Annotated in this window: 53 protein-coding genes (1 of these 53 cut by a window edge); 39 read left to right on the plus strand and 14 right to left on the minus strand. The window is 53.9% G+C overall.

The window, feature by feature from the left end; translation table 11 throughout:
• Positions 1–62 precede the first annotated feature (62 nt).
• Positions 63–536 carry a Fur family transcriptional regulator gene (locus tag K1558_RS03180; protein WP_338019665.1) on the plus strand — a complete coding sequence of 158 codons (474 nt, stop codon included), beginning with the start codon at positions 63–65 and terminating at the stop codon, positions 534–536.
• Positions 537–722: 186 nt separating this feature from the next.
• Here the strand turns inward: K1558_RS03180 and K1558_RS03185 are convergent, their stop codons facing one another.
• The gene (locus tag K1558_RS03185) at positions 723–1,403 is read right to left on the minus strand and encodes a TIGR00266 family protein (RefSeq protein WP_238649904.1); all 681 of its coding nucleotides are present in this window, start codon (positions 1,401–1,403) and stop codon (positions 723–725) included.
• 221 nt (positions 1,404–1,624) lie between these two features.
• Between K1558_RS03185 and K1558_RS03190 the strand changes: the two genes are divergently transcribed.
• Positions 1,625–1,837, plus strand: a complete 213-nt coding sequence (locus K1558_RS03190) for a hypothetical protein (protein WP_238649905.1) — start codon at positions 1,625–1,627, stop codon at positions 1,835–1,837.
• Positions 1,838–1,840: 3 nt separating this feature from the next.
• Here K1558_RS03190 and K1558_RS03195 read toward each other — a convergent pair whose 3' ends face one another.
• Positions 1,841–2,659 (minus strand): helix-turn-helix domain-containing protein, encoded by an 819-nt coding sequence (locus tag K1558_RS03195; protein ID WP_238649906.1) that lies wholly within the window; start codon positions 2,657–2,659, stop codon positions 1,841–1,843.
• Positions 2,660–2,966: 307 nt separating this feature from the next.
• Between K1558_RS03195 and K1558_RS03200 the strand changes: the two genes are divergently transcribed.
• The 7 genes from K1558_RS03200 (at position 2,967) to K1558_RS03230 (ending at position 11,220) form a co-directional block, all read left to right on the plus strand.
• Complete coding sequence (locus K1558_RS03200) at positions 2,967–3,734, plus strand: sugar phosphate isomerase/epimerase family protein (protein WP_238649907.1); 768 nt, start codon at positions 2,967–2,969, stop codon at positions 3,732–3,734.
• Positions 3,727–4,824: a Gfo/Idh/MocA family protein gene (locus tag K1558_RS03205; RefSeq protein ID WP_238649908.1), complete on the plus strand. Its 1,098-nt coding sequence runs from the start codon at positions 3,727–3,729 to the stop codon at positions 4,822–4,824. Before K1558_RS03200 ends, K1558_RS03205 begins: the two co-directional genes overlap by 8 nt.
• A 51-nt stretch (positions 4,825–4,875) precedes the next feature.
• The gene (locus tag K1558_RS03210; protein WP_238649909.1) at positions 4,876–5,946 is read left to right on the plus strand and encodes a Gfo/Idh/MocA family protein; all 1,071 of its coding nucleotides are present in this window, start codon (positions 4,876–4,878) and stop codon (positions 5,944–5,946) included.
• Between the two features lie 42 nt (positions 5,947–5,988).
• Positions 5,989–6,957 (plus strand): sugar phosphate isomerase/epimerase family protein, encoded by a 969-nt coding sequence (locus K1558_RS03215; RefSeq protein WP_238649910.1) that lies wholly within the window; start codon positions 5,989–5,991, stop codon positions 6,955–6,957.
• Between the two features lie 3 nt (positions 6,958–6,960).
• Complete coding sequence (locus tag K1558_RS03220) at positions 6,961–7,932, plus strand: phosphotransferase family protein (RefSeq protein WP_238649911.1); 972 nt, start codon at positions 6,961–6,963, stop codon at positions 7,930–7,932.
• Positions 7,933–8,197: 265 nt separating this feature from the next.
• A complete protein-coding gene (locus K1558_RS03225; protein WP_238649912.1) occupies positions 8,198–9,268 on the plus strand; it encodes an ABC transporter ATP-binding protein in 1,071 nt (356 codons plus the stop codon).
• A gap of 524 nt (positions 9,269–9,792) precedes the next feature.
• A complete protein-coding gene (locus tag K1558_RS03230) occupies positions 9,793–11,220 on the plus strand; it encodes an arabinan endo-1,5-alpha-L-arabinosidase AbnB (RefSeq protein ID WP_238649913.1) in 1,428 nt (475 codons plus the stop codon).
• A gap of 92 nt (positions 11,221–11,312) precedes the next feature.
• On the opposite strand, the gene fabF is transcribed toward K1558_RS03230, so the two are convergent.
• Complete coding sequence (gene fabF, locus K1558_RS03235) at positions 11,313–12,551, minus strand: beta-ketoacyl-ACP synthase II (RefSeq protein WP_238649914.1); 1,239 nt, start codon at positions 12,549–12,551, stop codon at positions 11,313–11,315.
• Between the two features lie 130 nt (positions 12,552–12,681).
• Here fabF and K1558_RS03240 point away from each other — a divergent pair, with 130 nt between their 5' ends.
• Positions 12,682–13,539 carry a helix-turn-helix transcriptional regulator gene (locus K1558_RS03240; protein ID WP_238649915.1) on the plus strand — a complete coding sequence of 286 codons (858 nt, stop codon included), beginning with the start codon at positions 12,682–12,684 and terminating at the stop codon, positions 13,537–13,539.
• 115 nt (positions 13,540–13,654) lie between these two features.
• On the opposite strand, the gene K1558_RS03245 is transcribed toward K1558_RS03240, so the two are convergent.
• On the minus strand, positions 13,655–13,942 hold the full coding sequence (locus K1558_RS03245) for a hypothetical protein (protein WP_238649916.1): 288 nt from the start codon (positions 13,940–13,942) through the stop codon (positions 13,655–13,657).
• A 191-nt stretch (positions 13,943–14,133) separates the two neighbouring features.
• Between K1558_RS03245 and K1558_RS03250 the strand changes: the two genes are divergently transcribed.
• Positions 14,134–14,901 carry an exodeoxyribonuclease III gene (locus tag K1558_RS03250; protein ID WP_238649917.1) on the plus strand — a complete coding sequence of 256 codons (768 nt, stop codon included), beginning with the start codon at positions 14,134–14,136 and terminating at the stop codon, positions 14,899–14,901.
• A 53-nt stretch (positions 14,902–14,954) separates the two neighbouring features.
• Here K1558_RS03250 and K1558_RS03255 read toward each other — a convergent pair whose 3' ends face one another.
• Both K1558_RS03255 and K1558_RS03260 read right to left on the minus strand, forming a co-directional pair.
• Positions 14,955–16,430, minus strand: coding sequence for an amidase family protein (locus K1558_RS03255; protein WP_274528338.1), 1,476 nt, complete (start codon positions 16,428–16,430; stop codon positions 14,955–14,957).
• 15 nt (positions 16,431–16,445) lie between these two features.
• Positions 16,446–17,597 carry a VanZ family protein gene (locus K1558_RS03260; RefSeq protein WP_238649918.1) on the minus strand — a complete coding sequence of 384 codons (1,152 nt, stop codon included), beginning with the start codon at positions 17,595–17,597 and terminating at the stop codon, positions 16,446–16,448.
• A 133-nt stretch (positions 17,598–17,730) separates the two neighbouring features.
• Between K1558_RS03260 and K1558_RS03265 the strand changes: the two genes are divergently transcribed.
• From K1558_RS03265 to K1558_RS03280, 4 genes are all read left to right on the plus strand, one after another.
• Positions 17,731–18,078 (plus strand): hypothetical protein, encoded by a 348-nt coding sequence (locus K1558_RS03265; protein WP_238649919.1) that lies wholly within the window; start codon positions 17,731–17,733, stop codon positions 18,076–18,078.
• A 201-nt stretch (positions 18,079–18,279) separates the two neighbouring features.
• Positions 18,280–19,512, plus strand: coding sequence for an aminopeptidase (locus tag K1558_RS03270; RefSeq protein ID WP_238649920.1), 1,233 nt, complete (start codon positions 18,280–18,282; stop codon positions 19,510–19,512).
• A gap of 189 nt (positions 19,513–19,701) precedes the next feature.
• Positions 19,702–20,238, plus strand: coding sequence for a sigma-70 family RNA polymerase sigma factor (locus K1558_RS03275; RefSeq protein ID WP_238649921.1), 537 nt, complete (start codon positions 19,702–19,704; stop codon positions 20,236–20,238).
• Positions 20,228–21,361, plus strand: a complete 1,134-nt coding sequence (locus K1558_RS03280; RefSeq protein ID WP_238649922.1) for a DUF4179 domain-containing protein — start codon at positions 20,228–20,230, stop codon at positions 21,359–21,361. Before K1558_RS03275 ends, K1558_RS03280 begins: the two co-directional genes overlap by 11 nt.
• A gap of 78 nt (positions 21,362–21,439) precedes the next feature.
• On the opposite strand, the gene K1558_RS03285 is transcribed toward K1558_RS03280, so the two are convergent.
• The 3 genes from K1558_RS03285 to K1558_RS03295 all read right to left on the minus strand — a co-directional run bounded on the left by K1558_RS03285 (position 21,440) and on the right by K1558_RS03295 (position 24,276).
• Positions 21,440–21,988: a hypothetical protein gene (locus K1558_RS03285; RefSeq protein WP_238649923.1), complete on the minus strand. Its 549-nt coding sequence runs from the start codon at positions 21,986–21,988 to the stop codon at positions 21,440–21,442.
• A 112-nt stretch (positions 21,989–22,100) separates the two neighbouring features.
• Complete coding sequence (locus K1558_RS03290) at positions 22,101–23,399, minus strand: DUF5050 domain-containing protein (protein WP_238649924.1); 1,299 nt, start codon at positions 23,397–23,399, stop codon at positions 22,101–22,103.
• A gap of 28 nt (positions 23,400–23,427) precedes the next feature.
• Complete coding sequence (locus K1558_RS03295; RefSeq protein WP_238649925.1) at positions 23,428–24,276, minus strand: ornithine carbamoyltransferase; 849 nt, start codon at positions 24,274–24,276, stop codon at positions 23,428–23,430.
• A gap of 244 nt (positions 24,277–24,520) precedes the next feature.
• Between K1558_RS03295 and K1558_RS03300 the strand changes: the two genes are divergently transcribed.
• The gene (locus K1558_RS03300; protein ID WP_238649926.1) at positions 24,521–25,444 is read left to right on the plus strand and encodes a helix-turn-helix transcriptional regulator; all 924 of its coding nucleotides are present in this window, start codon (positions 24,521–24,523) and stop codon (positions 25,442–25,444) included.
• Between the two features lie 68 nt (positions 25,445–25,512).
• Here K1558_RS03300 and K1558_RS03305 read toward each other — a convergent pair whose 3' ends face one another.
• The 3 genes from K1558_RS03305 to K1558_RS03315 are packed head-to-tail and all read right to left on the minus strand — an operon-like array spanning position 25,513 to position 29,109.
• Positions 25,513–26,652, minus strand: a complete 1,140-nt coding sequence (locus K1558_RS03305) for a toxic anion resistance protein (RefSeq protein ID WP_238649927.1) — start codon at positions 26,650–26,652, stop codon at positions 25,513–25,515.
• Positions 26,653–26,682: 30 nt separating this feature from the next.
• Positions 26,683–28,368, minus strand: coding sequence for a VWA domain-containing protein (locus K1558_RS03310; protein WP_238649928.1), 1,686 nt, complete (start codon positions 28,366–28,368; stop codon positions 26,683–26,685).
• 18 nt (positions 28,369–28,386) lie between these two features.
• The gene (locus K1558_RS03315) at positions 28,387–29,109 is read right to left on the minus strand and encodes a hypothetical protein (protein WP_238649929.1); all 723 of its coding nucleotides are present in this window, start codon (positions 29,107–29,109) and stop codon (positions 28,387–28,389) included.
• A gap of 304 nt (positions 29,110–29,413) precedes the next feature.
• Here K1558_RS03315 and K1558_RS03320 point away from each other — a divergent pair, with 304 nt between their 5' ends.
• From K1558_RS03320 to K1558_RS03375, 12 genes are all read left to right on the plus strand, one after another.
• Positions 29,414–29,776 (plus strand): BlaI/MecI/CopY family transcriptional regulator, encoded by a 363-nt coding sequence (locus K1558_RS03320; protein WP_238649930.1) that lies wholly within the window; start codon positions 29,414–29,416, stop codon positions 29,774–29,776.
• 2 nt (positions 29,777–29,778) lie between these two features.
• The gene (locus tag K1558_RS03325; RefSeq protein ID WP_238649931.1) at positions 29,779–31,173 is read left to right on the plus strand and encodes a M56 family metallopeptidase; all 1,395 of its coding nucleotides are present in this window, start codon (positions 29,779–29,781) and stop codon (positions 31,171–31,173) included.
• A 295-nt stretch (positions 31,174–31,468) separates the two neighbouring features.
• Complete coding sequence (locus K1558_RS03330; RefSeq protein WP_238650023.1) at positions 31,469–32,425, plus strand: EamA family transporter; 957 nt, start codon at positions 31,469–31,471, stop codon at positions 32,423–32,425.
• Between the two features lie 226 nt (positions 32,426–32,651).
• Entirely contained in the window at positions 32,652–33,488 is an 837-nt protein-coding gene (gene licT / locus K1558_RS03335) for a BglG family transcription antiterminator LicT (RefSeq protein WP_238649932.1), read from the plus strand.
• 112 nt (positions 33,489–33,600) lie between these two features.
• Positions 33,601–35,499 carry a beta-glucoside-specific PTS transporter subunit IIABC gene (locus K1558_RS03340; protein WP_238649933.1) on the plus strand — a complete coding sequence of 633 codons (1,899 nt, stop codon included), beginning with the start codon at positions 33,601–33,603 and terminating at the stop codon, positions 35,497–35,499.
• A 37-nt stretch (positions 35,500–35,536) separates the two neighbouring features.
• On the plus strand, positions 35,537–36,994 hold the full coding sequence (locus K1558_RS03345) for a glycoside hydrolase family 1 protein (RefSeq protein WP_238649934.1): 1,458 nt from the start codon (positions 35,537–35,539) through the stop codon (positions 36,992–36,994).
• Positions 36,995–37,093: 99 nt separating this feature from the next.
• The gene (locus K1558_RS03350; RefSeq protein WP_238649935.1) at positions 37,094–37,417 is read left to right on the plus strand and encodes a hypothetical protein; all 324 of its coding nucleotides are present in this window, start codon (positions 37,094–37,096) and stop codon (positions 37,415–37,417) included.
• An 82-nt stretch (positions 37,418–37,499) separates the two neighbouring features.
• The gene (locus tag K1558_RS03355) at positions 37,500–37,799 is read left to right on the plus strand and encodes an iron-sulfur cluster assembly accessory protein (protein WP_238649936.1); all 300 of its coding nucleotides are present in this window, start codon (positions 37,500–37,502) and stop codon (positions 37,797–37,799) included.
• A 205-nt stretch (positions 37,800–38,004) separates the two neighbouring features.
• Entirely contained in the window at positions 38,005–38,925 is a 921-nt protein-coding gene (locus K1558_RS03360) for an Rpn family recombination-promoting nuclease/putative transposase (RefSeq protein ID WP_238649937.1), read from the plus strand.
• Between the two features lie 226 nt (positions 38,926–39,151).
• Entirely contained in the window at positions 39,152–40,744 is a 1,593-nt protein-coding gene (locus tag K1558_RS03365) for an ABC transporter substrate-binding protein (RefSeq protein ID WP_238649938.1), read from the plus strand.
• A gap of 491 nt (positions 40,745–41,235) precedes the next feature.
• The gene (locus K1558_RS03370; protein WP_238649939.1) at positions 41,236–43,227 is read left to right on the plus strand and encodes an ABC transporter substrate-binding protein; all 1,992 of its coding nucleotides are present in this window, start codon (positions 41,236–41,238) and stop codon (positions 43,225–43,227) included.
• A 197-nt stretch (positions 43,228–43,424) separates the two neighbouring features.
• Complete coding sequence (locus K1558_RS03375; RefSeq protein ID WP_238649940.1) at positions 43,425–44,408, plus strand: diaminopimelate dehydrogenase; 984 nt, start codon at positions 43,425–43,427, stop codon at positions 44,406–44,408.
• A gap of 473 nt (positions 44,409–44,881) precedes the next feature.
• Here the strand turns inward: K1558_RS03375 and gdhA are convergent, their stop codons facing one another.
• Positions 44,882–46,258, minus strand: a complete 1,377-nt coding sequence (gdhA, locus tag K1558_RS03380; RefSeq protein WP_420800398.1) for an NADP-specific glutamate dehydrogenase — start codon at positions 46,256–46,258, stop codon at positions 44,882–44,884.
• Positions 46,259–46,527: 269 nt separating this feature from the next.
• On the opposite strand from gdhA, the gene K1558_RS03385 reads away from it, so the two are divergent.
• The 9 genes from K1558_RS03385 (at position 46,528) to mnhG (ending at position 54,684) form a co-directional block, all read left to right on the plus strand.
• The gene (locus tag K1558_RS03385) at positions 46,528–47,190 is read left to right on the plus strand and encodes a DUF2625 family protein (protein ID WP_238649942.1); all 663 of its coding nucleotides are present in this window, start codon (positions 46,528–46,530) and stop codon (positions 47,188–47,190) included.
• On the plus strand, positions 47,187–48,029 hold the full coding sequence (locus tag K1558_RS03390) for a metallophosphoesterase family protein (protein ID WP_238649943.1): 843 nt from the start codon (positions 47,187–47,189) through the stop codon (positions 48,027–48,029). The genes K1558_RS03385 and K1558_RS03390 overlap by 4 nt, the downstream gene beginning before the upstream one ends.
• Positions 48,030–48,200: 171 nt before the next feature.
• The gene (locus K1558_RS03395; protein ID WP_238649944.1) at positions 48,201–48,809 is read left to right on the plus strand and encodes an adenine nucleotide alpha hydrolase family protein; all 609 of its coding nucleotides are present in this window, start codon (positions 48,201–48,203) and stop codon (positions 48,807–48,809) included.
• Positions 48,810–48,876: 67 nt separating this feature from the next.
• Entirely contained in the window at positions 48,877–51,741 is a 2,865-nt protein-coding gene (locus K1558_RS03400) for a Na+/H+ antiporter subunit A (protein ID WP_238649945.1), read from the plus strand.
• Positions 51,741–52,079 carry a Na(+)/H(+) antiporter subunit C gene (locus K1558_RS03405; protein WP_238649946.1) on the plus strand — a complete coding sequence of 113 codons (339 nt, stop codon included), beginning with the start codon at positions 51,741–51,743 and terminating at the stop codon, positions 52,077–52,079. The genes K1558_RS03400 and K1558_RS03405 overlap by 1 nt, the downstream gene beginning before the upstream one ends.
• Positions 52,072–53,550, plus strand: coding sequence for a Na+/H+ antiporter subunit D (locus K1558_RS03410; protein WP_238649947.1), 1,479 nt, complete (start codon positions 52,072–52,074; stop codon positions 53,548–53,550). Before K1558_RS03405 ends, K1558_RS03410 begins: the two co-directional genes overlap by 8 nt.
• 6 nt (positions 53,551–53,556) lie before the next feature.
• The gene (locus tag K1558_RS03415; RefSeq protein ID WP_238649948.1) at positions 53,557–54,036 is read left to right on the plus strand and encodes a Na+/H+ antiporter subunit E; all 480 of its coding nucleotides are present in this window, start codon (positions 53,557–53,559) and stop codon (positions 54,034–54,036) included.
• Entirely contained in the window at positions 54,033–54,326 is a 294-nt protein-coding gene (locus tag K1558_RS03420) for a Na(+)/H(+) antiporter subunit F1 (protein WP_238649949.1), read from the plus strand. The genes K1558_RS03415 and K1558_RS03420 overlap by 4 nt, the downstream gene beginning before the upstream one ends.
• Positions 54,301–54,684: a monovalent cation/H(+) antiporter subunit G gene (mnhG, locus tag K1558_RS03425; protein ID WP_238649950.1), complete on the plus strand. Its 384-nt coding sequence runs from the start codon at positions 54,301–54,303 to the stop codon at positions 54,682–54,684. Before K1558_RS03420 ends, mnhG begins: the two co-directional genes overlap by 26 nt.
• A 99-nt stretch (positions 54,685–54,783) precedes the next feature.
• On the opposite strand, the gene K1558_RS03430 is transcribed toward mnhG, so the two are convergent.
• The gene (locus K1558_RS03430; RefSeq protein WP_238649951.1) at positions 54,784–56,016 is read right to left on the minus strand and encodes an MFS transporter; all 1,233 of its coding nucleotides are present in this window, start codon (positions 56,014–56,016) and stop codon (positions 54,784–54,786) included.
• A 95-nt stretch (positions 56,017–56,111) separates the two neighbouring features.
• Between K1558_RS03430 and K1558_RS03435 the strand changes: the two genes are divergently transcribed.
• Complete coding sequence (locus tag K1558_RS03435; protein WP_238649952.1) at positions 56,112–57,224, plus strand: metallophosphoesterase; 1,113 nt, start codon at positions 56,112–56,114, stop codon at positions 57,222–57,224.
• 120 nt (positions 57,225–57,344) lie between these two features.
• A protein-coding gene (locus K1558_RS03440) for a GntR family transcriptional regulator (protein ID WP_238649953.1) crosses the window boundary here: on the plus strand, positions 57,345–57,671 show its 5' portion. The gene runs 60 nt beyond the window's last position; the window shows 327 of its 387 coding nt (coding positions 1–327); its start codon is at positions 57,345–57,347; its stop codon lies beyond the right edge, outside the window.

Below are 57,671 nucleotides of genomic sequence, written 5' to 3' on the forward strand. Positions count from 1 at the left end.
TTCGTAACGATTACTACTTAATGGCGGGAATTGTTCTGCTTGTCAGAAAGGTGGGAACCCGGGTGAACCCAGTGGCAAATATCAGCCAGCAGTTCGCGGCGCATAATTATAAGCTGACTCCCCAGCGAGAGGCGATTTTGCGGGTACTGCTGGATCAAGAGAAGGAACATTTAAGTGTGGAAGAGGTATATATGCTGGTCAAGCGCAGCTATCCGCATCTCGGGCTGGCAACCGTATACCGTACCTTGGAGCTGCTGTGTGAGCTTCATATTGTCGAGAAGATGAACTTCGGGGACGGCGTGGCCCGTTATGACCTGCGCGGCGAGGATCACGAGCATATGCACCATCACCTGATCTGTAATGTATGCGGGAAGCTGGAGGAGATCAAGGAGGATTGGCTGACGGAGCTGGAGGAGCGGCTGGCCCGTGAATACGGCTTCGTTGTGACCGATCATAGGCTGGACTTCAAAGGCACTTATCATAGCTGCAAAGAGACCGGCTGCAAAGGCGAGAAGGAATGCCGGGCCGTCTCCTAAAGGGAGCGGTGCCTGTGTTACAACAGAAAGACGCGTTGCTGAATGATCAGCACGCGTCTTTTTGCAAATATATGAATTTATATGTTTCACACGATAAATTATCCTTCTATTTCTCGCTGAAACGGTACCGTCCTTTAAAAGGACGGTACCGTTTCCACTTGTGTGCATATTGCGCATTTGCGGCCGCTAAGAGCGGTTCGGGACGAAGGATTTGATCCAGGTGCCGAAGCTTCCCGGATTCCGGGTCTGGACCAGCACTACGCCTTCGCCGCGGAACCGGCAGACCAGCGCCTCGCCGCTGGTTAAGCTGTTCAGCCAGCCGGAGGCTGCTTTTTCTATCTTATAGTGCATATAATCCGGCCAGGCCACCAGATGCCCGTTATCGATAATGATCTCCTCGCCGGGCCCCAGATTCACCGCGTGGATCGCGCCGAAGGAGGAGAGGAACACGGTTCCCTTGCCGCTGATCTCCAGAATGAAGAAGCCTTCGCCGGAGAACAGCCCGCGCGTCAGATTCTGCATCTTGGTATTGACCTGAATGCCCTGGGTTCCGGCCAGGAAGCCGTCCTTCTGCACGATCAGCTTGTACGAGCCGTCCAGCTCGATGGATTGAATATCGCCGATGGCTCCGGGGGATAGCAGCACCTCGCTCTGTCCGCGTGTGGCGGTCAGCTCCTGGAAGAAGAACTTCTCCCCGCTCAGCATCCGGCCGAGGCCGCGCATAATGCCGCCGTCAACCGTTCCTCTAAGCTCCACATTCGGCGACATCGCCACCATTGCGCCCATCTCCGCCTTCACGCTCTCACCAGGCTCCAGCAATACCTTCAGCATCGCGAAGGCGCCGTCATACAGCACATCATATCTCATTATCGTTCTCCTCCTGATTCTGCGTTTCTTGGTAATCTAAGTATTCATCAAGAATACTAGAATAAGCAGCCTCCCCGCAAGCAGGCTTGCCGCTTAATGAGCAGGCTCGGTAAGAAATGAATATAATGAACTCTGCCGGGCATCCTACAGCTGAATATGTTAAAATTAAACTAACAGTGCTAACCGCACTGAATCCAGTATGACAAGGAGTGCAGCCGTTTATGGCACGTACACGAACACAAAAAGCTCTGCGCAAGGCAGAGCGCTCAGGAACCTGGTGTGCGGAAAGAAACCGCAGGCTGAACCAGGATTATGCCGCCATCTCCCAGCATGTCAGAGTAACACCGGGCAAACAACAGCAGTTGAATAAGAACAAACATAAGGAGCGGATCTTCCAGGATGGCGCTCCTTATCCATGTCTTAAGGCATCCTGAAGTCTAGGCCTGCGCCCGGCTGTGAATGCGGTACTGCTTGGGCGACATGCCGAACCGGCTGCGGAACACACGGTGGAAGTAGGTGTAGTTCGCAAAGCCGCAGGTCTCGGAGACATGCTCCAGCGGCATGGGGCTGAAGGTGATTTTCTCGCGGGCCATGTCGAGTCTGACATCATTTACATATTTGACAATCGTGGTGCCGAACGCCTCCTTGAACAGATGCACTGCGCGGGAGACCGAAATATCCACATGGCTGGCGACATCTTCAAGACGGAAGGCATAGGAGGCATGCTCTTCAACGTATTGCTTCATACGGTAAGCCAGATAAGCCTTCGGAGAAATCACGGGCTGGTCGGTCATCAGCCGGTCAATCTCCATGCAGAGGATCTGCAGATAACACGAGGAGATCTCCGGCGAGGAGTCCGACAGCCGGCGCTGCTCCAGCACAAGCTGGCGGAAGAGGCCGAGGATATGGTCGCTCAGCGGCAGCCGGAGTACAGCCGGGCGCGTCTTGCGTCCCCACCATTCCTCAATCCAAGGGCCGCTGCAAAAGATATGGTAGTCCCCGCTCTCAATACGCGGTTTGCCGACCGGGTAGACTTCCTTGTCGATACTTAAGTAGTATGGGTCGGTTGGTGCGAACAGCATCAGATCGCCGCTCTCGACAATCGTGATGGCTCCGTTCTCCTTGGTCCGGCTGCGTCCTTCGGTCTGGAGGCGCAGCAGATAATACTGCACGCCTTCACTGCGCGACATATGAAACGGCTTACGGTGGAAGGAGAATCCGGCGGATAGAATATGGCAAGCTGCAGTTTGTGTCATGAGCCCTCCCGGAAATGAAATGATAAGCAGATTGTTCATGTTTTAATCATATTATTCATTTTATTATATACGCTTTCATATTACCATGTAGCTAAGCAAAAAACATACAAATGATGTGGAGAAGGCCGTATTGCGGCGCAAATCGCTACATTGACAAACTCTGGAAGCAGTGGATGGAAGTTTAAACTGATGATTCCCTCCGGTGTTTACAGCCCTTTTGTTCAGGTGATGCACTTCAGGCGGAATAACTGGAGAATGCGGCGGCAAGATCAGGATGACTCCGGATCATATAAGGAGTGGACAAGGAATGTTGAAGGTAGGACTTCAGCTGTATACGTTAAGAGACGAACTGGAACAGGATTTCGAGGGAACCATCCGTAAGGTAGCCGAGATGGGCTACAGCGGCGTGGAGTTCTTCCACTATTTCGGCCGCAGCGCTGAAGCAGTGAAAGCGCTTCTGGAGGAGACAGGACTCGTTGCTGTAGGAGCACACCGCCCGTATGAGGCGATGCTGAATGATACACAGCAGGAGATCAGCTTCAACCTGGAGATTGGCAACCGTAATCTAATCGTGCCGTATCTGACGGAAGAACAGCGCAATTGGCCTGAAGTGGCAGCTAACCTGCGGAAGATCGGGGATCAGTGCCTGGAAGGCGGAGCGGTTCTTTCTTATCATAATCATGATTTTGAATTCACTGAGAAGGTTGAGGGACAGCCTGCGTTCGATTATCTGTTCGACACTGTGCCTGCAGAGCAGCTGCAGGTAGAGATGGATACCTGCTGGGTGCATTACGGCGGGTATGATCCGGCAGAATATATCCATAAGTATGCAGGACGCCTGCCGATCATCCACCTGAAGGATCTGAAGAAGCGCGAAGACGGCTCCCCGGAGACCGTTGTGCTGGGTGAAGGTGAAGTCGATCTGGCTGCTGTTATTGAAGCGGCCGCTGCGGCTGGCGTGGAGTGGGCAGTGGTAGAGCAGGACTCCTGCAGCCGTTCACCGCTTGCAAGTGTAGAGGACAGCTTGAACTGGATCAGAACATACGAGAAACAAGGAGGAAGTATTCATGTCTAACAAACTCAAGATTGCTATTATCGGTTGCGGTGGTATCGCAAACGGCAAACATATGCCAAGCCTGGCCCGCCAGGAGGATGCTGAAATGGTCGCCTTCTGCGACATCGTGGAAGAACGTGCGCAAGAGGCAGCTAAGACATACGGTGCAGAAGGTGCTGCGGTGTTCACCGATTTCCGTGAATTGCTTGCTGCAGGCGGCTTTGACATTGTTCATGTCTGCACACCGAACGACAGCCACTCCGAGATTACGGTTGCTGCACTGGAAGCCGGTAACCACGTGCTGTGCGAGAAGCCTATGGCCAAGACTGCTGCCCAGGCTAAGGAAATGCTGGATGCCGCTAAGCGTACAGGCAAAAAGCTGTCGATCGCCTATCAGAACCGCTTCCGTGCGGACAGCGAATATCTGAAGGGGCTGTGCGAGGGCGGAGAGCTCGGCGATATCTATTACGGCAAGGCCATTGCACTTCGCCGCCGTGCGGTTCCAACCTGGGGCGTGTTCCTGGATGAGGAGAAGCAGGGCGGGGGCCCGCTGATCGATATCGGTACCCATGCGCTTGACCTGACCCTCTGGCTGATGGATAACTACAAGCCGCGTATGGTGGTAGGCTCCACCTTCCACAAGCTGGGCCAGCGCAAGAACGCCGCGAACGCCTTCGGCCCGTGGGACCCGGAGCAGTTCAAGGTTGAAGATTCCGCATTCGGCTTCATTACGATGGAGAACGGTGCTACAATTGTACTTGAATCGAGCTGGGCGCTGAATGTGTCCGAATTTGGCGAAGCGAAGACACTGCTTGCCGGTACAGAAGGCGGAGCGGACATGAAGGACGGCCTGCGTCTGAACGGGGAGCGTGCCGGACGCCTCTATGAGACCAAGGTGGACCTGTCCTCCGGCGGAGTTGCCTTCTACAGCGGTGCTGCCGAGAATGAAGCGGACCGTGAAGCACGTCTGTGGCTGCAAGCCGTACGTGAAGACAAGGACCCGGTTGTTCTGCCGGAGCAGGCCTATGTCGTTACCCAGATTCTGGAGGCTGTATACGAATCCGCACGTACCGGCCGCGCCGTGTACTTCGACGGAAGCACAGACAACTAAGAGCACCTGACCGGTTCACGCGACTATTCAGAGAAAACAGGAGTGGAATCCATGAGTTCAATCAAACATACTGTAGTTATCGTTGGTTACGGCGGGATGGGCAGCTACCATGCGCAACTGGTTAAAGAGAGTGACCGCGTGGTAGTACAAGGTGCCTACGACCTGCTGGAAGAACGGCGCGCCTTGGCCGCCGAAGCAGGATATGCCGCCTATTCCAGCTATGAGGAGGTGCTGGCAGATCCGGCGGTGGACATTGTGCTGATCGCGACCCCGAACGATGTGCACAAGGACATTGCGGTCCGCGCGTTCCAGGCGGGCAAGCATGTCGTCTGCGAGAAGCCGGTGGCCTTGTCTTCGGCGGAATTCACCGAGATGCAGGCTGCCGCAGAGGCCGCCGGCCGGGTACTGATGGTGCACCAGAACAGACGCTGGGATGAGGACTTCCGTGTAATCAAGGAGATGTATGAGCAGGGAACGATTGGTTCGCTCTTTCAGATTGAATCCCGCGTGCATGGAGCCAACGGAATTCCCGGGGACTGGCGCCATGTGAAGGAGCAGGGCGGCGGGATGCTGCTGGACTGGGGCGTGCATCTGCTGGATCAGCTGCTGTTCATGATTGACAGCAAGGTAACCAGTGTGAGCAGCCATCTGAGCTTTATTCTGGGCAATGATGTCGATGACGGCTTCGATGCGGTCCTGCAGTTCGAGAACGGGATCCGGGCGGTTGTCGAGGTCGGCACGACGAACTTCATTACCATGCCCAGATGGTATGTGAAGGGCACACAGGGGACAGCCATCATTGAAGACTGGTCGCTGCGGGGAAGAATCATCGCCCCTAACCACGAATCGGAGAAAATCGAACCGACGCCGATCCGTGCAGGTGTAGGCCTGACCAAGACGATGGCCCCGCCTTCTGAAGGCGCGACCACTATGGAAGACCTGCCGGCTGCCTCAGAGCTTCCGTCCAGCTTCTATAATAATCTGGCTGAAGTCATTGAAGGTACTGCAGAGCCGATTGTCAAGAATGCTGAGGTACTCCGCGTTCTGAAGCTGATTGAGGCGATCTTTGAAGCGGCAGAGCGCAATGAGACGGTGAAGAATTTCGACACGTACGGAGCTTAATAAGCTGTACACAATGGACCCAAGGAGAGGTGGCATCTGCAAATGAAACTTGGAGTATTTATGGTGTTATTCGGCGGCCGGAAGTTCGAGGATGCGCTGGATTATGTGGCTTCCAAAGGGCTGAAGGCTGTAGAGATCGGCACCGGTGGTTATCCCGGCAACAGCCATTGCAATCCGAAGGAGCTGCTGGAGGACGAGGCTGCCCTTAAGGCCTTCAAGGATGCGGTTGAATCACGCGGACTGATGATCAGTGCGCTAAGCTGCCACGGCAACCCGCTGCACCCGCAGAAGGAATTGGCAGATAAGGACCACGAGGTGTTTGTAAATACGGTTAAGCTGGCGAACAAGCTGGGAGTCAAGGTAGTCAATACCTTCTCCGGCTGTCCGGGCGACCACGAAGGCGCGAAATATCCGAACTGGCCGGTCGCTCCATGGCCGAATGATTATCAGGAGATTCTGGACTGGCAGTGGGAGAACAAAGTCATTCCGTACTGGAGCGAACAGGCAGCCTTCGCCGCTGCACATGATGTGAAGATTGGTCTTGAGCTGCATGGCGGCTTCTCGGTGCACACCCCTGCGACCCTGCTGCGGCTTAGAGAAGCTGCCGGAGAAGCCATCGGGGCTAACCTTGACCCGAGCCATATGTGGTGGCAGGGTATCGATCCGGTTCAAGCCATTCATATTCTGGGCCGTGAAGGTGCGATTCATCACTTCCATGCGAAGGATACCGTCATTGATCCGGTCAATGTGAATAAGCATGGTCTGACCGACATGCAGTCCTACACGAAGATGCTGGACCGCGCCTGGCAGTTCCGTTCGGTAGGCTACGGACATGATGTCAAGGTCTGGGCGGATATGATGAGCGCGCTGCGTCTTGTCGGATACGACTATGTGGTCAGTATCGAACATGAGGATGGCCTGATGTCAATCGAAGAGGGCTTCTCCAAGGCGGTCGCTAACCTCCAGCAGGTGCTGATCGAAGAGCCTGTCTCCGAGATGTGGTGGGTCTAACGGGTGGAGAGCTTCACTAAGGTTAAGCTGAAGGACAGTGAGCTGCGGCTGTTAGCGGCTGCGGCTTTCGGTGCAGAACTGGACATCGCAAGCAGCAGGGAATTGACCGGAGGCTTCTATAATACGGCTTATGACCTGGAGCTGAGCGATGGCCGGTCGGTGATTCTTAAGGTGGCTCCCGGTCCGGAGACGGAGGTCTTAAGCTACGAGAAGGACATTATGCGGGCAGAGGTTGAAGCTCTGCGCCTGATGCGTGCGCAGGGCGGGGTGCCTGTGCCTGAAGTCTACTGTTATGATGAGAGTCTGAAGCTGATATCTTCCCCGTATTTCTTCCTGGAGAAGGTGAAGGGGCAGCCTTACAATGAAATTAAGGACAGCTTGACCCCTGAGCAGCAGGCCTCCATTGAACATGAGGTTGGACGGTATCAGCGGAGAATCAACGAAATCGGGGGGCCGGCCTTCGGACTGTTCGGCAAGACTCCCGTTGAGAGCGGACGTACCTGGAGGGAGACCTTCCGGTCGATACTGCTGGATGTGCTGCAGGATGCGGTCCGGCTGGGAGCGCAGTTACCGGCTTCCCTGACCGAATTCGAGCAGGTGCTGGAGCGTTATCTGCCCGCACTGGATGAAGTAACACAGCCGCGCCTCGTGCATTGGGACCTGTGGAACGGCAATATTTTTGTGCAGGACGGGACCGTTGTGTCCATTATAGACTGGGAGCGGGCAATGTGGGGCGATGTGCTGCAGGAGTATTATTTCCGGCATTTCGAGAACTCGGCAGCGTTCCATGAAGGGTACGGCATAACGTTTACCCGGCGGAATGAACTGCTGCGTAAGCAGCTATATGACCTGCACCTGGATTTAATCCTCGCGATTGAGTGCTATTCACGCCAGTATAAGGATGAGGACCATGTGCGCTGGGCACAAGATAATCTTACCGAATCCTGGAGGCTGTTCACTGAATTGGTATCATAGTCTACTTGAGGCCGGGTCTCTGCGGAGATTCCGGTCTTTGGCTTTCTCGGGAGTATTTCTTCCGGCGAAGCCGCTAGGCGTGCTCTACATGATGGAAATACATAGCCCGGCGTTCACATAGCTGACATGAAATGTTTGGTTGCGGTGGCGTTTTCAGAAACAGCTTGACGGCAACCCCCTAAGATAGATAAAATAATAGTATTGCGTGTTTTTGGGTTATTGAGAAAGACGATTACATTTGAAAAGAAGCAGAGAGGGTGACAGGATGGAGCGCCTTTTAGAGGTAAAAGACCTGGCTATATCATTCAGAACACGCGGAGGAGAAGTGCAAGCAATCCGTGGTGTCAGCTTTCATGTAAATAAAGGGGAAACACTGGCGATTGTCGGCGAATCCGGTTCCGGGAAGAGCGTAACCTCCCAGGCCGTGATGAAGCTGGTTCCTCAGCCTGCGGGCGAATATAAGCGCGGCCAGATTCTGTTCGATGGACAAGATCTGATCCCGAAGAATGAGAAGCAGATGCAGAAGATCCGCGGCAAGGAGATCGGCATGATCTTCCAGGACCCGATGACCTCGCTGAATCCGATGATGAAGGTCGGCAAGCAGATCACCGAAGTGCTGTTCAAGCATGAGAACATTACGAAGGAAGCCGCCTACAAACGTGCGGTAGAATTGCTTGGCCTGGTAGGTATTCCATCACCGGAACGCCGTTTCCAGCAGTATCCGCATGAATTCAGCGGCGGGATGCGCCAGCGTGTCGTTATTGCCATGGCCCTGGCAGCGAATCCTAAGCTGCTGATTGCCGATGAGCCGACTACGGCGCTTGACGTAACGATTCAGGCGCAGATTCTCGACCTGATGAAGGATCTGCAGAAGAAGATTGATACGGCGATCATTTTCATCACCCATGACCTGGGGGTTGTGGCGAGAATGGCTGACCGCGTAGCGGTAATGTATGCCGGACAGATTGTTGAGATGGGTACAGCGGAAGAGATCTTCTATGATCCGAGACATCCGTACACTTGGGGCCTGCTGGCCTCCATGCCAAGCCTGGAGAGCAAGGGCACAATGCTGACCGCGATTCCCGGCACTCCGCCTGACCTGATCAAGCCGCCGAAGGGGGATGCCTTCGCACTGCGCAGCTCGTACGCCATGGCGGTTGATATGGAGAAGGAACCTCCGATGTACAAGGTATCGGATTCCCATCTGGTGAAGTCCTGGCTGCTGCATCCGATGGCTCCGGCGGTAGAGCCGCCTGAAGTCGTGAAGAAGCAGCGCCGCGTCCTGAGCAACGCCTATCCGGAGCCGATTCTGGTGAAGGACAGCGGCGATTATTAAGAATAGAACGGCTATCCATGCCGGACTATAGGGTTTACTCAGCGTCAGACCTTTAGGGGTCTGGCGCTTTTTTGCGCTTTTCGGGGAATAATGAGGGCGGCAGAGAAGGTTATATGCGAAAAAGCGAACACAATCGCTGTAGTGGAGGCGAGTGAACGGAATGTATGTTGTTTTCCACATACATTTGGGCCATATGCCTGTGTCCGAGAATGTGATCGAAAAACCGACCACATTAGGCCGGCGTGGAGCATATGAGCTAAATGTAATCGGAAAACCGACTACATTGTGTAGGCGTGTGGCGAGAGAGCGGAAGGTAATCGGAAAACCGGCCACATCCGGCAGGCGCCTGGCTATAAGCATGTAATGTGGTTATCGGGCCCGTGCATCGATTAGCGCAAGTGTAATCGCGAATATTTATATTTCATATATATATAAAATAATACAAACTAATATAAATAAAAGTATTGACTTATCTGCTGACACGCAGCAAAATGTAAGGGTATACATAGAGAGGTTGTGATGAGATGAGAAAGACATCCTTAACGGCTCTGATCTCGTTATCCCTGCTGTCAGGCTGCGGCGGGCAGAGTCCGGATAGCGCACCGGTATTTGAGAATGTGTCGGTTCATGATCCGTCCGTGATCCGGGTAGAGGATACCTATTACGTGTTCGGCTCCCATCTGGCCTCGGCCAAGTCGAAGGACCTGATGTCCTGGACCCAGATTTCCTCGGGCGTGACCAATGATAATGTGCTGATTCCGAATGTGACCGAGGAGCTTAGCGAGACGCTTAGCTGGGCACAGTCCGATACGCTCTGGGCACCGGATGTCATTCAGCTGGCGGACGGGAAGTTCTACATGTATTATGATGCCTGCCGGGGAGATTCCCCGCTGTCAGCGCTAGGAATTGCCGTAGCGGATCAGATTGAGGGGCCATATAAGAACAAAGGCATTATTCTGAAATCAGGCATGTCCGGCATCGGAGATGATGGAGAGGTATATGATGCCACGCAGAAGCCGAATGTGGTTGACCCTGATGTGTTCTTCGACAAGGACGGCAAGCTGTGGATGGTCTACGGCTCTTACTCCGGGGGCATCTTCATTCTGGAGCTGGACCCGGCGACGGGCTTCCCGCTGAAGGGGCAGGGCTACGGCAAGAAGCTGCTGGGGGGCAATCATGCCCGGATCGAAGGACCTTATATGCTGTATAGCCCTGAAACAGAGTACTATTACCTGTTTCTCTCCTATGGAGGGCTGGATGCGAATGGCGGCTACAACATCCGTGTTGCCCGCTCCAAGCAGCCGGATGGCCCGTTTGAGGATTCTGCAGGCAAGCCAATGCTGGATGCGCAAGGAACGGCTGGCGTTCTGTTCGATGATCCGGCGTATGCCCCTTATGGCGTCAAGCTGATGGGGAATCATCAGTTCATGAATACAGATGAAGGGTCCGCTGCAACGGAGGAGGGGTATGTATCTCCAGGGCATAATTCCGCTTATTATGATGAGGAGAGCGGGAAATATTATTTGATCTTCCACGCCCGGTTCCCGGGACGCGGGGAACAGCATGAGGTGCGGGTGCATCAGATGTTCATGAATGAAGCGGGCTGGCCGGTGGTTGCGCCGTACCGGTACGGGGGAGAGAAGATCGGTAAATACACAGCCAAGGAAGTGAGCGGCGGATATCAGGCGGTGATCTACAGCAAGGAGATCTCGGCTGAGCTTGCGGAGTCGCAGCCCGTTAAGCTGAACGCAGACGGAACCATAACCGGATCTGTAACCGGGGAATGGAGCCTGAGCGATGAACATAAGGCGAAGCTGACAATCGAAGGCACTGAGTACAGCGGTGTGTTCCTGCGGGAGTGGAGTGAGGCTGCCGCAGGCCAGGTGATGACCTTCACAGTGCTGTCAGCAGATGGTGTCCCGGTCTGGGGAAGCCGGATGTCCCGGGAGTAGAGTGGATCAGAATCTTTCATAGGTATGAAATAACAAACAGCGGACCCTCGGGTGTATTCAGGGGTCCGCTGTTTGCTGTGAATCTAACCGCCTTAGTCCTCGTATCTGCGCAGTACAATTACGGCATTATGTCCTCCGAAGCCAAAAGAATTCGAGATCCCGATCCTCAGCTCCGCTTCACGGGCGCGGTCCGGTACATAGTCCAGATCGCACTCTTCGTCCGCCTGCTCCAGATTGATGGTTGGCGGGATGAGACCATGCTGAAGGCTAAGGAGCAGGGCAACGGCCTCCAGCCCGCCGGAAGCTCCGAGTGCATGGCCGGTCATTGATTTGTTTGCGGTGACCGGAACCCGGTAGGCCTGCTCACCGAACAGCTTCTTGATGGCAAGTGTCTCTGAACGGTCGCCGACAATTGTGCTGGTCGCGTGTGCGCTGATGACATCGACTTCGCCGGGAGTGACTCCGGCTTCGTTCAGCGCCTGCTTCATCGCCTGGTAGGCACCGATTCCTTCCGGGTGGGTGGCTACCATATGGTAGGCATCGGAGCTGGCTCCATAGCCGGTGATTTCGCCGTAGATGACCGCATCTCTCGCCAGGGCATGGGAGAGGGACTCCAGAATGACAATGGCTCCGCCTTCTGCGATCACGAACCCGTCTCGGCTGCGGTCAAACGGCCGGCTGGCTTCCTGCGGCTTATCGTTGCGTGAGGACAGCGCTGTCGCATTGCCGAAGCTGGCTAAGGCAATCTCCGTCACCGCCGCTTCGGACCCTCCGGCGATCATAACGTCGGCGCCGCCGTAACGGATCAGGCGGAAGGCTTCGCCAATCGCCGTGTTCCCGATCGAGCAGGCGGTTACGGGCGAGAGCGTGGGGCCGAGCGCCCCCAGCTTGATGCTGATCACCGCAGCAGCCATATTGGAGATCAGCATGGGAATCAGAGTAGGGCTGACCCGCCCCGGTCCGCGTGAGCGCAGCAGCTCCCCCTGGTCCATCAGCGTCTGGATGCCGCCAACCCCTGAGCCTACATAGACGCCAAGGCGTTCCCGGTTGACCTTATCCAGCTGAAGGCCGGAGTGAGCCCAGGCATCCTCGGCAGCGGCCAGCGCGAACTGGCTGAACCGGTCCATCCTGCGGGCTTCTTTGCGGCCAAACCGGGCCTCCGGGTCGAATTCCCGCACTTCTCCGGCAATCCGGGTACTGAAGTGCGCGGTATCAAAGGAAGTGATAGGAGCAATTCCCGACTCTCCTGCCGCCAGGCGGCTCCAGAACTGCTCTACGGTATTGCCAAGCGGCGAAATTACGCCCATTCCTGTAATCACTACACGTTCCATTTTCAATTCCTCCTGTTTGTACTGGATGTATTTATTGTTCCATTCTGCTTATCCTATTACAAGTTGTAGTTTATCCTAGTATAATTACTACTACAGTATCAGGAAGATCTTTGAAAGGAATGAGCCTCTTATGTCAAGCAGCAACCGGCTTCAAGCCTTATCCGAATTCCTTAAATCCAGACGCGCAGCCATTACCCCGGCGTCGGCCGGTCTGCCGGAAGGCACCCGGCGGCGGACCCCCGGCCTAAGGCGCGAGGAAGTGGCGCAGCTTGCCGGCGTCAGTGCAACCTGGTACACCTGGCTGGAGCAGGGACGGGATATTAAAGTGTCCACCTCTGTGCTGGATTGTGTGGCCTCTGCCCTGCAATTGACCAAGGATGAGCGCAGCTACCTCTTTGCTCTGGCACTGGAAGCCGGGCCAGGCAGCAGCAACGATTACTCCCGGGAGGAGCAGTCGGTGATTCCTCCATCCCTGCAGAAGATTCTGCAGGAGCTCAAGACCTGCCCGGCCATCATCTCCGACCGTCACTGCGGAATTGTCGGCTGGAATGAAGCGGCAGCTCATGTGTTCATTGATTTCGGCAAGCTGCCGCCCGGAGAACGCAATATGATCTCCCTGTTGTTTGAACGCAAGGAATTCAGGCGGCTGGCAGTGAACTGGGAGCAGTTCGTCCGGGGCTATCTGGCCATCTTCCGTGCCTATTACGGGCAATACCTGGAGGACCGCTGGTATGACGAATTCATTGCGGGAATGAAGGCGAAGCACCCGGATTTCCCTCTGCTATGGGAAGAGAGCCGGGTCAGCTCTGCCCCGGATGTTGTGCTGGAATTCCGCCACGCCAAGGCGGGCAAAATGCTGTTCCACCTCACCTCGCTCCAGGTGCAGGGGCCGGCGGAGCTTAGATGCAGTGTGTACACGCCTGCCGGAGAATCCAATACGGAAGCCAAGCTGCGGCAATTGATGAAGCCTGAATCTGCGGCTCTCTAGTAGCAGCAGCTATCGCCTATAGAAGCACGCAAAAATATCCCCGGCTGAAAGCTCAGCCGGGGATGCGAGGAGGGAATGTGAATGAGAGAGTAGAGGGGGATACTCTTCCATTCGTTTAGAAATCGGAGGTTGCTACTTCAATCGTTCCGAACACTGCACCGGCAGCCGAGCTGAGCAGTCCAGCTACTAGCAATGCACGGACAGACAGCGTGAGACTGTTAAGTGCCGGGATCGTATAAGTGACCACTGGAGCATTGACACGGTAGATCACCAGATCCACCGGGAACCCGGAGTTGTTATTCACCGTCACTGCCGCATTGATGCCACCTGCGAGATTTTCATAGAAAGATTTTCCTACCGAAGCAGGCAGGTTGAAGAATTGTTGCGGTAACAAGATAGCCATTGAAATGACCTCCTTTGCTTTTGATAGGATATTATATTCGGGAAATCTATGAGTGCTGTAGCGAATGACTTAGGAGATTTACACATTTTTACATTTTGCTTGCTAGTTAGTATATTGTCCCTGCGGTCTATGAGGACGGCGTATGGTACACTAGAGTTGAAGTCTAGTAACGAAGGTAGGAGAAAAACAACATGAAGCTGGTGTCCTGGAATGTGAATGGTCTGAGAGCATGTGTTACCAAAGGGTTCAACGAATTCTTCCGGGAGAGCGCGGCCGACATCTTCTGTGTGCAGGAGACGAAGCTCCAGGAGGGGCAGATCGTGCTGGATCATGGGGAGGAGTATGAGCAGTACTGGAATTATGCCCTCAAAAAGGGGTATTCCGGCACTGCCGTCTTCACCCGAGTGAAGCCGTTGTCTGTCAGCTACGGTCTGGACCGGGAGACGGAGGACGAGGGCCGGATTATTACCCTGGAATTCGCGGACTTTTATCTGGTGAATGTATATACGCCCAATGCCAAGCGGGATCTGTCCAGACTGGACTACCGGATGGAGTGGGAGGATGAATTCCGTGCTTATCTGCTGAAGCTGGATGCCAGGAAGCCGGTGATAGTCTGCGGGGATCTCAATGTGGCCCATCAGGATATTGACCTGAAGAATGCGCGGGCGAACCGGGGGAACTCGGGCTTCACGGACGAAGAGCGCGGCAAGATGACTGAGCTGCTGGCAGCCGGGTTCATCGATACGTTCAGATATTTCTACCCTGAGCTGGAAGGTGCCTATACCTGGTGGTCCTATATGCCGAAGGTCAGAGAGCGGAATGTCGGCTGGCGGATCGATTATTTCCTTGCTTCTGCAAGATTAGCCCCGCGTCTCCTGGACGCCGGAATCGAATGCAATGTGCTGGGCAGCGATCATTGTCCGGTAGTGCTTCATCTGGCGGATGAGGCGGAGTTATAAGCATTTGTTCTATAAAAGAGGCCGTATCCCCTGACCCGGGATACGGCCTCTTACTATGCTTCTGCGGCGTCCTTATCCAGAACCGGAGGACGCCGGTGCTTCGTGGCCTGCTCATAGCTGTAGGCCATTCCCAGCAGGGCAGCCTCGCTGTGAGCCGAGGCGCAGAAGGTAATTCCCTGCGGCCCTTTGGTAATGTAACCTCCCGGTGCGATGATGCCGGTGGAGGTGTAGCCTTCCGGAACGGTAAGCAGCGGATAACCGGCTCTTGCCGCCAGGTCGGCCCCGTGCCCTCCAGGGAACAGGAGCGCATCCAGCTGGTAATGCCCCAGAGCATAGTCTATCCCTTGTTGACGGGCCAGTGTACGGGAAACGGCCAATTCTTCCTGATACTCCTGCTCGGTGATCTCCTCCCCGGATGTATCCAGCCATTCCAGTATCTCCTGGCCATATTTCAGTGTCAGGTCACTGTGCAGGCGATTGAAGTTTATCAGCTCCTCAAGCGAATGGACAGGCGATGCAGGCGACAGGTTGGCCAGATAGCCATTCAGCACTTTCTTGAACTCATACTGCAGAATGGTTCTGCTCCATTCCGCCTGCTCGCAGGGAAGCTCCACCGGATCAACGATTACGGCCCCAAGCTTCCGCAGGTCGGCAATGGCTGCTTCTGTCAGCTGCAGCGCTTCCTCATCAAGCTCTTTATAGTAGAATCTCGGAATTCCGATCCGCTTGGCTCTTATGAAATCCTCGTCCAGACTGGCAGAGTAGTCCGGTATGATAGATGAATCCGCAGGTCCGGCTTCAGCCATTACTTGAAGCAGAAGAGCGGCATCTCTGACCGTCCGGGCCATCGGACCCACGGTATCCTGGCTGCGGACAGCCGGAATCACCCCTTCGCTGCTGACCAGTGCCCACGTAGGCTTGAGGCCCACAACGGAGTTCTGGGCTGCGGGATGGATGATGGAGCCTGAGGTTTCCGTCCCCAGCGCAGCGGCGGCAAGATTGGCGGACACGGCTGCAGCACTTCCCGAGCTGGAGCCGCCAACGAACAGTTCGCCAGGCCCATAAGGGTTAAGGACAAGACCGCCGCGTGAGCTGTAGCCGGACCACATGGTGGGGGACATGAAGTTGGCCCATTCCGTCATGTTTGCTTTTCCCAGAATCACAGCCCCTGCTGCCCTTAACCGGGCGATGACTACAGCATCCTCAGTGGGGATGTGGTCAGCCAAGGCTATAGCGCCTGCGCTGGTATGCAGCTTGTCGGACGTTCCGATGTTATCTTTGACGAGTACAGGTATACCGTGCAGCGGACCGCGCGGCCCCTGGTCCAGGCGTTCCTGGTCCAGCCTGCGGGCAAGCTCCAGCGCATCCGGGTTGATCTCCAGGACAGAACGGAGCAGACCGTCATACCGGCCGATCCGTTCCAGGTAGAGGCTAATCAGCAATTCGGAGGTTAATCTTCCCTGCTGCATTTCTTCCTGCATGTCTGTAATATCTGCTTCGACGATCCATTGCTGCCAATTCGTATTCAAAATAGCTGTTCCCCTCTATTCTTTGTCTATTAACTCTTGCGGTTCAGCTTCAACGCCAGCTGCCGCCCGGTGCTGCTGCGGCCAGGTAATTACGTTGCGGGTCCGGCTCCATTCCTCGTAGAAGAGGGGGCGGTCGCGCTTAATCATCCGCATGACCAGATGAATGAAGAAGGCCAGATCAGCCGCTACAACGGAGATTCTCAGCAGCGCAGATAATGCGGTACCCATGCTAAGCGTCAGGGGAGAGTCAGGAGTCAAGGCATTGATTCCGCCGAAGATGCCGTAGAGCACTCCATACCGCACCCAGATCATCCACGGTCTGGCCGGACCGCCTTCCTCCGCCTGCAGCCGGATGCGCACGATCCATTTGCCGAAGGTCCGCCCGCCTGTAAGCAGCGGCAAGCTTAAGAAATATACGGTGGTCACCGCCCACAGCGTGACGTTCAGCGAGAGCAGATTCAGCAGCACTGTGACAATCATCAGCAGCACCGAATCCAGCATGAAGGCCAGGGCACGGCGGGTATAGGTGACTTTTTTGGCGGATAAGTCTTCCCGGCTGTCCAGCTTCTCAATCCGCGGCAGCAGCCCGGAGATCCAGAGAGCGATGCGGAATCCTACGATGCCGCCCAGTGTATTCGTAATCATGTCATCGACATCAAAGATCCGGTAGGGATGATCGAAGAACCCGAAGATGCCGGTAATCTGCGTAATCTCGAACAGCAGCGACAGCGCGAAGGACAGCACAATGCACACCACCCAGCGCGTGCGGAAGTAGTATCCCAGGAACATGCCGAAGGGCACGGTCAGCAGCACATTGAAGGCGGCCAGGAGGAAATCCGCTCCGGTCAGCACATTCAGGTAACTGGAAGGGTCACCGCGCGTAATCTCCGTATTCTGGAGGATATCCTGGATGAATTGCAGCGGGACAAGCTGGATCATGCTTCCGGCAGGTGCGGCGTTGTGTCTGGAATCGGGCATCGGGAGCAGCACCAGGAAAAAGGCATTCAGCAGATACAGCAGCAGCAGATACAGCACAAGGGCCCGGATCTTGTTAATGTAGCCGTGACGGCGGTATTGTACGATCAGGAAGGGCATGGTGAAGAACAGTGCTGCGACCGGAAACGCCATGAAGGCATAGGAGATAGGAAATAAATACGTCTGAAACATGAATTCACCTGCACTCTGGTTTTTGTCATAACCATTTCATTATAGAATTTAACCAAATCCGGCTCAAGGGAATTATTCATTCTAACTGTTCTGTCCAGGCATAGATATGTGTGGAGAGGAGCGTGAGTCTAGTATGGATAAAAAGGTACAGCAGTATTATAAGCTGAAGGCCAAGCAGAAGGAGCTGGAAAAAGAACTGGCCGGGCTCCGGCAGGATATCCTTGCTTACTTCAATGAGGCGTGCCAGACGGAGTCGGTGATCGGCGGGTACAAGGTCAAGCTGGTGACGCAGCAGCGCAAGGAATATGATGACGACAAGCTCTATCAGACCTTGGCTGATCCTGAGCTATGGAGACTGCTCTCCAGGACAGACCCGGCGAAGGTAGCCAGCCTGACGAAATTGAAGGTCATTGACGAGACGAAGATCGGCCATACGTATGAAGTGAAGACGATTCAATTGCTTCAGGTGGATAAGCAGTAGCGGTGGAGGTCCCGGAAGCTTGATATTGCGGCTGGTGTCAGGCTTCCAGGCATCCCTGTACATAAGAGAAAGCGGTGTTTCTCCGGTGATGCGCGCAAATGGCATCGCTACCTGGTTCATTTTGCGTTAAAATAGCAGGTGGGCATGTTAGAGACAAGCCATATTAATATAGAGACGGCGAAGATACGGAGGAAAAAAGACATGAACGATTTCGGGCAGATGCTGGAGAAATACGCAGAGCTGGTAGTGAAGGTTGGCGTGAATGTACAGCCCGGTCAGGTGCTGATGGTACATGCGCCGCTGGAGACGGCGGAGCTGACCCGGCTGATTGTGGGCAAGGCTTATGAGGCCGGAGCCAAATATGTAATGGTGGATTGGGATGATGAGGCGGTCACCCGCATCCGGTATGAAAAGGCACCGGAGGACTCGTTTGCATATTATCCGCAGTGGCACGCCGATATGATGGAAGGCTTCGCCGAGGAAGGCGGAGCGATTCTACATATTAAAGTGCCGGATCCTGAATTGTTCCGGGGCATTGATTCCGCGAAGGTCTCCACCGCAGTGAAGGCTGCGGCGGTAGCGCGCAAGAAGTATCAGGCCTACACCCGCAACAGCCGGATCAGCTGGTCGCTGATCAAGGCACCGACCCGTGCCTGGGCGGACAAGGTGTTCGCGGATCTGCCGGAGGCGGAGCGGATCGATGCCATGTGGGAGGCGGTCTTCCGCATGAACCGGGTGAACACCGGGGACCCGGTAGAAGCCTGGCGCAGCCATATCGCCGACCTGAAGCAGAGCCAGGACCGGATGAATGCCAAACGGTACAAGAGCCTGCATTACCGTGCTCCCGGCACGGACCTGCGTGTCGAGCTGCCGGAGGGCCATTTGTGGCGCGGCGGCGGCGGGGAGAATGCGCGCGGTGTTTATTTTGTGGCGAATATGCCGACCGAAGAAATCTACACGATGCCCCTGCGCACAGGTGTGAACGGCACCGTCAAGAGCACGCTTCCGCTGAACCTGAACGGGCGGCTGGTAGACGGCATCACTGTAACCTTCACAGACGGCAAAGTGACAGCGTATGACGCAGAGTCCGGCCGTGAGCATCTGACCTCCCTGCTGGAGACGGATGAAGGGGCCTCGTACCTTGGTGAGGTCGCGCTGGTACCGCATGATTCGCCGATCTCCCGGCTGAACAGAGTGTTCTACAACACCGGCATTGACGAGAATGCCTCCTGCCATTTCGCGCTGGGCAGCGCGTACCCGGTGAATATCGAGGGCGGAACCTCGATGACCAGCGAGGAGCTGCTGGCAAGGGGAGCTAATGTCAGTCTCACGCATGTCGATTTCATGGTCGGCTCCGCAGAGCTTGATATTGACGGGGAGCTGGCCGACGGTACGGTTGAGCCCGTGTTCCGTAAGGGGAACTGGGTGCTGTAATTTTTGAGTGACATATGAAGGCCGCAACTTTTCCCGGCCATGGGGGTTGCGGCCTTTTGCGTGTGCTGCCTGCCGTGGGCAAAGCGAACACATTGGTCTACAGCAATCAAAATATTTGCCGCAGGTAAAACTGTTTGCATAACCTCTCCGTCTAATTCATGTAAAACTGGAGAGAGAGGAGAGGGAGAGATGACGATGTCCGGGGCAGAGATGAAGCGGGTGGCTCTTGCTGTACCGCTGGAAGAAGCGGAGTTCACGAAGGCGGTTATGGAGTACAGTGACCAGTTGTACCAGATCGCCTACAGCTATCTGGGCAACCGCCATGACGCACTGGAAGCACTGCAGGAGACCACCTGCCGGGCCTGGATGAAACGAAGGACCCTGAAGGACTCCAGCTTGTTCAAAACCTGGCTGATCCGAATATTGATCTATGTCTGCATTGACGAGCAGCGGCGAAGGAAGCGGGCGGTCCCCACAGCGGCAGAGCATATGCAGGAGCCTGTGACTCATAATAATACCGGTGCTCTGGAGATGCAGTGGGCGCTTGAACAGGTGAAGGTGAAATACCGTCATGTGCTGATGCTCAAATATTACAATGATCTGACCTTGGCTGAGATTGCCGTGCTGCTCCAGAAGCCGGAGGGAACGGTCAAAACCTGGCAGCACAAAGGCCTGAAGCAGCTTAGAAAAATAATGAAGAACCGGGGTGAATGGAATGAACAGTAGCAGAGAAGAGCAGGCGATGCTGGCGGATGCGGGACGTATCCATAGGGCGGCCCGGGCGGATGCCGGGGGCCATGAGATCAGACAGGCGGTAGTTGCAGGCATAGAACGCGGACGCAAGAGAAGCCGGCAAACAAGGCTGTCCAGAGGCTCCTTCATAGGTTTGGCGGCGGCAGCGGCGGTTGCGGTGATTCTATTCTTCATCCCGGTCCTTCATGATGCAGCACCGCGGACGGCGTCCCCTCCTGAAGCAGTGAACTGGGGCGGGCTGGAAATGTTCAAGCGGTTCTATGACATTGATTCCGAGGCGCCAACACTGGATTCAGCAATCCGGCATGGCTATATTCAGGAGATTAATCAAAGCGTAACCAGCGGGAATTACCGGATTACTCTGAATGCAATAACGGCGGATGAGAACAAAATTATCTATTTGTATACGGCTAACGTCGCAGAAGGGCAGGAAATTTATAGCATTAACCTTGCCAAACTCAAAAATATGGCCACCGGCTATGATTTGGAGAACACAGGCGGACTCGGCGCCCACGCTAAAAAAAATGGATACGATGATAAACGTATTTTTTATGGGCAAAGCATTATCCATCTGGACCGGAGCAAGCCTTTCCCGGAGGAGCTGGTAGCAAATTTCCAGATCGCCTCCATGGATAAGGGGAAGATGAAAGATCTGGCGAAGGGGGTCAATGTGGCGGATGTGCACTATTCTGAGATTCTCAAAATCCCCTTCAAGCTGGACCCGAAATTCAAGGAACAGCAGACGGTTGTTATGAAGCCGGAGAAGGATTTCATGCTGGAGGGAGTTGAAGTGACGCTGGAGCAGGTTGAGTTGTCCCCCCTGAAGATCTGGACCGTAATCAAAATTAAGAACGAGGATGAGAATACGTGGGAGAACAGACATAAGATATTTAGCGTACCCTACGTGAAAAAAATTCAGTCCACCACGAAGTACGGTTCCGCTGAACTATGGTCACCGAGAGGGATGGGAACTGATAATGGATACGAATACTATTACGGCAGCAATCTGCTGGATCAGCCTAAGTCGATGAATATGATCATAAAGACAGGCACGGGCGAGAATGCTAAGGAGATTACCTTGCCGATCCTGCCCTGACCCCTTGCATGCAAAATAAGCTGACTGCCGGTATACCCGGCGGATCAGCTTTTTTTGCAGCTTAAGTTAGCGTGATGCTCATCCCCGATTATTAAATCGGAACACAAGCTTGTGCCCGTCAAACGTCTCCCCGGTTCGCTCGGAATATTGGCCCTGCGTATAACGGGAGACTGTCTTGCGCCAAAATTTCTGGCCGGTAATATTTTTCGCTGCCGGGTTGGTGAATAGCTCCCATTCCCCGCGGTACTGCTCAAACACCATTACCGCTGCCTTTTCCGCGATCCCCATGCCTCTGAAGGGCTGCAGCAGGAAGAAATCATTCACGAAAAAATCAACACCCGGCGCGCAGTGAGGCGGGGTAGCGATCCGGACGAAGCCTGCCGGAAGGGAATCCACCAGGATCAGCCACGGGTATAGAATGTCCGGCTTGTCCCACCAAATACTCTGCACCTCATACTGATCCGCCAGCGTGCGGTATTCGTCCGTGTCCTCAAAGATGCCATGCCGGTTAGGCAGATGCCCCTCTACAAGTCCGTAATGACCTGACAGATCATGCAGGTAGAGTGGTAGCATATTTTTGATAATATAGGCTTCATCCGGCCCGGTAAGCTTTGTTTCGATATTCATTTCTTTTCTACGCTCCTGTCTGGTGCTATTAGCCTTAATGTCTGCACCCATTGTATACTGCAAGAATGCAAGGAGCATAGGGAGGTCTCAGTTATAAATTGAATTTTATCTATCACTTCCCGGAGACCAAGGCAATATAGCTTACAGGGCCTGGGAAAAGCTTGGTTTTGGTCTTACCGTCATTGCTGAACCGGTACAGAGCATTGTTGTCCGAGGCATTGATATAATACAGACCCGGGATTTGATCCGCAATGACAGTGTAATCGGAGTCTACACCGGACATTTTGGTTAAGGTGGAATTGGAATTCAGGACATAAGCGTCGGATGTGGTAAACAACACGGTAGTAAGCGCTGTTCCGTTCTTAACTGTTCTGATATCCTTCACATTCGTCAGCGGCAGCAGCCTGGAGGAGAGCACTTTGCCGTTAGCCAGCGTGCTGATGTAGGCTTTGCCCTTGGAATCCGCATATACCAGCTTGTTGCCGGCAACCTCGCTGATGCTCATCACACTGTTCTGGCTGAGCTGCAGGATTTTGCCGTTCTTGTCCATCAGGAAGCCCTTGCCTGTGTTATAGTTGAAATCCTCCCCTTCAGCATCCAGCTTAATTCCCTTATTGAACAAGAAATATTGGCCGGACCAGGTCCCCGAGTTGACATCATTCGATTTCAAAGGGTTGCCGGCATTGGCTGCTTTGGGAGTTCCGCCGCTTAAGGGAAGGGTGTAGAGCGCCATGGAATTCAGGGAATATTCCGTTTCTTCTGGTGCGGTATCAATCATTAGACGATTGGTTGTGTTGTAAGGATGGAAGAACCAGCTCTTAGGCACAACCCCGCTGGCGATCCACTGGATAGCTCCGCTGCCGTCGCGCGGCCTGGAGGCTACCCATCGCTCTGTGCTGTTCCTGAGCGCGTTGTAGTAGAGGCGTCCGCCCCGGACGTCGAAGGCCTTGAAGCTCATATCCGCGTTGTCCGCAATCAGGGTAAGCTGCGGATCATTCCCGGCGTCCGCCCAGGTGCGGTAGATGTGTCCGGTATCATCCAGGAAGTACAGGTAGGGGCCATCGAACAGGTAATAGAGAATATAACGGTCCTCCAAGAAGTTAGTGACGGCAGTATCGGGGTTCACCATGGATATACGCTGAAGTCCCATCGCATTCTCATAATAGAAATACAGATATTTGCCGGTCGATGTTAACCCCTTGCCCTCAAAATGGTCTGTAAGCTTCAATGTCTCCCTGCCGTCTGCTGATACGCGGTATAGAGCTTCGTTAGAGACAAAGTATACGTAGGATGGAGCCGAAGCCGTTGCTGCTGCCGCCTGTCTGCTGCCCCCGGCTATGCCGGTTACCGCCAGCAGAAGTACAAGCAGAGGGAAGCCTGTTCTTCTGAATATTCGCTGAATAGCGTTCATATCAACACTCCTTTTCAACTCGATAACTTCAATGTGATAAGCAATAGAGCAGAATGGCCTGTTGAACATACAGCAGGCTGTGCTTAAATCCGAATCCGGCAAAATAAGGCGAAGCGATAACCTCTTCACTAACCTCCTCATTGTGGTAGAAGGGAGGACAGGGGTTCAGCAGCGCCCCGGGCCGGGCCTGCATCATCCGCTCCAGTGTGATCTGATATTGGCTGATGTACTCAGCGGTCAGGAATTCCCCGGGCAGTGAATCGGTCAGAATCACATCACTTTCCTGCAGAATACTCTCCAGACTGGTGTGAAAAGTATAATTCCGCTGATTAATGCTTCCCATCTCATTACCCGGAGAACATACATGATGAAAAACAAGATTCAGCACCTGCGCCGCCTCCATCCAGGTCCGTGCAATATTGCCGGCCGGTCCAACGAAGGTGTAGGTCAGCTCCCGGTAGTTGTCCCGGAGGGTGCGCAGCGCATACAGGTCTGCCAGAATCTCACACGGATGATTATGCGCAGTCATTGCATTAATGACCGGAACAGAAGCATGTGCGGCGAGCGCTTCCAGTTTGCACAGTTCAGGGTGTCTGGCGATGATCCCGTCACCCCAATTCTCCAGATAGCGGATGACATCGCCCGGCAGCTCTTTTTTGTCGAGAGTCTCCGGCGGAAATGTAATATAAGCCCCGCCAAGGTCCCTAATGCCCTTCTCGAAGCTTACCCGGGTCCGCAGACTGGTCTCCGGGAAGAAGAGAATCATGGTTTTGCCCTGCAGCAGAGGTTCCGGCTTGCTGAGCCGGAGCCGGCCGGTTAATTCGAAAATCTCGTCGATCTGCGCAGAAGTGAGCTGGTGTATATTCAGCAAATGCATTGGTGAATTTCCCTCCCATTGGTATGTAAGAAGCCGGAATACATAATAATGAATAAATATACATCAGCAGGCAATAGTATACAACTGGATTTATGTTAAAATTTCTATTCGGCACTATTCTACCGTCAGTTGAATCAGGTACATGAACGCATTCAACCACCGCTTGATAGAATGCGCCCGGCTTAGATGCTATGATGATTTCAGGCAGTGCGCACTGTACATTTTGTTACTGGAGGTATACGAAATGCTTGACTTGCGTAAGATTGGAGCTTATATTTCGAAGCTTCGCAAAGACCGGGATTGGACCCAATTGGAGCTTGCCGACCAGCTGAATGTGAGCCATCAGGCGGTATCGAAATGGGAGCGGGGCGACTCGCTGCCCGACATCGGAACGCTTCCGCAGGTCGCGGGGCTCTTCGGCAGAACGGTCGATGATATTTTGAATGCTGGAGACAACACAGGACATCAGGAGCAGCCGCACCTTGGAATGATTGTTGAGAAAATTGCCGGGAACAGGCCGGATCAGGTGGCAGAGATGGTCAATACCGGCAAGGCGGAGATAGAAGAGCTGGTAGAGGTGGCGCCGCTGGTCAAAGCAAGCACTCTGCATAAGGTGGCGGAAGGGTTGGACAGCAGCACCCTGAAGCTGGATGTGATCATGCGGCTGGCTCCGTTCCTGGGTGAAGATATATTGGATGAGCTGGTTCGTAAGGCAGACAAGGAAGACATCCCGTGGAATATCATTGCCGGACTCGCCCCGTTCGTCAGCAGCGGCATCTTAAACGGGCTGGTCCATCAATCGCCGGACGGTTCCAGAGAGTTGAACAATCTTGTGGGCATCGCCCCGTTTCTGGAACGGGAGCAGCTGGACCTGTTGGTGCAGCAAGCCCGGGAAGACAGCATAAGCTGGAATTCCATTCAAGCACTGGCCCCTTTTATCAGCAGAGATACGTTAGGCCGTCTGGTTGACCGGGTGGGAGAGGGCCCTGCCGATGCGAACCGGCTCACGGGACTGGCTCCTTTTTTGGACAGACATAAGCTTGAGCAGCTGCTTGGTGAAGTGGAAGCGGAACAGCTTAGCCCGGATTTGCTGGCAAGTCTGGCTCCCTTCATCGATCAGGGGACACTGAGCAGAATGGTGACCATCGTGCTGAATCAAGCCAAATAGGCCACAAAAAACAGAGCACCGGCGGATCCTCCGCCATGCTCTGTTTACGTTGAAATGAAGCAGCGATGCTATAATCCCAGTGTATTGCCTTTTTCCAGCCGCTGGATCTGCTGTTCGCCATCGTCGGCCAGCTCCCGGAACTGGTTGATGGTTTCGCGCATTTTGGGGAGGGCCTCCTGCTTGTAGGTGCTGATGGAATCCAGGGCAGAGAGAACGTCGGTGAACGCCTGCTTCAGTGTATCAACGGAGATACTGGTCTCCAGCGATTGCTTATGAATGGCAGCACCTTGCTCCTTCAGCATTCTGGAGGTTCCGCTGATTAGATTGTCGGTGGTCTGGTTCAGCAGCTCGATTTTTTGGAGCACAATCTTCTGGTTATAGAGGGCGCTGGCGACGGTTACCGAGATTTTGAGTGCAGAGATGGTCACATTCCGGGCTCTGTCCACACCGCGGATCAGCTCCTTGTTGTTACGGATTACGACTTCAATGGCCATAATTCCCTGCTGATTAACCACAAGCATCTGCTGCAGATCCATCACCCGCTGGCGCAGCGGGAACAGTACTTCCTCGGTAATGAACCGCACCTTATCCTCATCTTCACTGCGCTGTCTGGCGGCTTCGATCTGCTTCTCGATCTCCTGATCCATCAGCATCCCGAGCTGGATTTCCTTCTTAAGCCGTTTGGTCAGCTCCCGCAGCGTCTGCTGCTCAATCTCCAGTGTGGTGTTGTCGTTCTTTAGTACAGCCTTTCCTTTGTCAAGCGACTGAATAATGTCTGAGATCACGGCATCAGCCCTCTGGTATTTGGCAAAATAATTCCGCAGCGGGTGGAAGAACTTGCCGAGTATCCCGCTTTTGGCGAAATCTACGGCACTGGGGTCCAGATCCTTGAGCTGGTGGTGCAGCTCCGTTAGACCCTTGGCGACCTGCCCGCCCTCATCCCCGGTCTTGGACAGATTGCCTACGGATACCTGCAGCAACGCGTTCTTCTCCGAAGAGGACCGCATCGTGCCCATCCCGAAGCTGTCGATCGATTGCAGCACCGCCTTGCGCTTCTCCAGCGAGTCGAAATCCAGGTCCAGAATACTGTTGACATTACTGATCGCCTGCTCCTTAAGCTGGGTGACTTCCTCCGGCTCCGGCTGGACCTGCTCCTCAATGACCGATTTCAGCTTCTCCGGGCTGGGAATTTCCATGGAAAAAGACATGTGAACCCTCCTTCAGCGTATAATTATCATCTACATTTGCACGTTGAGCAGATTACCGATTTTGTAGACCACATCTTCGGTGTCGGCATTGATGTTGGCCGCTTCGTTAATGCTGGAGATGCTCTCCAGTGCCTTGATGTTGGCGTTATATCCAATGGTGTATACCGGAATCTTGTAGGTCTCAATCAATCCGCGGATCTCATCCAGGGAATGGCCCTCGTTCGTCTCCCCGTCACTGAGGACGAAGATGACGGGCTTCAGCCCGGGGTTCTGCGTCTGATACTCCTGGAGCATCTTCATCGCCACCACCATCCCGTCAAAAGTGGCCGTGCCCCCCGATGCCTGCAGGCTGTTAATCGCCCCTACGAACATGGACTGCTGGTTGGTGTCATAGGTGCCGATCGGCAGGTTGATGGTCACGTCACTGGAGTAGGAGACAAAGCCGATGCTGTTATCCTTGCCCAGGAACTTCTGGCCCTTCAGCAGCGACTCCTTGAGACGGTTCAGCGGTTCGCCCGCCATGCTTCCTGAGACGTCGGCCACGAAGACTGCGGCAATCGGCTTGCTGCCGTCTTTTTTCTCCTTCCACAGCTTCTGGGCGGAGCTGAGCAGAGCGCCATCAACGGGCTTCAGCTCCGAGACGTAATCATTCAGACCGTTGAAGCCTTTGTCTGCGGCGGTCTTCTGGTATTTCTCCTGCTGGACGAATTCGCCGAACTTCCTGATGATTTCCAGCTTCTCCGGCGGCAGATTGCCAAGGGCATAGAGCGGACTGTCATGTCTCACGCCGAAGGGGGTGAACACGTAGCCGCTGCTGAGATCCTTGGCATTGACAAAGGTCTGGTATTCCAGCACGAAGGCATCCAGCCTGCCGGACTTTGCCGCTTCCCGCATTTGCAGCGTGGTCGAAGCAATGAAAGGCACATTCGCCTGGAATTTCTCGAAGCCTTGAACAGCCTTCTCGCCCAGCAGATCGTTCTGATCGAAGGTATTAAGGGCGGTAACCAGGAAGTTAAGCCCGGTAGAGCTGGCAAAAGGATCGGTGTAGCCCATCGCCAGCTCGTTGGCTGCAATGGCATCGGTGATCGTCTTTACATTGATCGAGCCGTATTTGTCTACGAGCTGATCGTATTTCTGCTTATTCATCACTACACCGGCTACATTGCCGGTCAGGCGCTTAGAGACCAGTTCAGTCTGAACGCCGCCGGCCTTGACCATCTCGCCCCACAGCTCGTTGGAGGGAGTGAAGGCATCAGGCACGTATTTGCCGGACCGGATATAATCGGCGGCGGTGCCTGAGGCGATATTGCGGATTTTGACCGAGACCGGCTGGCCGTCCACCGTAATGCCCGCAGCATTGAAGTCTGCCGCTACATCATTCAGCCAGCCGTCATTGCCGGTTCCTGATTTCTCAGTAGACGAGAAGATTTCCGCGAAGCTGCTGGTGGTGCTCTCAACGGAGATAGGGAACTTGGAGATATCGGGCAGGGAATCCAGGGCGGACGCAGGATCAAGGTCGATCTGTCCTTTTACCGGCTCTGCGCTGGTCACGCTGATGTCCTTATAGATCCGGTTCAGTCTCTTATCCGCGTCTTCGGCGGAGATTTCGGTTTTGGATTTGCCCAGATTCGAGGTTAAAGTAATGCCAAAATAGACAAGTGCGAACACAGATACGGCGATAATTGTTAGTACGAACAGTGTTTTGCCTTTCCTCATAGGTTCAGCTTCCTTTCGCTACTGGTAGAGTTTCGTCTGCCCGATCAGGGCAGACAATTCCTGCATACACGGCATATCTTCAACGTTTGTATAATCGGTGCTGCCCAGCTCTGTAATTTCCAGCAGCAGCTGATCAAGCTTCAGCAGAATTTCCTCATTCGCCCCGAGGCTGCCTTTGACATAAGACAGATATTCATGATATAGCGCCGTCTTCTTCTGAATTAAAGAGCTGGAGAACCGGCTGGCCGCAGAGTTGTCACTGAATCTGGCGAATTCGGCGGCATCGAACACACTGAGCTTGTTCAGAATCCCCCGGATGTTCAGATAGAAGAGCTTCTCCACTTCATCTATAACAGAGTGGAACTTGCGGTAGCTGAGCTCAGCCGGATCAAACCGTCTGCCCAGCACCTGGAGCAGCGCCGCCTTCTTCCTGCCGATCCGCTCCATCTGATCCAGGGCAAGGGACATATCGTCCTTCAGCACCTTCACATTGCGGTGGCGGCTCAGGCCGGCGGCATAATCCTCCCGCGTCTCATAGTGCACAGCGGCCGGCCTGACAGCCGGAGGTCTGAAGAGCAAGGTGTAACTCCCGTATAGTACGACTAACAAACTGATGATTAGCAGGGTTGCTGCCGAGGCCGTTTCCAGCGGGCTTCCGCCGATTTCGACACCGAGCAGGCCGGGAGACAATATGGCAACATTTACGATCACAACCCCGGCAACGAGGCCGAGGAGCTTCAAGGGTCCGGATCTGTTCAGGATCTACACCTCCTCATCTAAGTATATTGGGGCAATGCATATGTTCATTCATACAGAGCTGGGGGACTGGAGGAGTCTCCTAAATATTACCCATATCACATAGCAATGATTGGATGAAAGGCTGTTATAGACTGGTACGTTTTGAAGCTTGGGGATGTTTCAATTTTTGATTAATATTTTATCATAACTTGGCACAGGCGGTTCTGATATTTCAGCGAAAGGTTTACAAACCGGTCTACAGGTTGTAAACTTAGTCTATGAGTTGTAGACCGAAAGGCGGGACAATATGGGCAAGAATACGTTAACAGAAACGGAGACCCGGTTCGCCGAGCTGATCTGGAGCCGTGAGCCTATTCCTTCAGGGGACCTTGTGAAGCTGTGCGAGAGTGAGCTGGGCTGGAAGAAGTCGACGACCTACACCATGCTGAAGCGTCTGGAAGGAAAGGGAATCTTCGAGAACCGCAGCGGCTTGGTCACGGCTGTTATGAAGAAGGAGGACTTCTATGCCGAGCAGAGCAAGCAGTTCGTAGATGAGACCTTCGCCGGCTCCCTCCCCAGATTCCTGGCTGCGTTCACACGGAGCCGGAAGCTCAGCGACAATGAAATCGATGAATTTCTCAAGATCATCAAGGAGCATAAGGAGGAATAGCCGTGGACCTGTTATTTGCCGACCTGCTTCAGATGAGCATTACGGGCAGCTTGTGCATCCTGGTTGTGATCTCGGCCAGGCTGCTGCTCCGCAAGGCTCCGACCATCTATTCTTATGCCCTGTGGTCTATCGTCCTGTTCCGGCTAATCTGCCCGTTCACGTTCGAGAGCCCGCTCAGCTTCATTCCGGCAGATGCGCTGCGGCTTCCGCTTACGGCTTCTCAAGCAGCAATACCGGAATTTCCCGGAACCTTCCAGGCTCCCCTGGTGCAAGCACTGGAACCGGCCGTACAGACTCCGGCGGCTTCTGGAGAGGCTGCCGGAAGTCCTGATTCCAGTTCCCTGTGGGTTAAGGTTATCCAGTATGTCTGGCTGGCCGGGATGGGGGTTATGATTATGCATAGTGTATTCGCCATAATCCGGCTAAAGCGCGACCTGAAGGATGCTGTGCATATTTCCGGCAATCTGTATGAGACCGGACGGATCTCGACCCCGTTTGTAATGGGGGTGCTGAAGCCGCGGATTTATCTCCCTGCCGGTCTGCAGGAGCAGGAGAAGGTGTATATTATCAAGCATGAGCAGGTGCATATCCGCAGGCTGGACCCTCTGATCAAGCTGATTGCTTTTGCTGTACTCTGTGTTCATTGGTTGAATCCGCTGGTCTGGCTGGCCTACTACCTGATGTGCGAGGACATGGAGAAGTCCTGCGATGAGAGCGTCATCCGGCAGCTCGGCAGCGGCATCAAGCAGGATTATTCGCTGTCGCTGCTCGCACTGTCTTCTGGAAGACGGTTTAGCTACCGTACTCCGCTTGCTTTTGGGGAGCATGGCACGAAAGGGCGCATCCGCAATATTCTGCATTACCGCAAGCCGGGAGTGTGGACGATTCTGCTCTGCATTACAGCAGTCGCAGCGCTCGCTGCAGGCTTGCTTGGCAATCCCAAGCGGCAGGCAGACCAGGCGGAACGGGAGTACGCCCGGCAATTCATTGAGTCTGCAACCGGTGAAGCAGCTACCGAAGATTTCAATGCTGCCCCGGAGAGCCGTTTAACGGGCTATGTGACAGGCCTTGCCATAGAGACCGAGACTCTAAGCTTCGATCAGGTGGAGTGGTTGACGATGGAGGATTCAGACCGTTTTGCCGCCCTGAATATTAGCGAGGAGGATTTGCCTGGCGGGTTCTATATTCTCAATAAATATGAAATTAACGATCCGTACAAGGTCACTGCGGAAACGGAGTATAAGCTTATAGACCGGGAACAGCCGGGCAGCTTGAAAAGCGTCAGCAAACAGGAGTTCATAGCCTACTTCAAGCCGCTAGCCGGTAACGCACCCCCATGTACAATTACAGTACGCAATGGTACGGTGACCAGCATCACAGAGGTATATGTGCCGTAAATATCAAATTTTAAAGAGTTAAGGGTTGACGCCAGCTCACTTCGCGTGTAACATATGAACAGTCGTCAACAGGCAATGATCCATAATTCCATACAGTTCTCGTATAACCCCGCAGCCATTGTCAGATGGCACAGGGCGGGGGTTTCTACAGGAAGCCTACTCTTCCTAACTACGATGATAAGGACCAGATTTCAGCGGTCCCTGTCCCGGAGTTAGGAATTTTTGCGTATAACGGTCCTTGACGCATCATTCATTCAGATCAGAAGATTCAGGAGGCATCATCCACATGAAAGATATGAAATACTTGCTCTCCGTCCTTATAGGCGCGATGAGCTACGGCATTCTGTCCACCATTGTTGTATTGGCCTACGGGCAAGGCTACAAGCTGGGAGAAGTCGTTGGTACCCAATTACTTACCGGGTGTATTCTCGCCTGGCTGCTGGCGCTGTACACCAAGCTCAGAGCAACCCGCAAGCAGCGCAGCGCTGTGAGTTCAGGCGTGTCAGCCAAGCCTGCTCCAGCCCGGCTGACCTGGAAGCACCGGCTGCTGTTGATGCTTGCAGGCGCACCGACCGTAGTTACCGGTCTGCTGTACTACCAGTCGCTGCGTTATATCCCGGCTTCGCTGGCCATTATTCTGCTGTTCCAATTTACTTGGATCAGCGTGCTGATTCAGGCCGTGAGCAAGCGTCAGCGTCCCGACCGGATCACTGTGCTGACGCTGATCCTGCTGTTCGGCGGCACCCTGCTGGCAGCCGGAATCCTGAACCAGGGCGCGGCAGAGTTCAATCTGCTGGGGCTGATGCTCGGCCTGCTGTCGGCTGTCAGCTATTCCATGTTCATTATCTTCAGCGGCAAGGCCGTCCCGTCCGCGCATCCGGCCTACCGGAGCGCCTGGATGGTGACCGGCGGAATGCTGCTGCTGTTCATAATGTTCCCGCCGTATTTCCTGTTTAACGGTCTGCTGTGGAGCCAGCTGCTGCTGTTCGGCTTCCTGCTCGGCTTGTTCGGCGCCTTCATTCCGCCGGTCCTGTTCGCCATCGGAGTGCCGCATATCGGCGGCGGCATGGCGGGGATTCTCGGCGCGGCCGAGCTGCCGGTCGCTGTGCTGCTGTCCTCGTTCGTGCTGCATGAGCAGGTGAGCCTGCTCCAGTGGACGGGTGTCGTTCTGGTGCTGCTGGGCGTGGTCCTGCCGGAGCTGTATAAGCTGCGGTGGGGGAATGCCCGGAGTGTGCGTTCATCCTCCGTCTGAGTTCAGGCGGCGGGAAGAGGAGTGTTCCCTGTAAATGAGGGGAGCCCTCCTCTTTTTTTTGCCTGCTCAACATATTTGAAAGCGCAAACATTTTCTTATTGCCAAAACGTTAATTGAGTGCTATTCTGAATTTGGGATTGTTACTGCAAAGGCAAAACCCAAAACATGGTCACGTGTTTTGGGTTTTGCCTTTTCTTTTTAATTCGGGGTGAAGGAGGGCAGAGGATTGATTATCGAGAAGATTTTCAATAACAATGCCATAATTGCCAAGGATTCCGGCAGCGATGAACTGGTGGTGATGGGGCGCGGCATCGGGTTCAAGAAGAGCCCGGGTGACCCGGTGGATGTGTCCCTGATTGAGAAGACATTTGTACTTAAGCATAATGAGGCGTCGGAGCGGTTCAAGGCCCTCATGGCAGATGCGCCGGCCGAATATGTGGCCTTAAGCTACGACATCATCGAGTATGCCAAGCAAACTCTGAAGGCACGCCTAAGCGATTATATCTATGTGACGCTGACCGATCATCTAACCCATGCGCTGAGGCTGCATGATCAGGGAGTCCGTAATGAGAATCCGCTGCTCTGGGAGATCCAGCGCTGCTATCCCAAGGAGTATGCAGTCGCGAAGCATGCCATGGGAATGATTGAGCAATACACCCGTATCCGCCTGCCGGAGGATGAAGCCGGGAATATTGCCCTGCATCTGATCAACGCGCAGATGAACAGCTCCGGGAACAAGATTGCCGACCTGACCAGGCAGACCCAGCAGATTGATGACATTCTCAATATTGTTAAGTATTCGTATAACAACGAAATTGATGAGAGAACAGTCAGCTATGAACGCTTCATTACCCATCTGCGGTATTTCTTTCAGCGCTCGCGCAATCAAGAGCCGGTGGAGCAGGTGGACGATTTTCTGCTGAAGCAGGTGAAGGTCAAATACAGGAAGGCGTATAGCTGTGTGCTCAAGATTGAGAAGTATCTGGGGGTGAAGCTCCGGGATGAGGAGATGCTGTATCTGACGATTCACATCCAGCGGGTGACACAGCGGCAAACTGAATAGATTTCCATTTGGATTGTTACTGGTCATGCAGGCGAAACCAAATCAGGCAGAAGGCTGCCGGTTTTGGTTTCGTCTTTTTATGTTCATTCATTAAGAATAGGGAGGGCTTATTGTGAAGTATGAGACATTATCCAAAGAGATTATCAAGCATGTCGGAGGCAAAGAGAACATTAACGGACTCACCCACTGTATCACCCGCCTGCGCTTCAAGCTGAAGAATGAGGCCCTGGCGAATACGGAGACGCTCAAGAATATGGACGGCATTGTTACCGTCATTCAGAGCGGCGGCCAGTACCAGGTTGTGATCGGCAATCATGTCCCTGAGGTCTATGCCCAGGTGATGGCGGCGGGCGGCTTCCAGGAAGGGGCAGCAGAAGCCGATTCCACCGAGAAAATGAGTCTGTTCAACCGCTTCATCGATATCATCTCCGGGGTCTTCTCGCCAACCCTCGGCGTACTGGCCGCGACCGGGATGATCAAGGGCTTCACCGCCCTGTTCCTGACCCTCGGACTATTCACGAAGACTTCGGGCACGTATCAGATTTTGAATGCGCTCGGGGACTGCCTGTTCTACTTCTTCCCGATCTTCCTCGGTTATACGTCAGCGAAGAAATTCGGGTCCAACATCTTCATCGGCATGGCCATCGGGGCAACGCTGGTGTATCCGTCCTTTAGCAGCATTACGGCGGGCGGGGAGCCGCTGTATACCCTTTTTAGCGGAACAATCTTTGAATCTCCGGTGTATATCACCTTCCTGGGGATTCCGGTCATCCTGATGTCCTATACCTCAAGTGTCATTCCGATTATTATCTCCACTTACATTGGCTCCAAGCTGGAAGGCTTCTTCAAAAAAGTCATCCCCAGCGTAGTCCGTACCTTCCTTGTTCCGTTCTCTACCCTGCTGGTTACGGTGCCGCTGGCGCTGATCGCCATCGGTCCCGTCTCTACCTGGGCCGGACAGCTGCTGGGACAGGGAACCTTGTTCCTCTATAACTTAAGCCCTGTCATTGAAGGGCTGCTGGTAGGCGCGTTCTGGCAGGTCTTCGTCATCTTCGGGCTGCACTGGGGTCTGGTGCCGATTGCGCTCAACAATATGGCTGTGCTGAAATCGGATCCGATTCTGGCGGCTTCGTTCGGGGCTTCTTTTGCCCAGACCGGTGCGGTACTGGCGATTCTGCTGCGCACGAAGAACGTCAAGCTGAAGTCCTTGTCGGTTCCGGCGATCATCTCCGGCATCTTCGGGGTGACGGAGCCTGCCATCTACGGGGTGACGCTGCCGCGCAAGAAGCCGTTCGTGTTAAGCTGTGTCGCTGCGGCAGTCGGGGGCGGGATTGTAGGTCTGATGGGAACTAAAGGCTATATTCTCGGCGGCTTAGGGATCTTCGGGATTCCCAGCTATATCAGCCCCGAGGGGATGGATAAAGGCTTTTACGGTGCGATTGCCGCGATTGTGATCAGCTTCATCCTGGGCTTCCTGCTCGTCTTCTTCTCCGGCTTCAAGGATGAGGAAACGGCAGAGAGCCGGAGCACAGGGACCCGGCAGGGGAATCTGGTGAAGCAGGAGATGGTGGCCAGTCCGTTGAAGGGGCAGGTTCGGGCGTTATCCGAGCTGACAGATGAAGCATTCTCCACAGGGGCAATGGGCAAGGGCATCGCGATTGAACCGGTCGAAGGCAAGGTCTATTCACCTGTAGACGGAGTACTGACCACCTTGTTCGCCTCCGGCCATGCGATCGGCATTACCAGCAGCAACGGGGTTGATATTCTGATCCATGTCGGCAAGGATACAGTCAAATTGAAGGGCAAATATTTCACCCCCAGAGCCAAGCAGGGCGATACAGTCACCAAAGGCCAGCTCCTGATGGAATTCGATGCTGCAGCCATCAGAGAAGCGGGTTACACGCTGACTACACCTGTCATTATCTCCAACTCCGGCGATGTGCTGGATGTCATTGAGACCGACCAGAAGAACATTGATTACCGGGAAAAGCTGCTGACCGTCATGATCTGATCCGTTCATGCTTAACCAATCATAAGGAGGAACTATTATGAATAAGAACAACAGAACATTTCCCGAAGGCTTCCTGTGGGGAGGCGCAACAGCGGCCAATCAGCTGGAGGGGGGCTATAATGCAGGCGGCAAAGGCTTAAGCACGGCGGATATGATGACAGCCGGAACGCATACTGTATCCCGCAGAATCACTCCGGTGCTAGAAGCGGGGGCGCATTATCCGAGCCATGAAGCAATAGATTTCTATCACCGGTATGAAGAGGACATCGCGCTGTTTGCCGAAATGGGCTTCAAGGTGTTCCGGCTGTCGATCGCCTGGTCACGGATCTTCCCGAACGGGGATGATGGGGAGCCGAACGAAGAGGGGCTGAAGTTCTATGACCGCGTCTTCGCCGAGCTGCGTAAGCACGGAATCGAGCCGCTGGTGACGATCTCTCACTATGAAGCTCCTTACCATCTGGCTGAAGCCTACAACGGATGGGCGGACCGGAGAACGATTGATTTCTATGTCCGTTACTGTGAGGTCATCTTCAACCGCTACAAGGATACTGTGAAGTACTGGCTGACCTTCAACGAGATTAATATTCTCACGATGCCGTTCGGGGCCTACATGGCTGGAGCAATGATACCGCAGGGCAATACGGAGCTGTTTGGAGCAGGTATGGTGGACAATGAGCAGTCAAGATACCAGGCGCTTCATCACCAGTTCATTGCCAGTGCGAGAGCGGTGAAGCTGGGACACGGGATTAACCCTGATTTTCGTATCGGCTGCATGATTGCCTACATGTGCTCTTATCCGCTGACCTGTAACCCCGAGGATGTGCTGCTGGCCCAGCAAAAGGATAATCTGAGCAATTTCCTCTGCTCGGATGTTCAGGTCCGGGGAGTTTATCCGGGCTTCGCCAGACGCTACTTCCGGGAAAAGCAGATTGAGCTGCAGATGGAGGAAGGCGACGAGCAGATTCTCAAGGAAGGCTGTGTGGACTTCTACACCTGCAGCTATTATTCCTCCACCTGCGTCAGCGCCAGCCCGGATCAGGAAGCGATTGGAGGCAATATGTCGCTGGGCCTGAAGAACCCTTATCTGCAGGCCAGCGCCTGGGAATGGCAGTTTGACCCGCAGGGCCTGCGGTGGTCGCTGAATAACGTCTACAACCGTTACGGGATTCCGGTGATGGTGGTGGAGAATGGCCTTGGCGCAGTGGATACTGTGGAGGCAGACGGTTCGATCCACGACAGCTACCGGATCGACTATTTGCGGGAGCATATCCGGGCGATGGGCGAGGCCCTGGAAGACGGTGTGGACCTGATCGGCTACACCCCGTGGGGCTGCATCGATCTGGTCAGTGCCGGAACCGGAGAGATGAAGAAGCGCTACGGATTCATCTACGTCGATAAGGACAACGACGGCAAGGGAACCCTGGACAGATCGCGGAAGGACAGCTTCTACTGGTATCAGCGGGTGATTGGCAGCAATGGGGCTGTGCTGGATTAATCTTTATAGTGCCGAATCCATTTTTGATGATGAAGGCTGTTTCAGTTCGGAATCCCTGGCGGTAAAAGGATAATAAAAAACCGTTAAAGGGGAATTCCTATGATCATCAAAGGGATCGAGAATATGGATGGCGGCAATATCATGAGCCAGATTCAGCAGGGCGGCAAATTTGTGGTGTACACCTATTGCTTCTCTATCATTCTGGTAACCTTCAGACGCAGCTCCAACATCTACTTCATCCGGGCCGATGAGGGCTCCGTTAAGAAAGGACTGAAGTACACCCTGTTTACGCTGCTGCTGGGCTGGTGGGGAATTCCTTGGGGGCCGATCTATTCCATTGGTGCACTTATCACTAACTTCAGAGGGGGCAAAGACATTACGAATGAAGTATTAGCCTCCCTGGCGGGCCAACAGGCGCAATAACCACTTAATTATCTATAGCACCTTATAATATGTTATAATGAATATCTTATTGCATATTAACAAGAATTGAGGTCGCCATAGGATGAAAGTGAAAATTAACCGTAATGCCGCCAAGGTATTGAAAGAGATGCTGAATAGCCCGGAGGCGGAAGGCAAGAAGATCCGCGTGGTCATCACCCAGAATCACGGAGACCATGGACACTATGATGTCACTCTGGATACACCAACGGAGCACGATGAAGTGGTCGCTACCGATAAGGATATCGAGGTTCTGCTCGATACACGCGAGCCGCTGCTGGACGGCGTATGGATTCAGTATTTCTATGTGCCGCAGGAAGGCTTCTTCATCACGAACCCGTCTACCGGGTTCCTGGAGAAATAAGCAGCAAAAGCGTATGATCTGAGTTGCCGAAGGACGGCACTGTCTAACCAGCTGATTAAGGCTGGTAGGATGGTGCCGTTTTTTTGCTGCCGGATTTTTGGAGAATCGAATATGGAGCCGGGTTAGCATATATAAATGAGAATGTATGTTCCTTTTATCATATGAAAACCCAATTTAATGGAATATAATTATATGAGATAAGCTTATGAGCTTGAATGGGGAGGCGACAGATATATCGATACCACATGATGAAGCATTTAAGAAGCTGCTGGAGACGTTTTTTCAGGAATTTATTGAGCTGTTCTTTCCTGAGCTGAATGCTATGCTCGACTATAGTGAGACCCGGTTTCTGATGCAGGAATTGCTGGTGGACATTGTCGGCGAAGAGGCGCGGGAGCTGGATCTGCTGCTGGAGACCCGCTACAAAGGGCTGGACGGCTATATTCTGATTCACCTGGAGCCGCAATCGTACAAGGATCATGAATTTCGCCAAAGAATGTTTATCTATTTCAGCCGCCTATTCGAGCGCTACCGCAAAGATCATAAGCTGATTATCCCTATTGCGATTTTCACCTCGGATGAGGTTAGAGAGGAACAGGACACGCTGGAGATGTCCATCCCGGAACACAACATTCTGCGCTTCCAGTTTCTTAAGGTGGAGCTGCGCAAGCAGAACTGGCGCCGGTTCATCGATTCGGATAATGCGGTGGCTGCTGCGTTATTGGCGAAGATGGGGTATACTACAAGAGAAGCGAGAGACGTGCGCCGGGAATTCCTGCGGATGTTCATGAAGCTGAGAGCGCGGCTGGATCAAGGCAGATTGGCATTGATTATGTCAGTAGCGGATCTGTACTTCAAGCCGGACCGTGCACAGGATGAGGAAATTCTAAGAGAATTAATTGATCACTACCCGGAGGAGGGAGAAGTCATTATGGAACTCATGCCAGCTTGGAAGCGTTGGGGATATGAAGAGGGTATTGCGGAAGGTATGGAGAAAGGTATGGAGAAAGGTATGCAGAAAGGCCAGGCGGAGATTATCCGTAAACTGCTGCTCAACGGATTTTCTCCCGAGGCGGTATCCAAAGCCGTTGAATTGCCGCTGGATGAAATTAAAAAGCTGATGTGACTTTGAATACAGACCCGGGGCGAAGCTGCCCTGGGTCTTTTTTAGAATAGGAATTTATATGTTTGTGGTTATTTTGTGATGGGCTATTTTTCAGGAATATTATGTTATCCCGTCCTTAAAGTCGTTGCAAAAGTATGCATTATCGTTGATTGGCTATACTTAGCCGGGCCTTGATTTTTGATTATACTGTTGTTGTAAGCGATTACACACATATTGCTGGGGGGAAATGCTAGTGAATAAGAAAAAAGCAATGACACTGATGTCCAGTATTCTGATGATCTCTCTGCTTAGCGCTTGCGGAGGCGGTAACGGTAACGCCGGTGGGAACGCACCGGAGCCGCAGGCCTCAGCCGCTGCAACTGAAGCAGCCGGAACTAATCAGCCAGCCACGGATTCCGGCGCAGTGGATACATCCCAGCCTGTCACCCTGAAGATGATCTTCGTAGGACCGAAGCCGGTCGATTATGACCAGGTATTCGGAGAGATCAATAAGAAGCTGAAGGAGAAAATCAATGCGACCTTGGAAGGCGAGTTCCTGGACTGGTCGGACTGGGCGCAGAAATATCCGCTGAAGCTGGCGGCTAACGAGGATTTCGATATGATCTATGCCGCCAACTGGGCGGGATATAACGATCAGGCGCTCAAAGGCGGATTCCTGGAGCTGACCGATGAGATGCTTCAGAAGTACACTCCGATGACCTGGAAGGCCATGCCAGAGGTAGGCTGGGGCCAGGCGAAGGTGAACGGTAAGCTCTATATGGTGCCTCAGAACCGCGGAGAGACGGTAGAGAAGCTGATTCTGTATCGTGAGGATCTGCGCAAGAAATACAATCTGCCGGAGATCAACAGCCCGGAATCGTATGCGAATTATCTCAAGACTGTAGCCGAGAAGGAGAAGGGCATCACACCGTTCGTGCCGGAGACCGGGGACTGGAAGCTGCATAATCTGGACCGGATTCTCCTGAAGCAGCAGACCGAATGGAATCTGTTCGACCTGGATCTGCCGATGGGCTTCAAGCTGGACGATCCAACCGGCAAGGTATTCAACTTATATGAGACTCCTGAATTCAAGGAGCTTGTCTACTACTATAAGGATCTGGCTGAGCACAACGCCTGGTCGAAGAGTGCGCTGAACAGCAAGCTGGACCACCAGCAGGAATTCAAGGCAGGCAAGGCTGCCTCCATCACCCACAACCTGGGTACACTTGGGGCTCTGATAACCGATATGCGGGAGAAGAACTCCCCGTATGAGCTGGCTCTGGCCGATATCAACCCGGATAAGAAAAAATCCGTTGCCGTCTCTACACAGAACGGCGTAGCGATTCACTCTACCTCCAAGAACCCGGAACGGGCGCTGATGATGATTGATCTGCTCCAGAACGATAAGGAACTGCATGATCTGGTCATGAACGGCATTACGGCTGTGCATTATAATCCGGTCGGTGATGACAAGTTCACGAATGCCGAGAAGAATGCCAACTACACCGGCTTCTCCAATTGGGGCTTCAACTCGCCGCTGAACCGGGATAACGCTTCCTTCCCGGCAGAAGCCACTACGCTGACTGACAAATGGGAAGGTGAGGTCTATCACTATCCGCTGGAGACCTTTGTCTTCGATAACAGCAAGGTGAAGACTGAGGTCGCCAACGTCGGTAACGTGATGCTGCAATACGGCATTCCGCTGGAATATGGTACAGTGAAGGATGTAGATGCCGGTCTGGCTAAGCTCCAGCAGCAGGTGAAGGCTGCCGGAATCGATACGATCATCGCAGAGGTCCAGCGGCAGATTGATGAATTCCTGGCGAAGTCAGGGCAATAGATTAGCCCAATCTCAATATATCGTACCATCAAAAAAAGCAGCGGTTCTCCGTAAATGGAGAGCCGCTGCTTTTAATTCTTTTGCCGAGTTCATCTGCTGTTCATCTTGCCGTCACTCTGGGGACATTTTGGCAGGCTATGCTGTCTTTAGCGCCGAATCAGGCGGAGGACAAGGCCGCACTGGCTGTTGTGCCCAAAGGAAGTCTCGCTTAATGCCGCTCTCTATGGAAACTCCGCATTGGTAGAGGCAAAGATTACCCCGGCAGGGGAACTGTCTGTAGCAGCTATCGGCATGCCGGACAGTGCTGTACAGAAGTATACGTACACAGCAGACGGCTATGTGTTGAGAAAAAGCGGGCAGGCGGGGGAGCACTCTCCTGCTTGTTTGTGCGGAAACGATGCGGAAGACAGTATGAATGAGAACGGTTATCAATTATAATGACAGTAACCGGTATATGACTAAACGGAATTTAATATAAACGGAGAACTGAGATGAATCTGAATGATCATATGAAGTGGTGGAGCCATGCATCGGTCAAAATCATGGATATCCGCAGCGGGAGCCTTCCGGCAGGCTCGGAAATCCCGCATTACCGGCTGCCGTCCAGCGCCTTTCTGTATGCTGTTCAGGGACAGGCGCTGGTACATCTGGATGAGCTGAGAGTCACCTTGGGGCGCAATCAGCTGGCGCATGGCGGACGGGGAGCTGTACTTGCAGTGCGGGCGGAGGAGGCTTTTGAATACCTGCTTGTGCTCTATAAGGCAGTGCTGATGCTGCCCCCGTCCAGCATTGTCATGCATTTGGAACGGGAGAATCCTACCCGGCTTCAATACACCTTCGGCCCGTCTTATCCGGTGGAGCTGCTGACAAGGCTGGAACAGATGCATTCCGGGTGGCTTACCGCTGATCCGCTGCAGCATATCTATGTAAGGTCGCTGTTCCTGCAATTCGTTCATGAACTGTTATGGCAGATGAAGCAGCAGGGGATTCAGCCGGTCCAGCCGGATTTGCTGGTTCAGGTGCTGAGGTATATGGAGGAGCATTACAGGGAGCAGCTTACGCTGGTTACTCTGGCAGAACGGTTTGATTGCAGCGTAAGCTTCTTGAGCAAGCTGTTCTCAAGCCGGCTGCAGGCCAGCCCCATCCGTGTGCTGACCCGAATCCGCATGGATAAGGCGGCACATGATCTGCTGCACACGGAGCTTAGCCTGCAGGAGATCGCTGAGCGGACAGGTTACCCGGATGCCCACACCTTCAGCCGTAACTTCAAGAGACAGTTTGGCATGCCTCCGGTACAGTTCAAACTGAAATTCAGAACAGAGGATGGTGTACGAGAATTGCCTGCTGCTTATCCGAGAATTGCCCTTGTGGACCCCGAGCCCGGATGCTATAGTAACCCAAGAGCTGAGAATCATTATCATTCGTATCTTAAAGGGGGATTACCTGTGTTAAAAAGAAACAGGGGGGCATCTTTGGCTGCAGCAGCCTTATTCATATGTGTCACCTTACTGTTAAGCGCTTGTTCCGGCGCGGCAACACCAGCAAATGGCAGTGTAAACGGCAGCCCTTCGGCGCAGCCGACGGCAGCGGCCAGCCAGGATACTGCGGGGAGCAGCACAGATGCAGGACAAGCAGCGGCAGCAACCAAAATCTACAGAGACAGTAATGGAGACGTAACCATTCCAGCGAATCCGCAACGGATCATTGACCTGACCGGCAGTGCCATCGGCAATTTGCTGGTGCTCGGAGTGAAGCCGGTCGCCGCCGCCGATGATTCACTGAAGAATCCTTTTCATGAAGGACGGCTGGACCACATTGTGAATATCGGCAAGGATCCGAATGCGGAGGCGATTCTGAAGCTGGATCCTGATCTGATTCTTATGTTTGACTATATGGAAGACGCTCAGTACGAGCAGCTCTCGAAGATCGCCCCGGTGGTCAGACTGAAGTACGGCGGGGGAACACCGCAGGACCTGCTGCTGGAATTCGGCAAAATTACCGGCAAAGAGGCCGAGGCACAGCAATGGATTGATTCGTGGAATGCGAAGATCGCCGAAGTGAAGCCGAAAATCGCTGAAGTGGTTGGTGATAAAACCGTGTCGATTCTCCAGCCGTATGCGAAGGGCATCTATGCCTGGGGCGACAAAGGCGGAAGAGGCGGTGAAATTCTATATAGGGATCTTGGCCTGAAAGCGCCGGAGATTGTCCGCACCACCCTGATTGACGGAGAAGGCTTCGGCGGAGACCTGTCGTTAGAATTGCTGCCGGAGTATGCCGGAGATTATATTTTCACCAGCAATTGGGGCTGGGATGACGGGGATGCGAATGTCGTCTATGACAGTGAGATCTGGAAGTCTCTTCCCGCAGTGAAGAATGGTCAGGTCTATTTCATTGATGAGAAGGGCTCCTTCTACAACGATCCGATCTCGCTGGAGGCACAACTTGATTTCATTACGAAAAGTCTGCTGAAGACAGCACCGTAAGGCTGGAGGTCCGGGTAAAATAATTCGTTGATAGGGTTGTGAAGATCAGTAATCTCGTGGAGAGAATGCTGGTCTTCTTTGCTGATCTGCTGCGGCTTGGCAACTTAATTGTTTACATTTGGTGTGATGTATATATACTTAACTTTTGAAGGATTCATCATCTCGGGGTTACCCGGCAAGGGAGGATTACAGTAAATATGACTTCACCAATTAGAGTAGGTATTGTCGGTTACGGAAATTTGGGTAAGGGGGTACAGCAGGCGATTGCGCAGAATCCTGACATGGAGCTGGTCGCCATCTTCACCCGCAGAGAGCCGCAGCAGCTCGCTGAGATTACAGGCACAGTAACAGAGCATATCTCCGCAGCTGAAGAGTATATAGGCAAAATTGATGTAATGATTCTGTGCGGCGGCTCTGCAACTGACCTGCCTGAGCAGACCCCGCAGCTGGCCCGGTGGTTCAATACCGTTGACAGCTTCGACACCCATGCCAAAATTCCCGAATTCTTCACAGCTGTGGACAAGTCCGCACAGGAAGGCGGCTCAGTCAGCGTCATCTCCACGGGCTGGGACCCGGGAATGTTCTCGATGAACCGCCTGCTCATGCAGTCCATCCTGCCGGTCGGCGAGGATTATACGTTCTGGGGCACCGGGGTCAGCCAGGGGCATTCGGATGCGATCCGCCGTGTTCCAGGCGTGAAGGCTGGCGTGCAATACACCATCCCTGTGCAGGAGGTTATTGACAGCATCCGCGGAGGCGAGACGCCGCAGCTGTCTACCCGTGAGAAGCACCGCCGCGAGTGCTACGTGGTAGCTGAAGAAGGGGCTGACCGCGAAGCCATTACCCGGAGCATTGTGGAGATGCCGAATTATTTCGCTGATTATGATACAACCGTCAACTTCGTATCGGCTGAAGAGCTGGCTGCGAAGCACTCCGGGATGCCGCATGGCGGCTTCGTCATCCGCAGCGGAGTGACCGGAAGCGGCAGCAAGCAGATTGCCGAATTCGGGCTGAAGCTGGACAGCAACCCGGAATTCACCGCCAGTGTGCTGGCCGCCTATGCCCGTGCAGCGGTCCGCCTGAAGCGTGAAGGCCACACCGGTGCCAAGACGGTGTTCGACATCCCGCTCGGCCACCTGTCGCCGAGATCGGCTGAGGAGCTGCGGCGCGAGCTCCTGTAGGAAAGGTGTGTGAGGGCAGCTCTTAAGGGGCTGCCCTTTGTGCTGTATCGCCGAGCAGCGGCTGGCCTGATAGAGGGATATCCAAAGGGATAAATCCCTCTGGTGAGCCGCGAAGTGGGTTGGAGGGTGATGTCAAAGGGATAAATCCCTCAGATGGCGCAGGAAGTAGGCTATAAGGTGAAATCAAAGGGATAAATCCCTCAAGTGGCGCTGGAAGTGGGCTGGAGGATGAGATCAAAGGGATAAATCCCGCAGGTGCGGGCGGCAGTGGCTTGAGAGCGGAAACAAACTTGAACTTACTGAAACTAAACAAGGTGTCTGAGGAGCATTAGTGCACCTGAAGCCGCCGGGTGTAAACGGTCTAGCCACAAACAGACGCGGCTAGCGCAGCTATTGAGCTTCAACAACAAACAAGAGGTGTCCCCGGCCATTCATCATGGCATTCGGGTACACCTCTCTTTTTAGAATCAATATTACACAACACCCTGTGCGATCATCGTATCTGCGACTCTCAGGAAGCCGGCGATGTTGGCTCCGGCGACCAGGTTGCCGGCCACACCGTACTCCTCTGCGGCCTGTACGGTTCTCTGGTAGATATTCTTCATAATGCCCTGCAACTTCTCATCGACCTCCTCAAAGGTCCACGACAGCCGCATGCTGTTCTGGCTCATCTCCAGGCCCGAGACGGCTACACCGCCGGCATTGGCGGCCTTGGCCGGTCCGAACAGCACCTGATTCTCCAGGAACAGCTCCACCGCGTCGATGGTGGTCGGCATATTGGCCCCTTCGCCAATGGCCTGGACTCCGTTCAGAATAAGCTGCCCGGCAGCGGCCTTGTCCAGCTCGTTCTGGGTGGCACAAGGCAGCGCGATGTCGCATGGAATGCTCCAGATTCCGCTGCAGCCCTCCACATATTCAGCATGCGGATGCTCCTTAACGTATTCGCTGATGCGCAGGCGTTCCGTTTCCTTCAATCTTTTGACGGTATCCAGATTGATGCCTTGCGGATCATGAATATAACCATTCGAATCACTGCAGGCGATGACGAGCGCTCCAAGCTGCTGTGCCTTCTCGATGGCGTAGATGGAGACATTCCCGGAGCCCGAGACAACTACCTTGCGGTCCTTGAAGCTGGCTCCGCGTTCGGCCAGCATCTCCTGCACGAAGTATACACAGCCATAACCGGTCGCTTCCTTGCGTGCGAGACTGCCTCCGTACAGCAGCCCTTTGCCGGTAAGTACTCCGGCGGTGTGGCCCCCGTGAATCCGTTTGTATTGGCCGAACATATAGCCGATCTCCCGTGCGCCGACACCGATATCGCCAGCTGGAACATCGGTATCCTGCCCGATATGGCGGTACAACTCGGTCATGAAGCTCTGAGTGAAGCGCATAACCTCCTGATCCGACTTATCCTTGGGATCGAAATCACTGCCTCCCTTGCCTCCGCCCATTGGCAGTCCGGTCAGCGCATTCTTGAAAATCTGTTCAAAGCCCAGAAATTTCACAATGCCGAGATATACGGAGGGATGGAAGCGCAGACCGCCTTTATATGGTCCGATTGCACTGTTGTACTGGATGCGGAAACCGCGGTTGACCCGGGTACGGCCGGCATCATCTACCCAAGGAACACGGAAGGAAACGCTGCGCTCAGGCTCTACCAGACGCTCCAGAATTCCCTGCTCCATGTACTTCGGATGGCGGGTCAGAACGGGGGTAATACTCTCGAGGAATTCCTGAACGGCCTGATGAAATTCAGGCTCCTGCGGATCACGCTTCTGGACCTCCGCATAAATCTGCTGCACATACTGCACAGCCTCATTGGAAACCTCTGTAGTTGCTGTAGGAACGATGGACACTTTGGCAAGCACTCCCTGTCTGTTGTATTTCGGGCAATCCCGTGTTATTTAGAATTTAAAAGAATTCTATAAAACCTGACATCAATTTGCCAATCAATTATTTTTGGCAAGGCCATTAAGAAATTCTATGAACCTTACATACCATGCCAGATATATGCGGCAGAATGTTAATAAACCTCTGGTCAATTTCGGATTGCATTTCCCTATCCATGGGGTAATTATAGGTAGTGACAAATAGGATATTGAGAGAGAGGCGTCAGTATATGCACTTGCGATCTGTAACAGAATTAGTAGATGTAGAGAACCATGCGTGGGAGGAGATCAGGAAGCTGCTGAGCCAAGGGCCGCGTACCTACCGGCTAGCTCCGGCAGAGCCAGAGGCTGCGGCCCGGACGCTCGTCCGTCTTCAGGTGAGCACTAAATCCTATCTTGGAGCGGTTGCCTATGAGACCGGAGGTATTGTATTCGAGCATGGCTGGCTTACCCTGCTTGGCGCAGGCGCTGAGGGCATCTGTGGAAGCCTGGCCTCCTGGAACGGTCTTGAGGAGACACAGGATATACAAGCACTGCCGGGCCTTCTGGTCGTGGCTTATGACGCTGCAGGAGGCTTCTTCGGACTGGATACAGGGCGGTTCGGACAGAGCGGTCATATCTATTATTATGCCCCGGATGCGCAAGTCTGGGAGAACACTGAATTGAACTATTCCGGATTCATCAGCTGGCTGGCGGAAGGGGACCTGGACCTGTTCTATGAGACATTCCGCTGGGAGGGCTGGGAAGAGGAGATGCAGCAGCTTGCACCAGATCAGGTCTTTGGATATTACCCGCCTCTGTGGACGAAGGAGGGCAGCGGTTCCCGGAGCAGCAAAACGCCGCTTCCGCTTCTTGAAGCCTGGGAGACAGCGAGAAATGCGGGCGCAGAATGAAGCGGCGTAAAGCCGGACGCGGGCGGCTTAGAGTCATATCGGTAACTGAAGAACCGCTGGAGGTTGTCCCCTTTGTCAGCGCTGCTCCCGGCAGCCAGGGAATAATCTATGGCGGACTGCCGATTTACCTGGGGGAGATGCAGGGACTGCCGGTGGCGGTGGAGGCGCTGATTGTCGCCTCTGATCTTCAGGGAATTGCCCTTTCTGAAAATGGCGGATATGGGGATATGTTGGTGGGAGAGAAGGTTGCCGGGACGCTGGAGAACCTGCTTCCCCTCTATCTGCCGGGTATCCGGCCGGAGAAGGTGCTGGTCTGTTTATGCGGTGATCTATACGGAGATACTGCAATAAGAGGCGCAAGCGGCAATCCGCTGCCGGTGTGGCGGGCCTTCCGCCGCAGATTCGGGACGGTAATCGGCGTGAACGGCAACCACGATCTTCTGACCTCGGAGGGGGAAGCAGAGCTTGCAGCGGCAGCGGGTATTCACCTCTTCTCCGAGCCAGGAATCCTGCACCATCATGAGCTGCGTATAGCTGGACTTGGAGGCGTTACCGGAAGGGCGGACCGGCCGAACCGCACGCCGGAGAAGGAGTATCTTGAGCAGCTGGAAGGGTTGCTGCAACGCGGACCCGATCTGCTGCTGCTGCACCAGAGCCCGGACCTGCCGGGAGCCGGGCTGCCGGGACATGCAGGCATCCGAGAGCGGCTTGAGTCCGGGCCGGAGATACTGGTCTGCAGCGGGCATGTCCACTGGAACCGGCCGCTGGCAGAGCTTGCGGACGGTGTCCAGCTTCTAAATTCAGACGGAAGAGTGCTTGTATTCACCCCGGCTGGCTGAAACCAAACACAAGCTTGTCCGTAAACTTTACAAACAGCATCGGAATAGATATAATTTAGGTATAACTTTCAGGGTTTGAAACAACAGAAAGGGGCCTAACGCCATTAGGCTCCTTTTGTATTTTCGGCCCATGTTAACAGGAGGGCGAAAGTCATTCATAAGGAAAAGATTATGGTATGTGTTCATTACGGTCCGCATGGCGAGCGTTTGATCCGGCGTGGAGTCCAGTTGTCCGAGCTGATCGGGGCACCGCTCTATGTCCTAAATGTGGATACTTCAGACAGTGATGAATATAATCAGAGCAAAGAAATGTATATGTCTGTCTGGAAGCGCCTGGCAGAAGAAGCCGGGGCTGAGTTTATGATACGCAAGCGCCGGGGCCGCAAGACAACGGATGTCATTGTTGAAGCTGCGGAAGAGAAAGAAGTGACGCAGATCATCATCGGGCAATCCGCCCAGACCTTGTGGCAGGAGCTGACCAAGCGCAATTTCGTTAATGAGCTGATCAGCAAGATGAAGATGATGGATCTGCATGTGGTGGCCGTGCAGCGGATGCGTGCCGGTCTGGAAGAGACGCATGAAGAAGGCGTAATTGCCTATCTGGTGAAGAATGAGGGCGTGTACCAGCTCAGCGACGAGCCTGAAGGTACAGATGCCATCAAAGGCAAATTTTTTCACGAGCTGCATACCGAATTTGAGAATGGCCTGTTCAGAATTGAACAAGACGGCAAAGCCAGATACCTGCATATCTGTGAAGGGACATTAGCTGATAAGCTGTAAGCGGTTTTGTTTTCAGGAAGTAAGTACCAGTGTTCACAACCTTATACTATAGATTGGAAAAGGAGGTTTGCCATTGCTGCATATCACCGTTCTGGTTCCGTTTCTTCTGGCCCTGATAATCGCACTGCTGCGCGGGAGGTTCCGCAAGCTTCATAGAGGCTGGCTGGTATTAGCCGCGCCGCTCATGCTATTCATCTACTTCTTAACCCGGATTCCAGTCATCAAGGGAGGCGATTCCGGCTATGAGACTGTGCCGTGGATGCCCTCCCTTGGCATTAATCTGGTATTTCATCTCGATGGACTCAGTCTGTTGTTTGCCTTGTTAATCACAGGAATGGGTACGCTTGTCTTCATCTATTCAATTTTTTATCTGGACAAACGCAAGGAAGAGCTCACGCCGTTCTACGTCTATCTTCTGTTGTTCATGGGGGCTATGCTCGGGGTTGTGCTGTCCGACAATCTGATGGTGTTATACGGATTCTGGGAAATGACAAGTGTATCCTCATTCCTGCTGATCGCCTACTGGCACCGGAGACAGAAGTCACGCTATGGTGCGCAGAAGTCCATGCTGATTACAGTCTTCGGCGGTCTGGCGATGTTCGCAGGCTTCCTGATGCTGTATGTCATGACCGGTACCTTCAGCATCCGCGAGATCTGGAGCCAGCTTGGCGACATCAGCGGACACGCACTGTTCCTGCCGGCGATGCTGCTGATTCTGCTGGGCGCCTTCACCAAGTCGGCCCAGTTCCCGTTCCATATCTGGCTGCCTGATGCGATGGAAGCGCCGACTCCGGTCAGTGCGTATCTGCACTCCGCGACGATGGTGAAGGCGGGAATCTATCTGGTGGCACGTTTCAGCCCGGTGTTTGCGGGGCAACATGAGTGGTTTTGGATTGTGTCGGGCGTCGGCCTGATCACCTTGATCTATGGATCGATCCAGGCGATGAAGCAGACGGACCTGAAGGCTCTGTTAGCTTATTCCACCATCAGTCAGCTCGGACTGATTATGGGACTGCTGGGCATGGGATCGGCCGCTTCCTTCTACTCGGGGGAAGAGGCTGTGTTCTATACCGCCGCAACAACGGCTGCACTTTTTCACTTGTTTAATCATGCCATATTCAAAGGTTCGCTCTTCATGGTAGTCGGGATTGTCGACCATGAGACGAATACCCGTGACCTGCGCAAGCTAGGCGGGCTGGTATCACTGATGCCGGTTACCTTCACGATTGCGCTGATCGGCAGCTTCTCGATGGCGGGCCTTCCGCCGTTTGCCGGATTTCTGAGCAAGGAAATGTTCTTCACGGCTGTGCTGAATATCAGACAGCTGGATATCCTCAGCCCCGGATCATTCTTCACCCTGTTCCCGGTGCTGGCTTGGATTGCAAGCATATTTACCTTTGCATACAGCATGATTATGGTATTCCATACCTTTTTTGGCAAGTTTCAGCCGGAGAAGCTGGACAAACAGCCGCATGAAGCGCCGTTTGGTCTGCTGCTTCCTCCTATTATCCTGGCGGTGCTGGCGGTTGTCACCGGATTCTTCCCGAATATCCTGTCAGATAGTCTGATTGTACCGGGGATGAATGCGATTTATCCGCAGCTTGCCTCGTCCGCTCCCTTTGATGTGCATATCTATTTCTGGCACGGATTCACCACCGAGCTCTGGATGACGCTGGGCGTGATCCTGCTGGGTGTGGTTGTATACCGCATCTATGGCCGTTTCAGTCTCGTGGAGAAGGAATGGCGCAGCGGTTTTACACTGAACCAGGTCTATGACGGAAGTATCCGTCTGGTCGAGCGGGCGTCACGTTCCTTGACAGGGCTGTATATGACCGGGTCGATGCGCCATTATCTGATGTATATCTTCACCCTGATTATTGTGGCAGTAGGCGGTTCAATGCTGTATTCCGGAGGCATCACGTTCGGGCAGGGGGAGTATGCACCGTTCACCTTCTTTGAGGTTGTTGCAGTGCTGGTGCTATTGGCGGGAACATTTGCCATTCCCTTCGCGAAGTCCAGAGTCTCGGCGATCCTGTTGACCGGAATGGTCGGGTATATGGTGACCCTGCTCTTTATCCTGTTCCGTGCTCCTGATCTGGCGCTGACACAGATGATTGTGGAAGTGGTATCGGTCACGCTGTTCCTCCTCTGCTTCCGGCATATGCCGAAGCTGAAGCGCGATAAGACCCGCTTCCGCCTTAAGGTTCCGAAGCTGATGATATCCATCGGATTCGGTGCTATCATGACCCTTGTGGCACTTGCTGCGCTCGGCAGCAGCCCGTTTGAGCCGATCTCCAGCTATTTCGTTGAGAACAGCTACAAGCTTGGCGGCGGCAAAAATATCGTCAACGTGCTGCTGGTGGATTTCCGCGGCTTCGATACGATGTTTGAAATTACGGTGCTGGGCCTTGCTTCGCTGGCCATCTATTCCATGATCAAGCTGAAGCTTGACCAGGACAGCAATCCGGCCGGAGAGGAAAGCTTATTGACCGGCAACCTGCCCCGTTATGCCCGCAGCAATGATGTACTGCTGCAATCGGTGGCCAAAGTGGCCTTTGTCATAATTATTACCTTCTCCCTGTACCTGTTCTTTGCCGGTCACAACCAGCCGGGCGGCGGCTTCATAGGGGCCTTGATGGCTGCTGCGGCGCTTATACTGGTCGCAGTTGCCTTCGGCACAGAATTTGTGGAGAAGGTGCTGCCTGTCGATTACCGCAAGTTAATCGGGGTTGGAATTATGATTGCTTTTCTCACTGGGATTGGCTCCTTCTTGTTCGATGTTCCATTCCTGTCTCAAGCCTTCGGCTACTTCGACCTGCCGGTGATGGGCAAGACAGAGCTGACCACCGCGATGCTGTTCGATCTGGGTGTCTACCTGTCGGTTATCGGTGTCACGATGAATATTATCTTCACGATCGGGAGGGATAACTGATGGAGATCCTAATTGCCCTGGCGATCGGTGTCTTGTTTACGGTAGGTGTATATCTGGTTCTCTCCAAGGGGCTGCTCCGTATTCTTCTGGGGACAACATTAATCACTCACGGTGTTCATCTGCTGCTGCTGACGATGTCGGGACTGAAGACCGGCGCTTCGCCGCTGCTTGGCGAGAAGGCGGACAGTTATGTAGATCCGTTGCCGCAGGCACTCATCCTTACGTCCATCGTCATCAGCTTCGGCGTATCCGCCTTCTTCATTGTGCTGGCCTACCGGGCGTACCGCTCGGCGGGCATGGATGATGTGGAAGGGACAAGGGGGGAGAGCCATGAATAATCTGCTGGTGCTGCCTCTGCTGATTCCCGCATTTACGGGAGTCATTCTGATTTTTCTGAAGGAGTCCATTATGCTCCAGCGGATCATCAGTGCAATCAGTGTGTTCGTTAATATTGCCATTGCGTTAATGATTGTTTATCAAGTGAAGACGGACGGCATTCAAACGCTGTATATGGGAGGCTGGATACCACCCTATGGCATCGTGTTCGTTGCCGATATGTTTGCGGCACTGCTTGTCTTGACAACGGCCGTCGTAGGGGCCGCCTGCCTGTTCTTCTCCTTCGCCAGCATCGGGGAAGAGCGGGAGCGGCACTACTATTATACGTTTTTCCTGTTCCTGCTGACCGGCGTGTCGGGTTCCTTCCTTACAGGAGACTTGTTTAACCTGTTCGTATGCTTCGAGGTACTGCTGGTTGCCTCTTACGCCATGATTGTGCTGGGCGGAACGAGAGTCCAGCTGCGGGAGACACTGAAATATATTCTCGTCAATGTGATTTCCTCCAGCTTGTTTGTAGCAGCTATCGCTTATCTGTATGCCGCGACCGGTACGCTGAATATGGCGCATCTGGCCGTGCGGGTGGCCGAGTCCGGGCAGGGGGGCGTTATGAATGTGATCGCGGTGCTGCTGCTGCTGGTCTTCTCGCTGAAGGCGGGGCTGCTGCTGTTCTTCTGGCTGCCGGATTCGTACAGTGCTCCGCCGGCGGCGGTCCGGGCATTGTTCGGCGCATTGCTGACCAAAGTTGGACTGTATGCGATCACCCGCACGTTCTCACTGATATTTGTTCATGAGATGGGCTTGACGCATTCGCTGATCGGCTGGATGGCCGGGGCCACCATGATCCTTGGGGCCATTGGAGCGCTGGCTTATAATGATCTTAGCCGGATCTTTAACTATAATATTGTCATTAGCGTAGGCTTCATTGCGTTCGGCATCGCCGTGGCGACTCAGGATTCCCTGAGTGGTGTAGTCTTCTATCTGATGCACGATATGGTTGCCAAGGCGCTGCTGTTCTTCCTGGGCGGACTGATTCTTGCCGCTTCGGGAACAGAGCAGCTAAGGCTGATGGGCGGTCTGATCCGCCGGTATCCGTGGACGGGCTGGATGTTCTTCGTTCTTGCGCTGGCTCTGGTGGGGGTTCCTCCACTGAGCGGCTTCGCCGGTAAAGTCATGATGGTCCGCAGCGGCTTCGGGGAGCAGCATACTGTTCTTGCGCTCATTGCTCTGGCTTCCAGCTTCGTCGTACTCTATTCATTGGTCAAGGTGTTCCAGCAGGTGTTCTGGGGAGGCGAGAAGAACGAAGAGGAGATCCGTCCCCGGCATTACAAGGCCATGATGGCCCCGGCTGCGGTACTGTTCATTCTGGTAATTCTGATGGGAATCGGCGCGGAGTGGGTGAACGGCTATGTCTCACAGGCCGGCACGGTGCTGGCTGATCCGGCTGCGTACATCAACGCGGTCATGAAGGAGTAGATGAAGATGGCCTTTCAAATATTATTGAATCTCATGATAGCCTTCCTGTGGATGTTCCTGAACAATGACTGGACGGCCTCCGGCTTCATCATCGGCTATGCGCTGGGGGTGGCCGTGCTGGTGGCTATGCGGCGGTTCTTCGACGGGCGGCTGTACCTAAGCAAAATCTGGGCCGTGCTGAAGCTGATTGCCCTGCTGCTGCGGGAGCTGGTCGTATCCAGCTATGTGGTGGTGAAGGCGGTGCTCCGGCCTAACCTGAACATCCGCCCCGCCATTCTTATGTACCATACGGAACTGGAGTCGGACTGGGAGGTCGCTGTACTGATTACCATGCTCTGCCTGACTCCGGGCTCTGTGGTGCTGGAGGTGTCCAAGGATAACCGGACCCTCTACATCCATGCGATGGATATACAGGATGTGAAGCAATTCGATGCCAATATCCGCAACAAATTTGAGCGGGCAATACTGGAGGTGAGCCGTTCATGATTCACTTTATCCTCATGCTGTCCCTGTCGATTATGGTGATCTCGATTGCGATTTGCGCCTGGCGGCTGGTCAAAGGTCCGTCGCTTCCCGACCGGGTCGCTGCACTGGACACGATCGGCATTAACCTGCTGGCGATGGTGGCGGTGCTCTCCATTCTGTTCAAGACCCAGTCTTATATTGAATATATTCTGCTGATCGGAATTCTCTCTTTTATCGGAACGATGGCTCTGGCCAGATATATTGAACGGGGGGTGGTGTTTGAACATGGAGATGATCAAGACAGTCGTTGAACTGCTGTTCGTGCTGCTTATTCTGACCGGCGCTCTGCTGAGTGCCGTCAGCTCGGTCGGCCTGATCCGCCTGCCGGATGTCTATTTACGGTCACATGCCGCAGCCAAAAGCGCGACGCTGGGCGTACTCTGTATCCTCAGCGGAGCCTTTCTCTACTTCGCCTTCTTCCTGGACTTCATTAGTGCGAAGCTGCTGCTTGGTATCGTCTTCGTCTTCATGACCTCACCGCTCTCCGCCCATCTGACCGGACGGGCGGCCTACCGCACCGGGGTTCCGCTCTGGAACCGGCGTATTCAGGACGACCTTAAGGCCGCACTGGAGAAGGAGCAGATCAAGAGCGATTCCTCCTCATCATAACAACCTGGCAACAACAGGGATGTCCTTCACCTGATCCAAGGTGCAGCGGACATCCCTGTTGTAATATGTTCTGCGGTTATTTTGATAGAGAGGCTGTACTCATACAGCCGGTTGAGCAGTCCTTTTGCGGTACATATGAAGCAGCAGGCAGGAAGCGCCGAAAGCGATGGTCACGAGCACAAGCGGAATGCGCGGGTCCAGCTTGTACGCCCAGCCCCCGATAATGCCGGCAGGGGCAGTGAACAGCAGGATCAGCACGGACAGCATGGAGAAGACCTTGGCCCGTTTGTCATCCTCTATAGCGTTCTGCACCGCGGCCTCCAGATAAGGAGAGCTGATCATCAGTCCGACAGCGGCCAGAATGGTGCTGAGGCCGATCCAGAAATAGCTTGCAGACGGATAGATCACCAGCATGGCATTCGAGAGCGCGGATAAGCCGAAGCCTGCCAGCATGGCCCGGTTGGCACTCTGGTCCGGGATTCTGGGCATCAGCAGCCACAGGGTAATCAGCATGATGACAGAGGATACAGCCGGGAACAATGAGAGCAGGCTGCTGTCCAGATGGATATAATCGGCCAGATACAGGTACAGATACGTGCTTTTGAGCGTGGCTTGGAAGTTGAACAGAATGTAGACGGCAAAGATCAGCAGCAGACTGCGCTCCGCTGCCAGATCGCGGAAGGCCCCGCCGTATTCGGCCAGACTCTCTTTGAGGCCAAGCTCCCGGGTCTCCTGGCGTTTGCGGATGCCGGCTGCGGTCTCCCGGGTAGTCAGTTGGCGGCCGACGAACTGGAAGGTCATGAACAGGAAGGCCAGCACATACATGATTCTCATCCCCGGGACCAGGCCGAACTGGTGGACAAGCAGACCGCCGAGCGGTGCGAACAAGCCGCCCACCACCCCGATGATCTGCAGCAGTGTGAATACATAGGTGCGGTCAGCGGGACGGGTATCTTCGACAATAAGACAGTAGAAGGCGATATGCGGCACACGCTGAAAGCCATTGATTACAGCTGCAATTGCGAAGAACCACAGGTTCTGCGAGAAGGCCCACAGCAGCGTAGCCAGGCTCCAGCTAAGCAGATCGAAGTACAGAATCGCCCGCTTGCGTCCCATGCGGTCCGTCAGATACCCGCTGATTAACGAAGAGAGCACCTGGACAATCAGCCCGATGGTCGTAATCCAGCCAATATTCAGCTCGGTCAATCCGAGCTCATACATGTACAGGGTGGCATAAGTAGAGAACATGCTGAAGGGAATCAGGAAAAAAGGTTCAAAGGCCAAGCAGCCCCGGCTGTTCCCTTGCAGCCTTGGGAAAAAACGGTGGGTCATGATGAAATCCTCCAGGTTGTCATTTAACTCTACTATTTTATGGGAAGCAGCAGGACTTAATCAAGAGCAAAGCTATATATTTAGGAGTTGAGAATATGTTCATCATCCTCGGGCTGGTATTTATTGCGATTTACGCCTTGATTGTATTCTATATTGGGTGGAGCGGCTGGAGCTGGATCAAGCCGGTCGTCTCGGGCCGGTTCCGCCTGTTCTACATCATTGCCCTGGTTTTCCTGGCCAGCTCGCTGATTCTGTCCAGAGTGGTTGCAGGTTCGGCCGTACTCAGCGTGATCGGCAGCTATTGGCTGGCGGTGTTCAGCTTGTTGATTATGCTGCTGCCGCTGGTACATCTGGCGGTCTGGCTTACCAAGCTGAGCAGGCTCCAGCGCCGCACGGTCCAAAAGTGGTCAGGAATCCTGACGCTGATGATATTACTTGGACTAATCGGATATGGGAGCTACAATGCCTATAGTCCGGTGGTGCGTTCCTATGATGTACACATCGATAAGCCCGGCCCGGCCGGCGGTAAGCTTCACATCGTGATGGCCTCCGATATGCATTTCGGCTATTTATCCGGCAAACGCCATGCAGAGCGGATGGTGCAGGAGATTAATGCTCTGCAACCCGATCTGATCCTGCTCCCGGGAGATATTGTAGATGATGATGTCAGACCGTACAAAGACAAAGGTCTCGGTGCTGTGCTGGCGAAGCTTGAAGCTCCGCTTGGCGTGTATGCTTCCCTGGGGAACCATGACCGCTTCAAGGGCGGGACAGGGGAGATCATCAGCCTGCTGGAGGAGAGCGGGATGCAGGTGCTCTATGATGAAGACGTTGAGGTGGGCGGCTGGCTGACGCTGATTGGACGGAAGGACTACAGTGATAAGGAGCGGGCCAAGCTGGCTGATCTGACCAAGGATGTAGAGCAGTCCAAGCCGGTGTTCATGCTGGAGCATCAGCCGGTGGAGTTCGCTTCCGCAGAGGAGCAGGGCATCGACCTGATGGTCTCCGGTCATACCCACCGCGGACAGATCGCTCCAGCCAACCTGATCACTTCCCGGGTGTTCGAGAATGACTGGGGGTATCTGAAGAAGGGCCAGCTCCATACCATTGTCTCTTCAGGATATGGCTTCTGGGGCCCGCCGATCCGCATCGGCTCACGCTCGGAGGTAGTGTCCATTCAAGTGCAGTTTTCTAACGTGAATAAGTAATTTGCAAGGGCTGACCCGTGAGGGGTTGGCTCTTTTTTTGAAATATAATTTACAAATCCCCAAAGATCAGTTATATTGTACTGGTACAATAAGTACACTGTTCACGCAAGGAGGCAGCGTGTGGAGATCATTATCAGCAATAACCGGAACAAGCCTATTTATGAGCAGATCACCTCGCAGATCAAAGGCAAGATTATGAGCGGAGAGCTTCACGCAGGAGACCCCATCCCTTCGATGCGCGCCTTGGCCAAGTCCATTCAGGTCAGTGTCATCACCGTACAGAAGGCGTATGAGGACCTGCAGCGTGACGGATTCATTGAGACGACGGTCGGGCGCGGAAGCTTCGTCTCGGCCGTGAACCAGGATGTCTTTCAGGAAGAGCAGCTGAAGAAGGTGGATGAGCATCTAATGAAGGCAGCCGAAATCGCCCGCGCAAGCGGCATCAAA

Source organism: Paenibacillus piscarius (assembly GCF_022234545.1).
GTDB classification, from domain to species: domain Bacteria; phylum Bacillota; class Bacilli; order Paenibacillales; family Paenibacillaceae; genus Paenibacillus_AQ; species Paenibacillus_AQ piscarius.

Bases quoted from the DNA above. Each gene is read 5' to 3' on its own strand.
- K1558_RS03375 (WP_238649940.1), top strand. From the start codon at position 43,425: ATGACTTCACCAATTAGAGTAGGTATTGTCGGTTACGGAAATTTGGGT.
- K1558_RS03225 (WP_238649912.1), top strand. From the start codon at position 8,198: ATGGAGCGCCTTTTAGAGGTAAAAGACCTGGCTATATCATTCAGAACA.
- K1558_RS03310 (WP_238649928.1), bottom strand. From the start codon at position 28,368: ATGAGGAAAGGCAAAACACTGTTCGTACTAACAATTATCGCCGTATCT.
- K1558_RS03410 (WP_238649947.1), top strand. From the start codon at position 52,072: ATGAATAATCTGCTGGTGCTGCCTCTGCTGATTCCCGCATTTACGGGA.
- K1558_RS03360 (WP_238649937.1), top strand. From the start codon at position 38,005: ATGAGCTTGAATGGGGAGGCGACAGATATATCGATACCACATGATGAA.
- K1558_RS03215 (WP_238649910.1), top strand. From the start codon at position 5,989: ATGAAACTTGGAGTATTTATGGTGTTATTCGGCGGCCGGAAGTTCGAG.
- K1558_RS03280 (WP_238649922.1), top strand. From the start codon at position 20,228: ATGAACAGTAGCAGAGAAGAGCAGGCGATGCTGGCGGATGCGGGACGT.
- K1558_RS03405 (WP_238649946.1), top strand. From the start codon at position 51,741: ATGGAGATCCTAATTGCCCTGGCGATCGGTGTCTTGTTTACGGTAGGT.
- K1558_RS03245 (WP_238649916.1), bottom strand. From the start codon at position 13,942: ATGGCTATCTTGTTACCGCAACAATTCTTCAACCTGCCTGCTTCGGTA.
- K1558_RS03270 (WP_238649920.1), top strand. From the start codon at position 18,280: ATGAACGATTTCGGGCAGATGCTGGAGAAATACGCAGAGCTGGTAGTG.
- K1558_RS03200 (WP_238649907.1), top strand. From the start codon at position 2,967: ATGTTGAAGGTAGGACTTCAGCTGTATACGTTAAGAGACGAACTGGAA.
- K1558_RS03210 (WP_238649909.1), top strand. From the start codon at position 4,876: ATGAGTTCAATCAAACATACTGTAGTTATCGTTGGTTACGGCGGGATG.
- fabF (WP_238649914.1), bottom strand. From the start codon at position 12,551: ATGGAACGTGTAGTGATTACAGGAATGGGCGTAATTTCGCCGCTTGGC.
- K1558_RS03330 (WP_238650023.1), top strand. From the start codon at position 31,469: ATGAAATACTTGCTCTCCGTCCTTATAGGCGCGATGAGCTACGGCATT.
- K1558_RS03185 (WP_238649904.1), bottom strand. From the start codon at position 1,403: ATGAGATATGATGTGCTGTATGACGGCGCCTTCGCGATGCTGAAGGTA.
- K1558_RS03430 (WP_238649951.1), bottom strand. From the start codon at position 56,016: ATGACCCACCGTTTTTTCCCAAGGCTGCAAGGGAACAGCCGGGGCTGC.
- K1558_RS03190 (WP_238649905.1), top strand. From the start codon at position 1,625: ATGGCACGTACACGAACACAAAAAGCTCTGCGCAAGGCAGAGCGCTCA.
- K1558_RS03365 (WP_238649938.1), top strand. From the start codon at position 39,152: ATGCTAGTGAATAAGAAAAAAGCAATGACACTGATGTCCAGTATTCTG.
- K1558_RS03395 (WP_238649944.1), top strand. From the start codon at position 48,201: ATGGTATGTGTTCATTACGGTCCGCATGGCGAGCGTTTGATCCGGCGT.
- K1558_RS03350 (WP_238649935.1), top strand. From the start codon at position 37,094: ATGATCATCAAAGGGATCGAGAATATGGATGGCGGCAATATCATGAGC.
- K1558_RS03355 (WP_238649936.1), top strand. From the start codon at position 37,500: ATGAAAGTGAAAATTAACCGTAATGCCGCCAAGGTATTGAAAGAGATG.
- K1558_RS03240 (WP_238649915.1), top strand. From the start codon at position 12,682: ATGTCAAGCAGCAACCGGCTTCAAGCCTTATCCGAATTCCTTAAATCC.
- K1558_RS03345 (WP_238649934.1), top strand. From the start codon at position 35,537: ATGAATAAGAACAACAGAACATTTCCCGAAGGCTTCCTGTGGGGAGGC.
- K1558_RS03290 (WP_238649924.1), bottom strand. From the start codon at position 23,399: ATGAACGCTATTCAGCGAATATTCAGAAGAACAGGCTTCCCTCTGCTT.
- K1558_RS03305 (WP_238649927.1), bottom strand. From the start codon at position 26,652: ATGTCTTTTTCCATGGAAATTCCCAGCCCGGAGAAGCTGAAATCGGTC.
- K1558_RS03415 (WP_238649948.1), top strand. From the start codon at position 53,557: ATGGCCTTTCAAATATTATTGAATCTCATGATAGCCTTCCTGTGGATG.
- K1558_RS03300 (WP_238649926.1), top strand. From the start codon at position 24,521: ATGCTTGACTTGCGTAAGATTGGAGCTTATATTTCGAAGCTTCGCAAA.
- K1558_RS03390 (WP_238649943.1), top strand. From the start codon at position 47,187: ATGAAGCGGCGTAAAGCCGGACGCGGGCGGCTTAGAGTCATATCGGTA.
- K1558_RS03260 (WP_238649918.1), bottom strand. From the start codon at position 17,597: ATGTTTCAGACGTATTTATTTCCTATCTCCTATGCCTTCATGGCGTTT.
- K1558_RS03265 (WP_238649919.1), top strand. From the start codon at position 17,731: ATGGATAAAAAGGTACAGCAGTATTATAAGCTGAAGGCCAAGCAGAAG.
- K1558_RS03420 (WP_238649949.1), top strand. From the start codon at position 54,033: ATGATTCACTTTATCCTCATGCTGTCCCTGTCGATTATGGTGATCTCG.
- K1558_RS03250 (WP_238649917.1), top strand. From the start codon at position 14,134: ATGAAGCTGGTGTCCTGGAATGTGAATGGTCTGAGAGCATGTGTTACC.
- K1558_RS03435 (WP_238649952.1), top strand. From the start codon at position 56,112: ATGTTCATCATCCTCGGGCTGGTATTTATTGCGATTTACGCCTTGATT.
- K1558_RS03320 (WP_238649930.1), top strand. From the start codon at position 29,414: ATGGGCAAGAATACGTTAACAGAAACGGAGACCCGGTTCGCCGAGCTG.
- K1558_RS03275 (WP_238649921.1), top strand. From the start codon at position 19,702: ATGACGATGTCCGGGGCAGAGATGAAGCGGGTGGCTCTTGCTGTACCG.
- K1558_RS03205 (WP_238649908.1), top strand. From the start codon at position 3,727: ATGTCTAACAAACTCAAGATTGCTATTATCGGTTGCGGTGGTATCGCA.
- K1558_RS03285 (WP_238649923.1), bottom strand. From the start codon at position 21,988: ATGAATATCGAAACAAAGCTTACCGGGCCGGATGAAGCCTATATTATC.
- K1558_RS03195 (WP_238649906.1), bottom strand. From the start codon at position 2,659: ATGACACAAACTGCAGCTTGCCATATTCTATCCGCCGGATTCTCCTTC.
- mnhG (WP_238649950.1), top strand. From the start codon at position 54,301: ATGGAGATGATCAAGACAGTCGTTGAACTGCTGTTCGTGCTGCTTATT.
- K1558_RS03230 (WP_238649913.1), top strand. From the start codon at position 9,793: ATGAGAAAGACATCCTTAACGGCTCTGATCTCGTTATCCCTGCTGTCA.
- K1558_RS03370 (WP_238649939.1), top strand. From the start codon at position 41,236: ATGAATCTGAATGATCATATGAAGTGGTGGAGCCATGCATCGGTCAAA.
- K1558_RS03295 (WP_238649925.1), bottom strand. From the start codon at position 24,276: ATGCATTTGCTGAATATACACCAGCTCACTTCTGCGCAGATCGACGAG.
- K1558_RS03385 (WP_238649942.1), top strand. From the start codon at position 46,528: ATGCACTTGCGATCTGTAACAGAATTAGTAGATGTAGAGAACCATGCG.